Source organism: Deltaproteobacteria bacterium, assembly GCA_016874735.1.
Classification (GTDB): domain Bacteria; phylum Bdellovibrionota_B; class Oligoflexia; order Oligoflexales; family CAIYRB01; genus CAIYRB01.
Genome location: VGTI01000005.1, coordinates 115,343 through 159,563, shown reverse-complemented (window position 1 = coordinate 159,563; position 44,221 = coordinate 115,343). Strand labels below are relative to the sequence as shown.

The following is a 44,221-nucleotide window of genomic DNA, read 5'->3' as shown; positions in this document are numbered from 1 at the left end:
TCCGGCGAGACGCGCACGCTCACCTACAATGATCTCCATCGTGAAGTCAGTCGCTGTGCCAGTGCGCTCAAGGATCTCGGTATCAAACCCTGCGACCGCGTCACGATCTACATGCCGCTCGTTCCTGAGTTAGCGATCGCTATGCTCGCCTGTGCGCGCATCGGAGCTACGCATAATGTGGTGTTCGGCGGCTTTAGCGCCGAAGCAATCGCTGATCGTAACAATGATGCACAGGCTAAACTCGTGATCACGGCAGACGGGGGTTACCGCCGCGGTGCCGTCGTCCCGCTTAAACAAAATGTCGATCAAGCACTACTTAAATCTCCGTCTGTCGAGAAGGTACTTGTGCTACGCCGCACCGGTGACGTGGTACCGATGACCACCGGGCGTGATTACTGGTGGCACGAGGTCTTGGCCAAAGCCGCGCCGCACTGCGAACCAGTGGCAGTCGATGCTGAGCATCCCCTGTTTCTCCTCTATACGAGCGGTAGCACGGGCAAGCCCAAGGGCATCATGCACACGACCGCTGGTTACCTGCTGCATACAACTCTTACGAGTAAGTGGATTTTCGACCTCAAAGATGAGGACACTTACTGGTGCACCGCCGATTTAGGGTGGGTCACCGGTCATTCCTACGTTGTTTACGGACCTTTGGCCAATGGTGCCACGACTGTGATGTACGAGGGAGCGCCTAATCATCCCGATTGGGGGCGTTTTTGGCAGATTGTCGAACGGCACAAGGTGAGCATCCTCTATACGGCACCGACGGCGATCAGAGCTTTTGCGCGTCAAGGGTCGCACATACCGCGACAGTATGATCTCAGGTCCTTGCGTTTGCTCGGTACCGTTGGAGAGCCGATCAATCCAGAAGCGTGGATGTGGTACCGCGATGTCATCGGTGGGGGGCGCTGCCCCGTTGTAGACACGTGGTGGCAGACAGAAACCGGCGGCATCATGATCGCGCCGTTACCTGGAGCGGTATCGACGGTCCCTGGTTCGGCAACGCGCCCGTTCTTTGGCATCGTGCCTGATGTGGTTGATATGCACGGTAAGTCTGTGCCGGATGATCAGGGTGGGTTCTTAGTAATCAAGAAACCATGGCCTGGCATGCTGCGGACCATCTGGGGTGATGACGAGCGGTTTAAAAAACAATACTGGAGTCAGATACCAGGCTACTATTTCACTGGGGACGGAGCGCGTCGGGATAGCAACGGCTATTACTGGATCATGGGACGCATCGATGACGTTCTCAACGTATCGGGTCATAGGCTGAGCACGATGGAGATCGAAAGTGCGCTGGTTAGCCATCACGCCGTAGCAGAGGCTGCTGTGGTTGGGGCTCCTCATGATCTCAAAGGTGAGGCTGTTCACGCTTTTGTCACGTTAGAGGCCAAATTCAAGCCCTCAGCGACATTGAAGGCAGAGCTATCCGAGCATGTGGTCAAGCAGATCGGAGCCCTAGCGCGCCCAGAGTCGATCCACTTTGCCGAGGCTCTGCCCAAGACCAGATCAGGTAAAATCATGCGGCGGCTCTTGCGCGATATAGCCGCGGGACGTGAGAGTAGTGGCGATACCACCACGCTCGAGGATTATAGCGTGCTAGCTAAGCTCAGGGAGACGGACGAAGTTTAGTTCAGACCACAATTGAAGATGCTGGGAGGACCTATGAGTGCAAAAAATCACCCCTATGTTGCTGATGTGGCTATCGAGGCCCCTCATCATCCACAATTTGAGCGGCAGGTGCTGACGCCCGAAGCGCGCAAATTTCTCTATGCCCTGCATCAAGAGTTCAATTATCAACGTCTTGCCCTACTTGAGCGCAGACGGCAGCGGCAGCATCAGATAAGTCAAGGTAGGAGCTTTGGCTTTCTACCTGAGACCGAGCACATACGTAAAGCGGATTGGACGGTGGCGCCCACTCCTAATGATCTACTCGACCGCCGTGTCGAGATCACCGGGCCCGCCGAGGCCAAAATGATGATCAACGCCCTCAATTCTGGCTCCCGAGCATTCATGTGCGACTTTGAAGACTCGTTGTCGCCCACTTGGACTAATGCGATGCAGGGGCAGATCAATGTGCAGGCGGCAGTGCGGCGGCAGCTCGTTTTCACAAATGAAGCCGGCAAAGACTACAAACTGAATGACAAAATTGCCACCTTGCTCCTGCGACCCCGCGGTTGGCATTTGCCGGAGAAGCACCTGACTGTCGACGGCACGCCGATGTCTGGGGCGCTGGTCGACTTCGGTCTGGCTTTTTTCCATAACGCAAGGGAGCAATTAGCGCGCGGTAGTGGTCCGTATTTTTACCTGCCCAAGATGGAAAGTCATCTCGAGGCGAGGCTGTGGAATCAGGTCTTCAATTTTGCACAAGATTATCTCGGTATTCCTCGCGGCACGATCAAAGTTACCGTGCTCATCGAGACCCTGCCCGCTGCATTTGAGATGGACGAGATTCTCTTTGAGCTCAAGGACCACATCACAGGTCTCAATGCCGGCCGTTGGGATTACATTTTTAGTATTATTAAAAAGTTTAGTCACGATCAGTCACGTCATCTCCCAGATCGAGCCCAAGTGACGATGACGGTGCCCTTCATGCGCGCATACTGCGATCTCCTTGTGCAGACATGTCATAAACGCGGCGCCCATGCTATGGGTGGGATGGCCGCATTTATCCCTAGTCGCAAAGATCCAGAGGTCAACCGGGTGGCTATGGCTAAGGTTAAGGAAGACAAGGATCGCGAGGCTCATGCCGGATTTGACGGCACATGGATTGCGCATCCCGATTTGGTTGAGGTGGCGACCAATGCTTTCGACGCAGTGCTGGGGGCGAAGCCGCATCAACGTGAGAAGCTGCGATCAGAGGTACAGGTCAATGCCTCTGACTTGACGACGCTGCATGTTCCGGGAGGTAAAGTCACGCTGGCGGGCGTTGCAGGGAATATCAACGTTGCTTTGCAATATATCGACCAGTGGCTGCGCGGAAATGGCGCAGTCGCGCTGCATAATCTTATGGAAGATGCGGCGACGGCAGAAATTGCGCGCGCTCAACTATGGCAATGGGTCCATCAGAGCTGTATGCTAGATGACGGACGGCACCTCAACAAGGAATTGTTTCGTAAACTGAGAGATGCTGAACTAGATAAACTAGGTGCATCTGCCTATGTGCGTGCTGCCGAGATTCTCGATGGTTTAGTGCTTGATCCCGAGTTTGCTGAATTTCTCACGCTGCCAGCTTATGCTGAGCTGACGCCATAACCCCTGTGCATAAGGAATTTAGCCATGAGACCGGACAAAAAGGCTGCCGTCAGTGCCCTCGAAAAAGACTGGGCCAGTAACCCACGTTGGCAGGGTATTAAACGCCCTTACAGTGCCACTGAGGTAGCCCAGCTAAGGCCTGCGTTGAACATTGAGTACAGCTTGGCAAAGCACGGTGCCGACCGGTTTTGGCGCCAGCTACAGAGCGAAAGTTATGTCAACGCATTAGGTGCGCTGACAGGGGCTCAGGCCGTGCAGATGGTTAAAGCGGGGCTCAAGGCCATTTACATGAGCGGCTGGCAGGTAGCTGCTGATGCCAACTTGTCCGGCCAAACTTATCCCGACCAGAGCCTTTATCCTTCAAATAGCGTTCCGGCCCTAGTGCGGCGTATCAATGCCGCACTAGCGCGCGCTGACCTCATCGAGCAGGGCGAGGGTAAGGAGACGGTCGAGGATTGGTATGCACCGATCCTAGCTGATGCTGAGGCGGGATTTGGTGGGCCACTCCATGCATTTGAATTGATGAAGGGTATGATCGAGGCTGGCGCAGCCGCCGTCCACTTCGAGGATCAGTTGGCGGCGGAGAAGAAGTGCGGTCACCTTGGTGGTAAAGTGCTCGTCCCCACATCTCAGTTTATTCGGACGCTCACAGCTGCCCGTTTGGCGGCGGATGTATGCAATGTCCCGACTTGCATCGTGGCGCGTACGGACGCTCTGGGCGCCACCCTACTCACCTCGGATATTGACGCCTATGATAAGTCCTTTATCACCGGTGAGAGAACAAGTGAGGGGTACTTCCGTGTTAAAGCTGGTCTGGAATCGGCGATAGCTCGTTCTCTCGCCTACGCCCCTTATGCTGATCTCTTGTGGTTTGAGACTTCAGTTCCCGATATTGGCGAGGCTAGAGAGTTTAGTAAGGCTATCCATGCCAAGTATCCTAATAAGTATCTGGCCTATAACTGCTCGCCTTCATTCAATTGGGAGAAGAAGCTCAGCGCCAAACAGATCGCCAGTTTCCAGACTGACCTAGCCGAGCTGGGATATAAATTCCAGTTTATAACCTTAGCTGGTTGGCACTCGGTCAACTACCACATGTACGACCTTGCTTATGCGTATAAAGACAAAGGTATGACGGCATTTGTGGATTTACAGTCGCGTGAGTTTAAGAAAGAGGCTGAAGGCTACACTGCCACCAAACATCAGCGAGAAGTCGGTACAGGGTACTTTGACAAGATTCTGATGACGGTAAGCGGTGGGCAGGCAGCGACAGCCGCCTACGCTGGATCCACAGAAGAGGAACAATTTCACAAATAATGAGCGAATCTAGGCTTCGGTCTATCGAGGGAGCGCGACTGATAGCTCAGTTTGCCTCCCTCGCGCCCGTTTCTAGGCGGCCTGTCTAGGCGGCATGACTAGGGCGCGGCTTGTGATCTTGAGACGAACCCACGTCAGACTTTTTTTCTGGCACACCTGTCACCAAAGGCAGGGCCAGGGCGAGTAGGATGGCAATGCCCATTGAGGATGCTAGGATATGCATACCGAGGTGGCCAAATATAGCCAAACCGCTAAACCAAAGATTCGCAAAAATTAGACCTATCAACGGGGCGTTCACAAGAACCTCGGGGGCGCCGTATACGGCCGCCTGCCAAAGCTGATGGCGCCAAGAGGTGCCTTGCGATCTTAATGGGTTATGAAAGGCAATGACGATAGGTGCCACGGCAGCAAGGCAGGCGAGCGCCACGCAGCTTTGACCAAAGACGGCGCTCAGGTTGATCGGCGAACCGGCGATATGCATCCCAATCATCGGGACAACATAGGCACCCAGTGTTAACAAGCCCAAAATCCCGCCTAGAGCGAAGCTGTGTGCCATGGTGCCTGCGACGAGAGCTAGAAGAATCACGCAAGCATACATCAGATTCTCACGGTAGCCCCGGCACATGTCGTCTAAAGAGCGGATGAATCCAGCCAAACCCGCTACCTTGAAGTCGATCGTGCCATTGGCGATTTGCGGGATGTCGTTATCTATAAAGGCATTGGCACGCGCAACATCCCATCCGACAAGACGACGCGAAACCATCATGCGCGCACGTAGTTTGTCGATGGTCACCATTTTGCCAAGCATTTTGCCATCTGAAAGCTCGAGAAGATCAGCATAATTTTTGTAGTCCTCTTCTTTTTCAGGCATTGCATTTGCTGCCGTGACCCCTGGCGTGAAAGCTTTGTGTAGTTCTTTGAAATAGTCGGCTATGGAGACGGTTCTTGAAACCTCGTGAGAGAAGCGATCATTAAAGTTTTTCTGCACTTCGTTTAAAGACTTAAGCGGCCCGCTTTGAAAGAAGTTTTGGTTAGGGTCTTTTAACGTTGCTTCCACATCAATCATTTCTGGGCCACCCAGAGTTTTGTTGAAGTATTCAAGCTCTCTTTGCGCTGGAATCTGATTCTGAAGAAACCTTACCGGTGTGGTCTCGAAGGGCACTTTACTCGCGCTGAATAAACCAAACGCTAATCCGTTCATCAGAACGAAAAGAACTATGTATTGTGATGATCTGTGACGCAAATGTAAGGACGTAATCAGCTGCTTCATTGACTCACGTAGTTTGACATTTTGGTGCGACGGCGCGAATCGAAGATCGACAGCAAGCAGTGCAGGTAGAAGTAGGAGAGCACAGGTCACAGATACTCCGAGACCAAGTCCCATCGCAATTCCGACCGTGCGCAATGGGCTAAAGCCCGTTGCGATGTTTACCAAGGCAATCAGAGCGATCCCTACCGCTAGCATAACCAGGTGTGACTGTCTGATGAGGAAAGAGGTGGCGATGGCTTCGGTCTTATTGCCAGATAGTGCCAAGGATTGCTGGAATTGCACAAGTATAGGCGTGGCGATAACCATCGCAATGGCGACGATCATCGTCGGTACCGCAGCACTAATCATATCGTATGATGTGTTAAGGTGTGCGTTTAATAGGTTTAAGCTAGCATGGGCAATAAGGTACGTAACTGCAGCAAAGATGGCACCTGTTCCAGCTAGAGAGACGGATCCAAGAGTCATGAATAACCAAAGAAAAATTCCGAGGGCGCTGAGAACCCAAAACTGAGAAAATAAGCGCGATTGGAGCCCCTCGACTTCCACCTCGACAAATCCACTACTGCTAATATGTATGTCCGCGCCTTTTGCGCGGAACTTTTCTACTTCAGCTTTGACGAGTGCTAGAGTCTCGCGTTGCTCGATCTTACTTAAGTTTGCTTTAGTTTCGGCGAAAATCGCTGTTGTCGTCCCCTCTTTGTTCAAGAGATTTCCCGAGACGAGGAGATTGGTCATCGCTTTCTCGCGGATCTGCGCCAGGTCGGCATCCGTCATGGTGGAGAAGTCTTCGTCGGGTACCAATTTGGCAAATTCAACGCCCTCGTTTACAACGTTTGGTAGTTGGAGCGTCGTTAAAGATGTTACCCCAGTGATACCCACGATCGCTTCGATATTGGTGGTGAGTTCGCGAATCTGCGTCAAGGTTTCGCGCGCGAAAAGAGTCGGGTTGGCGAGGGTGATAGCAATCATGTCACCGGCTTCATAGGTCCGCTGAAATGCTTGATAACTTAATACAGCTGGATGCTTCTCCGGCAGAACCTCTAACAGACGAGCTGTCACTTGCGCCTTCGGTGCGACTGTTGAGACGCCGCCAGCCAGAACGCAAAAAAGGGCTACGACTAGCCAGGGCATTTTAGTGCTAAAGCGAAAGAAGCGCGCCATCGACCGTTACCTCCCGTAGGCACCGAGCTGTTCGCATCGGGCACCCTGGCCGATTATCGGGTCAATGTTGCAGCGACTTTAACAGAACAAGAATACAACTAAGAAAAGGTTCGGGAAATTGGATGCTTATAACTGATAGCTCAGCTCATAAGCGACAAAATCGTTGTTCCTCCAATAGTAAAATACCGAACCGATGTTGCTGACCCCTGGATACTTGCCGTCAAAACTTTGCAGGGTCAGGCTGTGCTTGATGTCCTCGTCGGAAAAAGTAAGTTTACCACCCCAAACAGTACCCTTGGCGTATAGGTCTAAAGCATAGTTTGCGAGGGCTTCGAGGCGCCCATCAAGAAACGTTGTGCGTGCGGCTGTGATAAGGATGTCGCCCAAAAATGGCTGCGTCAGGTCGGGCCTGAGAAATCGTTGTCGGTAATACTCTGCAACAAGCACAGTTTCGCTGAGAGGTATGCCAAAAAAGCTTTTCAGTGAAGCAAAGTAATTGACCCCTACGGTAAATTGGTAGGCCGGAGTTGTTTTTAGCTCGATCGGGAAAACCTGCGATTGATCGTCAATTTTATCGTAGTCAATCTTAGGCATGACTTTTTTATCTAAGGTGTAAAGGGCATCGCTCTTGATAACCCATTCATCCATGGCGCGGCTGTAGGACGCACCGAATGCCGTCTTTTCCAGTGTCACCTGTTGGATATCGATGACGAGGGGTTGATTGTTCTCGACGCGTGTACCAATAGGTCTTTCGACAAAGTCGTAGTCAGCACCGCGGTAATAAATGAGAGCAAGATCACCACTGCTGACGTTAATATCATATTTCACTGCAAAATTATTTGCCGTCTCTACCTTGGTATTTGCTAAGTAGTTAATCGTGAACGAGGTGAAATTATCTGGACTTACATACCAGTTTTGTCCTCGTAATGGCTGCAGAGTGGCGCCGCGCCAAGGTGTGTAAATAAAATTGAGAGTTGATCCATCGCCCAGGAGTGCGAGGCGGACAGAGGGTATAGGCGCTGACTGGAAGTCCTTGTCACCGAGAAAACCAAGGCGTACGTCTTGTGGATTAAACAAAGCTAAGGGGCTGATGGTGTCGGCGCTACCCCATGCATGAGGTATCACGCCAGCCTGGACGAGGAAGGTATCACTGGACTTCTGCAGGTAAGCCTCCTGCACGATAAACTGATAACCTTTATTTAACACAGAACCATTGGGTAAGGTTAAGGGGGTTGTGACATACGGGTCATCAATCAGCACGTTTTGACGCGTGACATTGCGATTCATGTGCAGACGTAGATTCCAGTGTAAACTGTAGGATCCCAGGATCAGTTTGGATTTGTCGCTGAGACGAAGCTCGCGTGTTGGATTAAATCGCGCTCCATTTCCTGAGTTTCCTTGGGTGACAAAAAGACCGACCGTCGGACGGTGCTGCTGCACTAGTTCTTCGCCATCTGCGCGGGCCGGGAGTGCCCATAGAAATGCCGCACAAGTTGCCAGTAGAATCGGAAAAAGCTGGATGGCCAAGTGCGCCTCCGTGGTTTCTCTAAGAAACCATTAATACTGTGTTTTTTTGCCTCGATGCCCTCATTCTGGCATGACTGAAAAAGAATCTCAATGGTGCCGTACCAGTCAGGAAGTACGGCGGATCCACCCGAAATTAAAGTTAATGCCGCATTCGACCGATACGCACCCACGTGAGGTGGTTCTATGCGACTATCAGTGATACATCGCCGTCTTAGCCGGAGCCGCACTTCCAGTTTCCTAAACTTGGTTAGCTTTGCGGTTAGCTTTGCGCTACTCAGCGCCTCTGTGGGGTGTACATTCTGGGGTGGTGAATCTGCCAAGGTGACCATCCGCGGCAAGATAACTTTGCCCCCGGGCGTGACATCTGGAACGTTACTCATAGGAGCGTCCAGTAGCTCGGTCGAAGAGACGAGCGCTGATCCCACCGCGAACACGCTGAAAGTAATCGCGACCAATGACCTCGCCAACTACGAGCTCACATTGACGGAGGCGCAGCTCAAAGGCGTTCCCAAGCTGCAAATCTTTGGCTTGCTGGTGAAGAACTACCAATCCAAAGCGGTACCCAAGATGAGCAAAGGCGATCTAGTAGGATTCTACCGGAATCAGACAAGCCTCGGGCTATCCCTAGCCGATCGCGGCAGCCGGACATTGACAGCTGATTTAGTGATTAATCGTGAGTTCAAGGATCGGCGCGTAACCATCCCCGTCGAAGTCGCAGGGAGCGACGAGACCAGCGTGGTCGGTGTTTACTGCGGTGAGATACGGGGGTTTAGCGCTGGTGCCTTGGATGTGGATAGTGTCGTTTATGTCAAAGAACTGCCCAAGGCGGCGGGCCTGCAGAGCGGCGTGCTGGACTTCCCGCTTCTGCAAGCCAAGCCAGGGAACCTCTGTTATTTGGTGGCGTTTGCCGACGCAAATCGTAACCAAATGCTGGATGCAGGTGAGCGGTTCGGATTCCACGAAAAGGTGCAATCCTCGGTGCCAGCCGAATTCGATATCAATCAGACACAGGCGACCCCGCTTCGTATCGAGTTGAAGCGCGTGGCCCCAGCGCCTAGCAGCCAGCCCATTGTTGTTAGGGGTGCTTTGGCAATCGATCCTGAATTTGGCGCGAGTATGAAGCGGTTCTTTGTGGTCGCTGTGAAGCAAGAGGATATGGCCTTCACACCAGAAAAGATTGCCGCCAACGTCATTGCTTTCGCGCCAGTTGCTGCTGAAGCAAAAGACTTCGAATTAGACCTAACGTCCTCCGGTATCGCTCCGGGTACTAAGGTGACCTGCTTTGCGATAGGTGACGCACGTGATTACGGTCTGCCAGCGCTTGCCGATGGAGATGCCCTAGGTGTTGCCATACAGGACAACGTTCTCATCAACAAAACCGTCCAGTTTGGTATCAACCCTGGCTTTGACATCCGATTGAATCGTCGCTATTTCGACGGGAATGCTAAAGTCAGGGTGACCTTGGTGAACGATTACCGTGGTCCACTCATGCTTTTTGCCTATGCGGGGTCCATGAATCTGGACGCCAACGCCATCGATCCCAGTAAAGTGGTGGGTTTTGCCTCGTTACGTAAGACTGATTTGCGCACCCAAGCCGATCTCAATGTATATAGCATCGGGCAGAATTGGCCACTAAAAGTCTATGTGCTTGGGCTACTCGACAGTAACAACAACCAGAAGCCCGATCCCGGTGAATCCATATTACTGCCTATCAGTGAAGACGGTGTACCGGTACAGATAACCCTTGAGCGGGGCGCCGATGTAAACGCTTCGCTAAACTATGCTTATCAGTTACAGATCCCATCAAACCAGACTATTTCGCTTAGTGGACGTTTCGCTTTTACCTCACAAGTGGCGGCTAAATTTGTCCATATCATTGTCGCTCAGGGTGAAAGTCTTGACGCCGTCATGGAAGATCCCATCCGTTATGTAAAAGCCTCCGTAAGGGTGCCTCGTGCAGCAGGGCGATACCAAGTAGGGTTACAAAACACTTCACTTAAAGTGGGTGACCAGGTCTACGTCCTTGGGGTAACAGCGGACGGAGTAGGAGATTTTCCCAAGATTACTGCCGACAGTTTAATCGGCGTCTACTCTGCCAACGGGGGAGTTGGGCACCCGCTGAAAGCCGGCGACAACTCGGGTCTCGATCTCGTGATCGATCGTCTCCAATACCGCGACAAGATTTCCATTGTCGGTAATATCAGCAGTAGCTACCGCGGTAAAATGTCCGCTCTGCTCTACGCAGGAAATCCTCTCGATTTAGTGAACCAATCGTTTACTGCCGACTCCATTGTTGCCGTGTCTCAAGCAACCAAAGAGACAGAGCGCTTTAGCTTCAAGTTCCAGACGCTCGTGAGTAATCTCCCGTTGCCGCTCAGCTGTATGCCCCTACTCCTCGAAGACAACAATGGTAACGGTCAAGCAGATGGTGGCGAAAGAGTGTGGTACGGTTTTGATGCTGAAAAAGCGGCACCGCTCGCGATTCAGGTCGATCTGGGAACTGTGCGTGTATTTGACTTCAATGAGTCGAAGTTGATTCCAGACGCCAGCCCAGTCAACATCAGCATAAGCGGCAACATTCGCGTCAATACAGGATCCTCGGCCAAGGGCCGCACCTATGTGTTGCTGCTCGATGATAATTTGCCGTCCTTCAGTCCTACGGAGATTGCTCGTCATATCGTTGCCGTTAAAGAGGTGCCCACTAAGGGTGGTACCTACGCGATAGATCTTAGTCGCTCGGGGTTGAAGGTTGGGGACCGCGTACTCGTAGTTGGTGTTTACGACAAAGATGGCACGGGGCAGGGGTTTCCCCAATTAACACCTAATGACCTGATCGGCATTCGTACCGGCGCCGATAGTTTTGCAAGTACGCTCAGCGCGGGAGACAACGCAGGATACGATCTCGTCATCGATCGGCAAGTGTACGAGGGGCAAACGGCAGTCTTTGGCCGTGTCTTGGGCCAGGTCGATGCACCTAGCGTCCTTGTTGCAGCCTATGCGGGCGACTTTGACGGTCTTACCGATTTTGAACTGGATTACAGCAAAGTCCTTGGCTTTTCTGAAGTCTCGGGCGGGTCTGACCCACGATTCGAGCTCCCGATCAGCGCGATTGGCACACCGTTCCCGGTCAAGGCGTACATTCTTGGTGTCGCTGATACCAACGGCAACCAGAAGCTCGATCCTGGGGAAACAGTTTATTTTCATAGCGCACGCGGTGATAAGGTCCCTGAGAAAGTTGATTTGAGCCAGGGACAGGGGATGGAAGTCGACTTAAACCTAGCATTCAAAACGCAGATACCACGAGGTTATGCGATGCCACTTTCTGGCGCTGTCGCGTGGATGCCGCAGGATGCCACAGGGACTGAGCCTGCGTTTATCTTCGTCGCCAAAGGGGACAGAATCGAGGACATCACGCAAAGCCCTCTAAAGGCGATCAAGTATCTCAAGAGACTTGGCGGTCGCCCGGGGGACTTCGATATCAGTCTCGAAGGTACGGATTTGGTGCCAGGTGACAAGGTCATGATCGGCGTCTTTTTGGACAAAGACTCATCCTTATCTCTCACCTCTGGTGACAGGTTAGGGATTGCTGGGTTGAGTATTGCCGGATACACCAAGACACTGAGCTCCGGTGGTCTCGGTGGTCTTGATGTGAACGTCAGCCTCACAATTTTCAATACGCAAAAAATAATCGATGCGATCATTACGGAGCCTAGCCTCGCGACCTACAGTGGCCGTGTGATCGTGGCATTGTTGGCGGGCTCTCTGACGGCCTTGGATCCGCAGTCGATTGATGTAGCCAAAATTGCAGGCTACGTCGACTTTACTAAACTAGCGAACAAAACGACGCTGGCGATGCCGCTTTTGCCGATCGCCGAGCTACCTCTGGCCGGGGCGTCATTAATCACGATTTTTGACAAGAATGATAACGGTCAACCCGATCCCGGAGAAGACATCGGACTCGTAGCGACAAAGGCGGGAGGGCTTCCGGCGCCTTTAAATGTGACAGCACAATTTGCGGATACGTTATACATCAACACTAAGTATACGTTACCGGTTCCCTCGGGCGTTGACATGGCACTCGTCACTCCCGTGGAGAGTTCCTTTGGAATTGACGCAGAGCAAAACCCTGTGAACGTGGCTGTGTTGCTCGAGGCCCCGATGAGCGACCTCGCCCGCGAGCCCCTGAAGTATGTCAAGACTCTCAGGGCCATTACGGATCTAAGTTCTCCGCAAACGTTTGCGTTGAAGTCTACCGATCTCAAACCTGGTGATCGGGTGACGATGCTAGCCTTCAACCGAGCCCCTGGGTCCACTCAGGGACCAGGGCAGTTGGTTGAGGGAGCGCATGTTGGGGTGTTGTTCAATCCTGATAATTTTGAAACCGCTTATAGGCTGCAAGCGGGAAACAACGATCTCAGCGGGGCGGGTTTCAAAGTCAATCTGGACCGAATCTATTATGAACATAATGGATCCATTCAATTTCGCCTTGATGGGAGCACCCAGTTACGCTCGGGAGATACTATCACTCTGGCAGCTTATGCCGTGGGGAACGGCAATGACGTCAATATTTTGAATGCCTCGTCACAGCTCTCAAATATTGAATTCTCCAAAGTGATCTCGTTTGGGAAATTGGCATACACTGGCCCCACCAAAATAACATTACCGATTTTGCCAGCACTGGGTCCCAGCCTTGTAAATGCGTCAACACGGTCCGTTGGCAACGTTCTGATCGTCGGGTTCCGTGATGATAATGGCAACGGCAAGTTCGAAAACACCGAGCCAGCAGCTTTCTATACGGAGTCAGCTAGTGTGGGTCCGGTGCTCAAAACCATAGGCCTGACAAGTAATAATCTCTCGGGGTCGTTGATATTCAACGGTGCGGCTAACCGTCTTGGCAGTGTGCTTCAGAATTGGCCGTTCGGTCTCGGCAACTGAAGCCGCCGAGCCGCTGAGGCTGTGGTGACAAATTGTTACCAAAAAAACTTTTTGATACTGCCACTGAAGGTGGAATCCCAGTTGTGAGGAGATGGATGAAAGCCGCGACTAGCAGTCGTTTCGTGTAAATGTTTCGAAGTTGGCATGGTCTTTGCTTTGTTACCAGTATTAGCACTCATTGTGTAACGAGCAGAGGATTTGATTATGCGCCAGTGGTTGAAGATGTCTTTTGTAGTGCTTCTCTCAAGTCAAGCCTTCGCTGCCTCTTACCCACCAAGCGAGGGAGGGTATGGCCACAGCGGAAACGGGTATCCAGGAGAATTTCCCAACTACCCAAACTATCCAGGACGCGACAGTCCTTACGCGCGTTGGAATCAGGTGGCGATGAGTCTGCAGGCCAGCGCCGCTCGATTAAATGCCGTAGTGCAACAGGCCAGTGGAGTTCACACGGGAGAAGTACTCGAGCGTGACGCTCTCGCCGGTCCCTACATCAAAATGAATGTAACACCAAGGATTGTAGACGGGGCAACCCTCGCCTTTCAGGCAGTAAATGCTGCTCAAGTTGGTGATGTCGCATCCGCTAATAGTCTACGACTAGCATCCTGTACAGCGATACAGCAGGGCATGATCTATGCAGAACAGGCTCGAGGCACCATCGCTCTGATTCCCGTTGGTTTCATTACACCTGAGTTTATAAGTAATGAAATCACGGTCTATAACGATTCCCGTATCGGTCTGGGTTGTTAATAAAACATTTTTTTGAGGAGGTGGGTCATGAAATTCCATGTGGTTGGTTCGCGTTTGGCGCTTATGTTTGCTGTCTCTGTTGCTGGTATCACTCCCGCATTTGGTGCCTCCGTCCATAGGGGCAATATTGAAGCCTTGAATTCCCGGGTTCACGTACTTCAGCAGCATGTAAATGCAGCATTACAGCGCAATTTTGGTTTTGCGGTGAACGAATTTACGTCTGCTGATGAGGTTTCTTCTGGAATTGATAAAGATATTTTAGAGGCGTCTCCAACAGAGTTAGCAATCCAAAATGCCTTGTCAACTGCTGCGATCCGGGTGGCTGGGTCTGTAACGCGTATTGAAAATATGAACAATATGATTAACTTCGGTGCCGACGCTGCAAGTATCAATGCGCAAGCGGTGATGCTTTGCAGTGAAGTCGCGGGTGCTCGTGCTCTTGTAGCTGGTTCGAGATTACGCGCTACGACATCATTTGATGCTGGTATCTACGCGCAAGGGACGGCAGCTTATTTTGCCATGACACAAGCAATCGACGATGCTCAGTTTGTGACACAATCAGCTCAGTGTGGATTTTAGATCGTGTGTCGGAGGGGCGGTGAGATCCGCCGCTCCGACCTGTCTTTTTGGCCATCAAATTATTTCACTAATTACTCATAAAGGCTTTTAAATATGAGATGGATAAATGACTTAGCCAGACTCCTTATGTTCCTCTGTATCAGCTCATTTGCTTTTACATCACCTGTTGCGGCTGCCGACGTTGAGCGGCTTAACGAAGCGCGGATGATCATTCAGAGGTCCATACTACATGTAGATGCCGTGATAGGTCGTGTTTATGGCGGAACGTCGCATAGGTGTGACCAAATCACCGAATATTCTCAGTGCATCAGGCAAGGATGTCTGTGGACCGAGGGATTTTGCAATTACGGACAGCAGTCTTTTGAAATGGCTAACGATGGAGCGGACGTCAACGAAAATGACTATGCTGCTGCATTTGTCTTAACACTTATTAAATTCAAGTTGCGGGTTAGCGATGCAAATCTGAGCGAAGCTACTAACGCAGCTATTGCTGGTGATTTTAATAGATCACAAAATCTTACTAGGTCAGCATGCGAATTCTTAGCTGCGGCTAGATTTAAGGCAGAGGCTGGCAAGTTGACACTGCTCATTCCTGGCCCCCAAACTCTTACGGTGCAGGATTTTGACGTCATCGTCCGTGATGCCAGTGAAGCTCAAGCCCTGATTGGTTGCTGAAGCCACATGTTTCGTCTTTGGAGGTGCCGTCTTGATGAAGTGCAATCGTCAACAGTTCGCCGTATTCATGACGTTTATTGCTAGTCTGAGTCTTGGCTCTGCCCAGGCAAGGGCAGAGGTTGGTCAGTCTGAAATGGCAGCGACCAATTTAGTTCGCGCTCATTTTCGATCGCTAGAGTTAGACGAGGTCGTCAGTCGCATGCGGCAACTAACGGATCGATTAGGGGAGCGTGAGCCTTTACGTCAAGCACCTGCAAGGTTGAGCAAAAACCTTGCAAACATCCGGGCGGAGACGGACAAGGCGCTTGCCCATGTTGATGATAGTGATCTGCTGAAAAGCAGTGAGATCGTGGTTAAATCAACGCAGGCGGGCATGATCGCCATTCTTGCTGCGATCAAACTAAGGTTGTCGCAGCTGGATTTGCTGAGTGCCGATGATAAAGCTACGTTGGACAAAATGATCGGCAGTATTCAGAACCTAACGCTACCACGTAACTGCGAAATAGAGGGATGAATATGCATCGGGTGCTGTCTCGGTTGCTAGCGGCCAATCTCTTAGTGTCCCTTTGCGTCGTTGTTGGGTGTGGCTCAAGAGACAGCGCCTATAGTACGCGCTCTGCCTTTGGCGAAAACGACATCGAGCTAGTGACCTCAGACGCGGATGTACCGGTATCCATAACCTCGCGCTTCGGGTTGCTAGTGGCAGAGCTCCCGGCAGCTATTGAGGGGGATAGTCCATCTTTCTGGCCTATTTGTGGTGCTCTTATTATTGACGCGCGTCGCCTCATCACGAATGCTCATTGCTTGAAGGATATAGGAGCTAAACTTCATTTTTTGCGTGGTTACATGGCTTCGCCTGGAAGTGCGTTGGAGGTGCATGGTATCGCGGATAACGATATCGACTTGCTGCGCTTAACTCTCAACGGTCAGGTAAGGCGGGATCTAAAACCTGGTCCTGGCGATATCGCCATGGAACGCGTCGTAGCGCAAAATCAGGAATTGGACCTAGGATTACTTCAGGCTTCAAGTGATACAGGGCAATCTAAATTAGAGTTAATGGACTCGAAAGTCGCGCTGAGAGCTGAGCTGTATCACTTCCCCAACAGTCATCCGTTGGCTCGATCAAGCAATTGCTGGTATGTCCCCCCGATAAATGAACCATTTTCGCGCCACGACTGTGATTCTCTACCTGGTTCTTCAGCAGGTGTCCTGATATCCGCTGATCAGCAACATATATTGGCTCTTCATCGCAGTGGGCGCGTACAAAATTCTTATAGGTGGTTTCAAGAACATCAGCGATTTGAGTCTGCCGATGAGATTTCGAACAAAAAATGCATGAGTTCTGAAAGTCCTGAACGCTGTAGAGTCGAGCACAGCTTCAACAAGGCCATAGCCCTCGGAAGCGTACTTAGCTGGGTCGCAACGGTGCCTAATGGGAGTAATTAGCTGAAAGCATTGACCTAAAAATATTTCTTTGTGGACCTAAAGAATTTCTCCTGCTGCTCCGATAAAACGGTCAGTTTTTAGGTTCAGTCACAAAGGAGTGTTACGATGGTTATGCATGTCAAGCACCTCAATGATGCTGAAAACCGAGAGCCCCAACTCCTCACTGCCACAGCCGATGCTATCGTAAGGCTCAGTAGCCTAGTTAAAAGCTATAAGCTCGGGCAGACCGTCGTCCCTGCCTTGCGAGGGCTCAGTCTGGAACTCAACCGTGGTGAGTTCACAGCTGTGATCGGTGCCTCTGGTTCCGGCAAAAGTACACTACTGAACATGATCGGGTGTATCGATGAACCTGAGTCGGGTTCTATTGTCATTGATGGTGTTGATGTACTGTCGCTTGATGATAATGAGAGAAGCCGGCTGCGTAACCAAAAGATTGGATTCATATTCCAGTCATTTAACCTAGTACCGGTACTTACTGTCGCCGAGAACGTCGAGCTTCCACTACTGATTAACCCCACCGTCCCAGCCTCAGAACGGCGGGAGCGGGTGCATCAGGCTCTCGAAGACGTAGGCTGTAGTCGGTTTGTGCGTAACCTTCCAGATCAGCTATCCGGTGGGCAGCGTCAGCGTGTAGCGATCGCTCGAGCGCTAGCTGGTAATCCGGATTTGGTACTGGCCGACGAGCCCACTGCAAACCTGGACTCCGAGAATTCCCATCGCATCATCGATCTTATGTTGGATCTCAATGCGCGGCGGCGCGTGACTTTTCTCTTCTCGACCCACGACGAGAAGTTGATGGGCCGCGTGTCGCGCATCGTTCACATAGCCGACGGGGTCATTAAGTCATGAATCTTCAACTATTCAGGATTGCTGCGCGCAACCTGTCGCGCAATCGGCGTCGAAATATAGCTACGGGTTCGGCTTTAGGGCTCGGGTTTGCCGGGCTACTGGCCATCACCGGCTTTCATGAACAGGTCGAGCACAACCTGCGGGCGTATACCGTATATGGTGCGAGAACCGGCCACATACTTTTATACAAGCACGAGGGGCTTGATAAGTTTGAAACAAATCCCCGCGAATATGGTCTCGACGAACGAGACCTACAAGCCATCAAGAGAATCACGGCAGAGATGCCGGAGGTTGAATACGAGGGGGCGCAGTTAATCGGGCCTGGATTGGTGAGTAACGGGTGCCAGTCCGTACCGTTTTACGCCACAGGTATCGACCCCGAGCTCGATCGGCGGCTGCAGCAGCACGCTTACAACGTACGGTGGAACGGCGGTCTGAGTAGTCTTAAGAAAGGGCGGGAACTGTGGGCCTACAACGCGGATGAGTCGGTCATCATGCTTAGCACTGGTCTTGCCACTTTGGTCGGGAAAAATAGCCCGAGAGATCCCGAGCAAGCCGGTGGCAGCAGTGATCCCATTGACTGTGCTGCGGCAGATCTCAATGACAAGCTGAATGCTGATTCTCTCGTTCAGCTCGCTGGCTACAGCTGGGCAGGTATGATGACGGGTTACGATGCCAGTGTGACGGGCATCTTCGCTACATCCAATTCCTTTTTCGACAGCGCCGCGGCTCGGTTGCCCCTAGCCCAGTTGCAAAAGCTCTACGGCACGCGTGGAGCGACATCGTATTCGCTGTGGCTGAAGGACGAGGAAGATGTTCCAGCCGTGATGATGAGCCTAAAATCGAAACTGGCTACGGCTGGTCTGAACTTCGATGTTTTCGCGTGGAACGATCCTGGTGTCTCGCCGCACTACGACGGGATGTCCAAATTTATCGTAACAGTGACTGGATTTATAGCAACCATCATCGCGGCCGTGGTAGCTTTGTCGGTTTCCAACTCTGCAACAATGACCATCATTGAGCGCGCACGCGAAGTCGGCATGATGCGGTCGCTGGGTTTTACAAGGCGATGGATACGCGTTCTTTTCGTCACAGAAATCGCCTGTATCGCTCTCATAGCACTGATTTCTGGTGCAGCGTTTGGCTTTGTGATGATCATGGGACTAAATGCGCTGGGCCTACCGCTCGATATTCCAGGGATTATATCAGGTCTCAAAGTAAAGATGCTGATCGACCAGGGTACAATAAGCCGCGGTGGGATTGCCATATTTGTTCTTGCCGTGACAAGCGCACTTTACGCGGTCTGGAATGTAGCCAAAAACAACATTGCCTATTTACTCACTGGAACTCACCGTTGATGAGGTCGATCAACCTGAGTCTATTACGGAGAGCAACCATGTCAAAAGTTTTCAGTACTACGCGTAAATTGTTTGTGGCGTTCACATTTCCACTACTGGCCACGGCCCAGGCAGCTGATGCGCCCTCGGCAGAGGAACTTTTGAAGGATGCCGACCGTGCGCGAGGAGCGGTCGATGTCGGCATGACTTGGAATTCAAACGTTGAAACTGTTGACGGCAAAAACACCAGTAAGATTGTCTACCTCATTAAAGCTAAAGGTGATCAGGCCGTTGCAGAGACCATGGAACCAGATACCAGTAAGGGTGAATATATGGTGTTTAAGGAGCGGAATCTTTGGTTCGTCAAGCCAGGTATGAAGCGTCCCGTCGTTATCTCGGCGCGACAGAAGTTAACGGGGCCGGCGTCCAACGCAGACATAGTTTCGACCAATTATTTTCGTGATTACGACGGGTCCATAGTCGGTGAGGAAAAAGTAGGTGGTGTTGATTGTTGGAAGATGGAGCTTAAGGCAAAGGCAAAAAATGTCAGCTATAACGGCATTCGTTACTGGGTAGCTAAGGCTAACCATCTAGGTCTGAAAGCCGAATTTCTAAGCATCAAAGGCGAGCCGTTCAAGTTAGCCGAATTCAAGTACGAAAACAAAATTTCAAGCAGCGGCAAAGAGCGGCCCTTTATGAGCAAGATTCTTATCAAAGATGCCCAACGAGCTGATAGCAGTTCGACGATTGTGGTATCAACACCGAAAATTATCGATGTTCCTGATGGCAGTCTGGACGTCAAAAATTTCATCAAGTGAAGAAAGAGGTCATCATGCAAAGCAGTGGTCTCATATTTAGGCAGATTTCGCGCATAGCCCGTCGTAATGTCATGCGTAACTGGCGTCAGAGTTTTTCCACCATACTTGCCATTGCTGCGGGATTCGCTTCGGTGGCTTTGTTTGACGGTTTTATGGCTTTACTGGATCGACAAGTTGTCGAGTCGACGCGTCATCGCGGTATGTTAGGGGACCTGATGATCCAGCAACACGGTGCTTTGCAAGCCGGACACCAGGATCCTTGGCATCATTCCCTCGATCAGAAGCAGCAGAAATTCATCACAGAATTTCTGGGTCAAGATCCTGAGGTGGAGCGATACACCAAGATTCTTGATATGTATGGCATTGTGTCGGCCGGGCAGCAATCGGCTGTATTTGCTGGATACGGCTACGAGTTAGAAGCCGGTGGAGCCATGCGTGGTGATAAATGGTTTTGGAATACTTCAGCTGGGGTGCCTCTGGAAAGGGCCAAGGAACCGTCAGTGATTCTTGCCAGTGGGTTAGGGCGGATTGTAGGGTGCGATCCCTTAGTAAACGATAAAGGTGGTAAGTTCCTCAGATCTGACGGCAGCTTTGTGCCTGAGGAGAGAGCCTTTAAATGTGCGACAGACCAAGTGAGTCTAACCGTGACGACTGAGGCCGGCCAAGCTAACATCGTCAATTTTCCCGTAGCGGGTATCCACGACCCTGGTGTACGGGATCTACTCAAGCGACATGCGGTAACGGACTTAGCTTCGGCGCAGCAAATGCTCGACACCGACAAAATTTCTTCGTTTCACGTGCAATTGCGTGATCCATCAAAAATTGACGAGTTCACTAGCAGGCTGAAAGCCGCCGAAGCAGCCATGCCTTTTCATCTAGAAGTGGTGAAGACCTTCAAGCACCCGATGATCGACCAGGTCGTCAAGGGGCTGAGTCTCCAACGGACCATTCGCAATATTTTCCTCGTGATCGTGGTCTTTATCGTGGTGATGGCCGTGACCAATACGATGATGAAGGCAGTCAAAGAGCGGACTCGCGAGATTGGCACCCTGAGGAGCCTGGGATTTCTCCGGCGCCACATTGTGGCCATGTTCTCGCTTGAGGGTATGTATCTGAGCCTTTTTGCCTGCATGGCGGGACTTGGTAGCACATTTGTCCTACGCGAGCTGATACATTTAGCTGAGATCAAATTCAGCGCAGGTATGATGAGCAATCCGATCAGTATCCAAGTGATCAGCCTGCCGATGACCTGGGCCGTGACCGGTATGGTGTTAGTTGTACTTGCGACCTTAACGGCGAATTTAGCGTCAAGGCGGGCAGCAATGATGGTAATTGCTGATGCGATGAGGGACACTTGATCAGTTTGTTATTTCATGGCGATCGTTTTGGATCGTTAAGGAGGCACTATGCGTAGGTTAGACTTAAAGTTGGGTCTTTTGGTGTCCTTGATCTCTAGCAGTTCGATTGCAGGCGAAGCTAAACCTAACGCCGATGAGATTATGAAGAAGTTGAACGACACGAAGACCCCCGCCAGCGTCTTTACCGTGGTCACCTTGACCATTAGCAAGGGCGGGTCGTCGGTTGAAAAGGCGTTTAAGAGCTGGAGTATGAAAGTCAACGATGACGAGCAGCACACACTCATCGAATTTACAAAACCGAACAATACGAAAATTCTAGCTCACTCAAGGCGCAAAGGTAACGACGATCGCTGGATTAAGACCAGCTCAGGAGCTCCGAAAAGGGTCGCTAATTCTGGTGGTGATCAGTACTTTGTACAATCTCATTTTTCCTACGGCGACCTTGATTTTGCGCGATCCAAAAACTTCAAACACGAGGCCCTGTGCGAAGGCGCTAAATGCGAAGTAGACTACAAAGGTGCACCGCATTATCGTATCAAATCGGTACCCGATACAGCGGATGCAGACTTTGCTTATCTGGTCAATGTGGTGCGCGTCAGTGACAGCTCGGTGGACAAGGTCGAATATTATGCGAAAGACGGTAAACTTATCCGTGAGCTCATGATTGACGAGCGCAAGGATGTTAAGGGCTATCAGATTCCCACGATGGTAGTCATGAAGATGGCGGATTCTGGTGATTCATCGGCATTAAAAATCACCGAGGTCGAGATTGAATCTGATAAGGTGAAGAAACAGCTTTTTGACAAGAATTTGTTGTGACAGGGGACCATATGAAACCTTACTTCCGCCTAGTCATTGCCTCAGTCTCCCTATTCTTCGGGTTGACGGCCCTAGGGCGTACACCGGATAAATCCTGGCAGCATTCTGGGGAAATCGACGGAGTTGCTGTATACAGCAAGGCGTCGAGTGAGGCCGGAGTTACGGAGTTTCTGAGTAGTATGGTGGTCCCCTCTGATATGGCCACGACCGCAGCTACGCTGATCGAGGGGTCAAACTTTGCCAATTGGATCGAGGGCTGTGTGGAGAGTCAGGAGATTGAGCGTAAAGTGTCGCACGATCCCAAGACGTCTCTCGCAGATCAATTTAATGTGATTTATGGCATCAATAAAGCTCCGTGGCCCCTATCGAAGCGAGATTTTGCCGTAAAAGCCGTGATGAATATCGATCGGGAGAAGCCAGGCTCCGCGCCGCAAATCGTGTTTAAGGCTGTCTCGGTCGACGATAAAGTTCCCGTGAAGTCGGAATATGTCCGGGTGAAAAAGATGGTGGTAAATATTCGGCTTACGCCAGTCGACGGTAACGACAAGGCAACCGAAGTGGAATTCGGGTTAGCCGTGGACCCGAACGTTGATGCGCCAAAGGCTATCCAAGAGGGAATTGCGCGGGAAAATCCTCCTAAGTCGCTACTGCGCCTCAAAAAGTTTTTGGAAGCTCCAAAGTTTGACCCCAAACTAGCTGACACCATCCGTGAGCGGTTGCGCCTACTCAAGTAAATCCTGTATACACACCCTCAGTATTTTTTTAGTAATAACAAATATATAGAAAAAACCCTCAAGTTTTGGCCTGATTATTCCGAATACGCTAATGCAGTATGGAGATCAGGCCCCATGGCGAAAGCGAGTCAAAACGGGAATCAGAAAGCTGGCTCATCAGGAGAGCAGGCGACGCTGTCCGTTTATGGCTACATGGACTACCGGGTCTATCTTCGGGACTTTTACGAGTTTAAGAAGGCTAGCCATCGGGGCTATAGTTACCGGGCCTTCTCTAAAGCAGCGGGCTTTTCAGCTCCCAACACCTTAAAGTTAGTGATCGAAGGTGAGCGTAATATAGGACAAGGCGCCATCGATCAGTTTGTGCAGGGCCTCAATCTGAAAGGTGCCATGGCCGCCTATTTTGCCACGCTGGTCCAGATGAACCAGGCCAAGAACGACAGCGATAAGGAGGCCTGTTTTCGGATCCTCCAGCAACTCACGCCGCAGGCTAAGCGACGTGACCTCCACGCCGATGAAGTCACTTATCTAAGTCATTGGTTGTATCCCGTGCTGCGGGAAATGGTGTCACTACCAGAGTTTCGCGAAGATCCCTATTGGATTTCGCGCCGTTTGGTCGGAGCCGCATCAGTGAATGAAGTCAGTCAAGGTCTGCGCTTTTTAATCGATGCAGGATTTGTGGTGCGTAATGGGGACCGCCTGATACCCAGCGACAACATGATATTTTCCAGTGACGAAATGCGCAGCCTGGCGATTCGCAACTACCACCGGCAAATGCTCGACTTGGCTAAACATGCCATCGACACTTTGGACATCAGTGAGCGTGAATTCGGCGCCTTGACTGTGATGCTACCAGAGATGGCGGTTCCGGCCCTCAAGGAACGGATCAAACAATTTCGACGCGACATCCATAGCTGGGCGGTGCATACCGTCACCGAAGCTGATCCCGAGTCGGTGATTCAAATCAATGTGCAGATGTACCCCGTTACGAGGAAGGTGAACGGATGAAACTTCACCAACCGATGATCCATGCTTTATTTTTCACAAGCCTATGCTTTAGCGGCGTTGGTTGTAGTTTAGGCACGGAAGTCGGTAACGGGTTTAAGCCTGGCAAGGACGGTGGTGGTGATTCACGCACACAGATGCCCAAAAAAGCCTTCCCGAATGATTCTACGGAAGACATAGCAACTGACGGACTTTTTGAACGAGGCGACGCCGTGATTAGTAGTGACTCTGGTATGGGGAGTGCCGCGACTGTCGCTTCGATTAATTCAAAAACTAGCACGGAATCCATCAAGTCCATTCGCCCAATCAGCAGGATTGATGATGCTATGCTCCAAAATACCAGACTCCCTAACTCGCTTGTAGACTTAGCCATGACCGGCTGTGCATCGCCACTTTACGGGTCTGGTGCACCATCGGGTCGCGTTGAGTTTAGCCTTGCGGTGAATGGCGACCTCAGTGCCGGCAAGATATCGGTGACGGCGTCCGCTGACGGCAAGTCCTGGGATATAATTGGCACCGATCCACTCTTTAGGCGTACGGTCACGCTGACTCCCGAGGTAACGGTAAAGGCTACGAGTGCCAATGGAGCAGTCGTAGACGTTCCGTCATACTCGTCGTGTGAGGTACAAAGTATCACAACCACAACATCGCTCAGCGGATACAGCGGAGCCTTCAGGAAAATCACTCAGAAACTAGCTACTTCAAAAGGTAACACATACCTCACCTGGTACGTGCAGGAGGGGGCTGGAGACTACATCACGCGGTTGAAGCGTATTGAGCTCGATAAATTTGCTGATGCTCAGCAGGCCTTCGCTGTGTTCTCAGCGCCCTAAACCACTCTAGGGCGCCTCAATTAAGTACCGGGTATTAGTTCAAGATTGTGCAGATCACGTAGGCACTTGTGGATAAAAGTCTCAGTAATGTGTGGCACTGTCTCATCTAGTCCGAGTTGTGCGCGTTTACTGCGCATGTTAGCGCCGGCAAAGCGTATTTCGTCGTTAGCGTTAATCGGATGTTCCCATTGATAGATAATGGGAAGCGGCGACTGCTGGCGTTTATGGCTAGGGAGTTGCTGCAAGCGATCGGAAAAGCGACGGTACCAGTTGTCAAAATCAGCGATCATGGTGATATCGTATCCTGCCGATCTTACCCATTGGACGATTTGATCAAGCGATACGCGATCCTGGTGGTCATTGACACAATGGTAGAGCGAATAACCAGCGGATGGTTTTAGCGCAAAGCTAGCGATCGACTCCGCCACAAAATTTACTGGTAATCCGTCGAAGTGGGCCTCTGAGTTTGAATTGTGCGTATAAAAGGAGGCGGGCGCCAATTTGGTATATACTAGACCGCAAAGGAGGCGGCTAAAAAAGTCGTTGCTATTGATCTGCCCTGATTCCTTTGTATGCGACAATATCATGCCGCAGCGTACCGTCGTGACGGGAAGGTTAAATTTACTCGCAGCTTGCTCTAGCAGTATTTCGGCAGCCCACTTGGTTGTGCCGTATCCGGCGGCGTAGGTATCTAATAATGGTACTCCTGAGAATAGCCTGCTGGCAGTCTCATCCTCAGTGACAACCGTATGCCGCGGCAGATAACTGGCAACACCCACACTCGAGACGAAGGTTAGTGGTTTTCTTTTTTTGGCCACTGCAAAGCGCACAATTTCTGCCGTCCCAAGTACGTTGGGCTCATATAGTTGCTCGTAGGTGAAGGCATGGTTTACCAGGGCGCCATTGTGTAGCACGATGTCGACCTCAGTGGTGAGCGACTGCCATTGATCCTCCGACCAACCGAGTTTAGGTTGCATCAGGTCACCAGCAATGGGGATGAGTCGCCTCGACTCTACGAGTTTCGTTACCTTGTTTCTTAACGAGTCATCGGCGCCTTCAAAACTATCTATAAATCGATCTTTGGCGGCAGCATCATGGGGAGCGCGGACGACACAGTAAATGGGTCGCGATTTATGCGCTTTCAAGGCCATCTCGAGGGCAAGAAAGCGACCTAGGAAACCGTTAGCACCCGTAAGCAGCACAGCTGGATCGGGTGGCAAATCGGTGAGCGGAGCCAAGTGGCCGGCATCTAACTCATCCCGCGTAAAATAGCGCTCGATACTCAGATCTTTAGCCAGAACCTCAGTCGGAGTTGAGCCGTGAACGGCGTTAAACGCACCTGGGCGATCCGGGCTCTCCGTCTGCGTCATGTTATCTAAATGCTTGATGAGGTTTGCGATCGACTGATGGGGATTAAGAATTAAACCCACAGGCACCTTAATGGCACAAAGTGATTCCAGAGTTGAACTCAGCTGTACGGCGCTCATTGAGTCACCACCAATGCTGGCGAAGCTGTGTGTCTGATCAAGATCGTGCTCGGGAAGTCCAAGGGTGGCTGCTACGGCGCGTAGGATTTTAACCCCTAGGTCTAAATCTTGCGATGCCGCCCGCAATTTTGCTAACTCAAGTAATTGTTGATTGTCGTGTAGATCGTAGAGGCGCTCTAGTTCGTCAGCGTAGCGAGCTTTTAATTTACCGGCGATCTGTTTACCGCTTTCGGTTACAAGTCCCTCATCTTTCGTAAATCTGCTGCGTTCGATGATAACGTCGCGCGGGATTTCGTAAGGGAAAAGTGATTCAATTTTTGCGATATGATTGATCTCGGATTGCACTGCCCTTTTAATAGCTACATCGTCTGATGATGCGATGTCCAATTTAGCTAGGGCCTCACTATTTGGTACGACGACGGCGAGTAAATAAGAACGCATACCCGTACCGTATAGGAAAATCTGATCGATGAGACCGTTACCGCCCGTGTAAATACTTTCTAGGCGCCACAGGCTGACAAATTCGCCTTGTGACAGCTTCAGAATATTCTTCTTGCGATCAATCCAGTGTAGTTCGTCAGGTCCATGTTCTTCGACAATGTCGCCAGTACGTAGGTAACCATCCTGATCAAATAATTCTGCCGACGCAGCGGCATTCTTAAGATAGTAACGGACATGATGGCGTAATTTAACGTGGAGTTCCCCACGAGGATAAGGTTTGTCGGTAGTTCGGTAGTCTAACTCTGGGACGTCGGCGAGCTTGTAGTCTTCTACCGCTGGACGCAGTAGGCGATTATCAACAGAAATAATCCCGCCCTCGGTAGAACCATAGGTATTAAAGACTGGAACCAGAAACGTATTTTTGAGGAAATCCAGGATCACTGGCGCTGTTGGCGCTGAGCCTGTTGTAACCGATAAAAGGCGATCACCGAGAAAGTTGTAGCGCATGGTCTCCATCACCTGATTCTCGATGTCAGAGACGTCTGTCAAGTTCGAAGCCTCAGCCCTCAGTAGCATGACTTCGCGCTGGAATTCCTGGTAAATCAGGGTCGACACGCGTGGTACCAAGAAAAAGGTCGTCGGTCTTGCTACTCTAAAGTCGTCAAATAGCGTCGACATGTCACTCTTCTGCGTAAAGTGAATAAGGCCGCCATTGACAAAACTACGCAGGACGCTGATGCGACCTGCTATATGATTCAGGGGAGAAAACGATAGGTAAACTAGGGGCAAGTTTGCGCCTTGATCTAGTCGCGTCGAGCTGTGCCAATATGCGGCCCACAGACGCTCATGGAATACCGCGCCTTTGGGCCTACCAGTGCTTCCAGAGGTATACATGACGGTGACCGTTGGGTCGGTATCGGGCGACGGACGATAAGGGCGGATAACGCCCTCAGATGCTCCAAGGGCAATGACGTCATTGATCGTCGCCAGTCGCACGCTGCTTCCAGAGTCCGTCAGCTCTTTTTGTATCCGAACAACATCAGAGGCATGGTGATCACTGGTGGCTAGGTCAATCAGCACCAGGCTTTTGACAGAGGGGCATCTGGGTAACACACGGAGTATAGATGGTAGGTGCTCCCAGCTCACGACCATGCAGGAGATCTCAGCTTCGTTAATAATGTATTCAAAGTCACTCGCTGGCATATGAGCTTGAAGAGGCACCGCTACGGCACCCAAATAGAGACAGGCCAGCTCGGCAATTACAAACTCTGGACTGGCAAATCCCAGGATTCCAACGGCATGCTCGGTGCTTACGAGGCCGCTGTGACTCCATCCGGAGGCTAAACCTGAAGCTTGCTCCCAAACCTCACCGTAGCTGACAGTGCGGAAATGGCGTTCGCCAGGCTGGCGATATCCTAGAGCTGGCCTCTCGGCATAAACGCGGCAAGCATGGGTCACAAAATCGATAGCGACTTTGCTCTTGCCCAGAATTTCGCTCACCAAGGCCGGGATGGTGACGCTCTTACTCAGTACGGGATCTGACTGGAGTAAGTGACGCGCACGCTCTTGAGAGAGTAAAAGTAGCTCTTGATTGTGGGGAGCGATCGTTGCGGGCATAGAAGGGGGCTCCAGTATCGGCTGCTGCTGTGAGTGTCTCACCTCACATAAAATCACTCTCGCCCAGGCTGATGCAAGTGACCTTAACAAGAATGGCTACATAGTTGCGTGAGCAACTCTGTAGCCACTTATGTTTGAACAATCTTAAGTCGATTAGGGCGTTGGTTTTTTACCAAAGGCCCCACGGCGGCTGAGCTTGATCTTGCCTTGGCGGTCGATGTCCAAGACTTTAACCATCACTTCTTCGCCTTCCTTGAGGACGTCCGTCACTTTGTTAACGCGACCCTCTTCCAGCTCGGAAATGTGGCAAAGACCTTCCTGGCCCGGCCTGATTTCGATGAAGGCACCGAAATCAACGATGCGCTTAACGTTGCCGAGATAGATGCCACCGATCTCAGGATCGGTAGTCACGGTCCGGATCATTGATTTCGCGGCTTCAGCCGATACTACATCCGGCGATACGATATTGACCATGCCGTCATCGCTGATGTCGATCTTGACGCCAGTGTCAGCCACGATCTTCTTGACCATCTTGCCGCCTGGGCCGATCAAGTCACGGATACGATCAGTTGGGATCTTCAGGTGGAAGATCCGCGGCGCGTATTCGCTCAGCTCCTTCGGCTGCGCAATACAAGCGCGCATCTTGCCGAGAATGTGACGCCGGCCCTCTTTAGCCTGCTCCAGAGCAGCGCTCATGATCTCATTCGATAGACCACCGATCTTGATATCCATCTGCAAAGCAGTGATACCGTTCTCGCCGCCGCATACTTTAAAGTCCATGTCACCGAGGTGGTCTTCGTCACCAAGGATGTCGGTCAAGATGGCGTACTTGTCGCCCTCTTTGATCAAGCCCATGGCGATACCGGCTACTGGCTCAACGATTGGCACGCCAGCGTCGAGTAGTGCCATGGTGCCCGCGCACACGGTTGCCATCGAGGAACTACCATTGGACTCAAGCACTTCGGATACGAGACGAACCGTGTAGCCGAACTTGTTCTTGGTCGGGATGATCTGAGCGAGCGCACGCTCGGCCAGAGCTCCGTGTCCCATCTCGCGACGGCTCAGCCCGCGCAGGGGCTTAGCTTCACCAACGGAGAACGGTGGGAAGTTATAGTGCAGCATGAAGCTTTTGAATTCGTCAGCAGCGTGAATGGAGTCCAAACGCTGCTCGTCATCACCGGCACCTAAAGTCACGGTCGCCACAGCTTGAGTCTCGCCACGTTGAAACAGCGATGAACCGTGAGGGCGACGCAATACCCGGGTCTCACAGAGGATGTCACGGACGTCGCGGAAGCCACGACCACCGATACGCCTCTTCTCATCGAGAATTTGGCTACGCATCATGTTGTACTTGAGCTCTTCAAGGATGCCCTTAACAGCGCCCTTTACTTCCGGTCCGTCACCTTCGCCAACAACGGCTTCGATCACTTGCTTGCCGGCGGCTTTGAGTGCCTTGTTGCGCTCCTGCTTGTCGCTCACAGCAAACCCAGCTGCGATCGGTCCTTTAGCAGCGGCGTACACCTTGGCTTTCAGGGCTTCATCGACAGCTTTCTTGACGACCGTGCGCTTCGGCTTGCCAATCAAGCGTTGCGCCTCGAGTTGCACGTCGAACAGCGGCTTCATCCACTGCTGTGCCGTCGTGATGGCGCTGAGCATTTGCTCTTCACTCAAGAAGTTGGCGCCGGCTTCCACCATCAAGATGGCGTCAGGACGGCAGGCTACGTTGAGATCGAGGTCAGAGGGTTGGTTATTCAGCGGGTCCAAGATCAACTTGCCGTCATGGAGCCCGATCCGCAGCGAGGCGACAGGACCATTGAACGGAATGTCGCTGACCATCAGCGCTGCACTGGCACCTAGCAGGGCGAGCGGAGCTGGGTTGTGCTGGGGATCGAAGGACATCACTGTCGCCACGATTTGGGTGTCGCACATGTACTCCTCAGGGAACGATGGCCTGAGAGGACGGTCAATCACCCGGCTGATCAGTGCTTCCCGCTCGCTAGGTTTGGTTTCACGTTTAATGTATCCACCGGGGATCCGGCCTGCTGCGTAGAACTTCTCGATATAATCGACGGTGAGCGGGAAGAAGTCCTGGCCTTCTTTGACCTCGTCAGCAGCACACACGGTCACTAGGACCTGAGTGTCGCCACAGCTGACCATCACGGACCCATTGGCTTGCTTAGCAAACCGCTGAAACTCCAGCTTAATTAACTTATCACCGACGGTTACTTCTCTAATCAGACTCATTCGCAGCATCCTTAACTTGGCAAAAGCACTTCCGCATCACAACAACAAGAGACCAAGTAACCGTTACTTACGGATTCCTAGATCGCTGATGAGCTTCTTGTAAGCTTCGTAATCTTGGCGGTGCAAGAAATCGAGCAAACGACGACGTTGTCCTACGAGCTTCATCAGACCCGTCCGCGAGTGGTGGTCTTTGTTGTGCGCCTTGAAGTGGTCATTAAGGTAGTTAAGACGGGCGGTTAGGAGAGCTACTTGAGCTTCCGGGGAACCAGTGTCGTTCTCGTGACGGCCGTACTTCTTCAATAGTTCCGCGGTTTGAGCGGCAGACAATGACATGAACGCGATCTCCAATAATTACTGAATGATGACTACAACCTATTCGGGAAACCCTCTGTAGGCGAGTAGTAAGCATGGTGGTTTAGCGCAAATAAACGAAGTAGGCAAGCGAAGCTGTTTCAAATTGCTGTAATAATTAAAAGTAAACAAACTAATGTATCTTTTATTATAAATAGTTTGACAATTCATTTAAAATTGACTAGTTTTTGTGAGTGTCGATCTATTTTGGCTTAGAGTGTGCCCCACCTAGGACTTCTATCCGCTGGTGGCCTGGGACGCTCCATCCGCTAAGCAGTCGCGATCTGACTTGTCTGCATCAGTCTCGTCCCCTTTGCTATCGTGCACAGCTTGGCTCGCATCATTGACCGATAAGAAACAACCCGGAGTCATGTATGCAATTCAAAGTCGGAGACAAGGCTGTTTACCCTGCCCACGGTGTCGGCGTGATCAAGCGGATTGAGTCTCGCAAGATCGGCGGTACCAATCAAGACTTCTATGTGTTGCAGATCTTGGCATCTGGCGCCACGCTCATGGTACCTATTAGTGGCTGCGAGCGGGCCGGCATGCGCGGGCTGATCAGCGATGAGCAGATCAACTCCATTTACTCGATCCTCAGAAGCCCGGGTAAAGTTTCGCACACGACTTGGAATCGCCGGTTTCGGGAATTTAATGATAAGCTGCGGACTGGCTCCGTTGCTGATATTGCTGAAGTGTTGCGGGATCTTTGCTCCCTCAAGGGCGATAAGGACCTGTCATACGGCGAGAAGAAGATGATGGACAAGGCCCTGGCCATGTTGGTCTCGGAGATCAGCGCCGCAGCAAGTCGTGAGGCTAACGAGGTCGAGGTCGAGCTGAGTCAACTGTTGATGCCAAACTGAGCGGGTTCTGGGCATCAACCACTGCGTTGAGTTGCCTGTGAAGAGCGCCTCTCTAGTTAAGCATGCCGCACTCAAGATCACGAATGTCATGGCCATCAGTCTCGATGGCCGGATTGCCTCCCATCCGGGCGAGACCGACAAGGAGCGCCTTGAGTCTGGCTTTACCAGCCAGGACGATTTCGAGCATTTGCTGGGACTTATCCGCTCCGCGGATGCGATCATCGTGGGTAGCAGTTCGCTGCAAGCAAGTGGCCAGGCCTTTTCGGTCGTCAACGATCGCGGGCGCTATCCCATCTGGGTGGTCATGAGTCGCAAGGGTCTGCCGGCCGGGCAGCCGTTCTATGACCAGGCCGAGCTCCCTCGGTGGATAGTCACCGAGACTGCAGCGAAGTTGCCCGCACACAAGGGTGAGGTGCGGCATCTTGCCTATGGTAACGATCCTGCCCCAGACACCATCGTGAACGCCCTCGCCGCAGCTGGTTGCGAGCGCGTCCTGCTTTTCGGGGGGGCAAGTGTTAACCGAGAATTTTATTCTGCCGGGTTGGTCGATCGCTTAATCGTGACGGTTTGCCCCTTAATTGTTGCTCGGTCAGAGGCGCTCCCCCTCGTGCAACCACCAGTCAACAAATCAATTATGTTTAGCCTGGCTTCTTCTCAGGTCGTAGGAAACCTAGTAATCTTATCTTATGATCTGATTAAATCGTGATCTGATTAAATCGTGATCTGATTAAAAGGTGACCGTCTCGGAAGGGTAGCCCATGGGCTTACGTGTACGTACAAACGTCCAGTCCCTCATCGCTCAACGATACATGATGATGTCGGGTGAAGAGGTATCCAAGTCTACAGAGCGCTTGGCCTCGGGTTACCGCGTCAACAAAGGCTCCGACGACGCTGCCGGGTTCGCCATCGCTGAGGTGCTGCGCGCCGATGTGCGTGGTCTCAACCAAGCAAGGCGCAACGCCAACGACGGTATCTCGCTCGTCGAGACGGCCGAGGGTGGCCTCTCCGAGATTAATAACATCATGGTGCGGTTGCGCGAGTTATCAATCCAAGCCGCCTCAGATACGATCGGTCAGCGGGAGCGTAACTATCTAAACCAGGAATTCTTCCAGCTCAAGGACGAGATTGACCGTATCGCTGCTAGTACCGAATTTAACGGTACCCGCCTCTTGACTGGTACGCGCGAGATTCCGGAAGAGATGCGGCGCTTGCACAATCCACCGCCGCTCGAGATTCAAGTCGGTAAGAACTACTACCAGAAATCCGACGCGCTGAACCATCCCAACCCTACCAACATTATCCGTATCGATATGTCGACGCTCAATGCTTTCACAGAGGGTGATGGTTCACTGGGGCTAGGCAGCGCCCAGAATCCCGATGGTACGCGGATCGATTCTAAAGTTGGAGCTCAGAGTTCGATCACCAAAATCGACGACGCGCTCGAGAGAGTGGCGAGGTACCGTGCGGAGCTCGGTGCAGTTCAAAACCGTCTGGAAAAAACCGACAAGGCTATTGCCGTGTCGACGGAAAACCTGTCGGCGGCGCGTTCCCGGATCAAGGATGTCGACTTTGCCAGTGAGACGGCGGCTTTGACGCAAAGCCGTATTCTCCAACAGGCGGGCGCTGCAGTGCTGACGCAGGCTAATCAGCAGCCGGAGATTGCCCTCAAGTTGCTGCAGGGCTGATCTCTGAAGTCGTATTAGATGAGAAACACCGCTGCAGCGAGTAGCGTGTAAGGTACGGCGCTGATGAGGAGCCACATAGGGCTAATGCCGTCCTCGCCAAAGGTGTCCCGCAGTAGGCCGTGGCCTGCAGGATTTGGCGCGTTTGCGATGACTGTAAGACCACCTCCACAGACTGCGCCCGCAACTAGGGCGTATTTTGCTGGCGTGCTGATGTCTGTCACCAGGCTGCCAAGGTAGGTCAGGGCAGCATTGTCTGTAATGGCAGTTAGGGCTGTGGTGCCCCAAAAGAGTTGGACGGGCTCCAGATGCGCCAGTAGGGGTTCCAGCCACCAATTCTGTAGACCCCCGAGTGTCACAAGGCCGCCAAGAAAAAAGGCAACCAAGAGGCTTTCCCTCAGCCTAAGCTCGTCTTGGTACTCGCGCGTTACGGCACACCAACCAAGGAAAAAGAGGAACACCGGCACAAATAGGCGCATGTGATGGCTGCAGCTGATCGTTAAAGCAATAAACAACAAGTGTACTGCGGCCACCCAGAGGGGCGGGCGCTCGTGACCGAGTTTCCGCTTGGCGTCGCTGGAAGCAGCGCGCAATTCCTGCCGAAAGTACCATGCAGTGCCGCATACGCTGGTGCCAATGGCCACCACAGATCTCCAGCCAAATCTGTGTAGCATGAAGCTGTCTGACCAGTTCCAACTGTGCGCTACCATGAGCACTGGCGGCGCTGCAAATGAGGTCAAAGTGCCACCTATGGATACGGACACAAAGAGTAGTGCCAAAGTGCAGTATCGGAACCTGGCACTCATCTCATGGGTAAAGAAATGATCGCGCAGTAGTAATGCTGTCACCGTCATAGCGGCTGGTTCCGTGATGAGAGAGCCAAGTAGCGGCCCCACGGTCAAGGTGGTGACGTAGATGCCTAGACGTGGTCTCAGCGGCAAGAGCCTCGCAAGTGCAAGTGTACCCCACCGAGCTAGATCCAAGACAGGGCGCGTAGCAGCCATGCACATAATGACGAAGACAAATCCTGCCTCGGTGAAGTTGACGCCATCGAGGTAGCCGACGGCTGAATCGATGCCAAAGCGAGTGGTCCAGACTGCTATGAGAAGCGCCGCCCACAGGCCAAAGACCACCTCGACCTCAGCCAAAAAATGCAGGAGATTTTCGCCAACTGATCCGGCAGGAAACCGGCGGGCCAGTGCCGCTAGGTATTTCACCGCAAAGGTGTGTACCACAGCCAAGGCAAAGAAAACCGTGGCTATGGTTTGCATGCTCTGACCAGGACTCAGGACGTCCATTGCTACGTCTTTCCTTTGTTCGTATTTCCTACTCTCACCAAATCTGGTCTGAGACGGGCGGTGCGCTCCGTCGCATTAGCAGTGCGCCACTGGGTGATCGCATTGTGATCTCCCGACAGTAACACGGCCGGGACACTCACGCCCTCAAATACCGGCGGACGCGTGTACAGGGCGTACTCAAGTCCGCCACCAAAGGACGCTGCAAATGAGTCGCAGCGTGGACTTTCGGGATTGCCTAGTACATCAGGCAACAACCTGACGATCGAGTCGATCATCATCAGGGCCGGTAATTCACCACCAGTAAGGATCACGTCTCCGCACGAATATTCTGCGTCAACGTAGCGGTCGATGAAGCGCTGATCAACGCCAGCGAAGCGACCGCAGACAAAGGCAACGGGGCGGTCATCGGCGGCATAGTCTACGGCATCCTGCTGGGTCCAAACCTTACCGACCGGCGACATCAGGATGACCCGCGGCCGCACAGGCAAGGAGCGCAGGGCTGCGGCCAACGGCTCCGGTCTAAGCACCATTCCGTCACCACCACCGTAGGGATGATCGTCAACACTACCGTGGCGATCGACGGCGAAATCTCGCAGGGCTACCGGCTGTACCACGGCTTTACCCTTGGCTGCAGCGGCTCTAAGTGCCCCGAACTCACCATAAGCGCGGATGAACTCCGGGTGGACTGTAAGGACGTAGAAGCTACGCATCACTGGGCTCAGAGGCCGGCCTATCCTTGGTCTGGTCATTCCATACATCGTCGAAAGTGCTGCGGGGTACTTTTAGATGAAGTTGAAATCGCCCGTCCGCGCCAGTTGCCAGAGCGTCATCACCGGCTAGATAGTCAGGAATGAGGGGGATGTCGACACTGCGAATTCCGTCGGTGACCTCGATGATGTCACTGGACCCTGCGTTGTAGACATGATGGATGCGGCCAATCACGACGCCCTCACAATCGAGGACTTCGGCCCGCTCAAGATCACTCCACAGCATATCGTCGCCACGTTGTGCCTGGATATGCCGCCGATCTGCAAAGATAAGGTGTCCGGTAATCTGTGCTGCTGTCGTCCTGTCAAAGGCTAAACTGCATTTGAGCAATGGCCTGCCGGACTGCATGGCTGAAGTCTCGACCTTGACGGTAGTGGCTTGGGCCAAACTTGGACCAATCTTGAGCTCACCGTATTTGGGGTCGATGGCTTCCTTGCGGCCCGAGACAAAAAAAGCCCCACCCAGCCCATGTGGTCGGCCGACTTGGCCGATCACGACGAAAGCTGAGGCAGGGGTTGATGTCTTGCTCGGGAGAGCTTTAGACTCAGGCTTTTTTGCTGGTGTTTTTGCGCGCAAGCTTGATGTTCTTAACTTTCAAGAGCTTAGCTACGGTGTCGCTCAGGTGAGCGCCACGCTCGTACCAGTGTTGTAGGCGGTCTTCTTTAACGTCAACTAGAGACGGCTCTTGACCTGGGTCATAGACGCCTAACTTCTCGATAAAACGACCATCCCGGCGCATCTTATGATCCGCGGCGACAATGTGGTAGAAGGGACGGTTGCGGGTTCCGTGCCGAGATAGGCGCACGTGCACTGCCATGTAAACTTATCCTCCAAAAAACAAGGGCGTAGGCCCTATGGACGGGAGGGTATAACACAGCGTTTAGCGAGAGGCTAGGACTAAACCAAGAATTTTCAGTGTGCCCGGCTACGCTGACTTGCTCTGGGCGAAGGCAAAAAACGTATCGCTGATCACTTGCATCGAGCCGCCGCACTTAGTGCAGACCTTGCTGGGCCACGCATTGGTTTTTAAAGATCCGTGATATTCGCTCATTTGGCCAAAAATATCGGCCTCATGATCGCAGCTCGTGCACTCAAATGGGACATAGAGTGATGCCACCTGCCCCTGCTTTTTGATGCCAAGGAGGGCCGGAATCATGCTCAACTGATCGATAAATTCACTGGTGCAGTGTTCATAAATCAACGGCTTGTCGCCCCAGCTGGCGAGGAACTTGAGTAGGTTGCGGACGCCGATACTGTTCAGTCTGGTCAGACCCTGGAGGTTCAACCTGAGAGGCGCTGGCTTGGTCAGCAAGCTACTCAGATCGGCATACTCGTCCAGCACTCCGCGGACGAAGTAAACCCCACCCTTGTCTTCGATCTGGATGCCTTGATTGCTCACTGCTGACTCCTATTTCCTAAAATTGTATACCCAGTTACCCGATTTGAGCTATACTAAAAGACACTAACCACCTAGTTTTTTAGCAGAAGTGGGTGCCTGTAGGGCGCCGGATGCACGGGGGACTGTGTGTACATCAAATGCTGGGGCACCCGTGGCTCTCTGCCTGTGCCGACTAGTCATGACAAGTTCCTGTCAGTGCTGGAGGACATTGTCGTCCAGGGCAGCAAGATCGGCCTCACGAGTGCTTTTGAACTGATCGCTGCTATCAAGGACGGGCGTCTAAACAATCCTGTAGTCTTCGGCGGCAACACCACCTGTACCGAGATTCACCACGACGGCCAGTCGGTCTACATCGACATGGGGTCAGGATTTCGCGACGCCGGAACGCTTGCCATGCAGCAAGGTGCCAAAGAGTTTCATGTCTTCATGACCCATATGCACTGGGACCACATCATGGGCATGCCGTTTTTCATTCCTGTGCATATCCCAGGGTATAAAATCCATATCTACCACGTGCATCGCAATGCACCTGAGTTCATTAAAATCAACTTCAACGGCGTCAACTTCCCCCTGACATGGAGTCAGTTGGGTAGCACCATCGAATTTCACCAAATCAAACTCTACGAAGCCACGCAGGTTGGCCCGATGACCGTGAAGCCCTTCGTTCTGGACCACCCCGGTGGCTCCTTTGGTTTCCGCATTGAGGGTGGAACCAAATCGTTTGCTATTGGCGTGGACGGGGAGTTCAAGCGGCTCACCCCGGCTGAGCTGGGACGCGATCTGGTGTATTACCAAAATCTCGATGGCCTTCTTTTTGATGCCCAGTACGAGATGTCGGAGCTCGCCAGTCGGTTTGATTGGGGACACTGCAGTCCTAATATCGGTGTGGATCTAGCCCTCCGCGAAGGTATCAAAAACGTACTCTTCACCCATCATGACCCTTGGTCGAGCGAAGAGAAGCTGCGGCGTATGTATGCCAACGCCAAGAAGTACATGCAGTCACAGTTAGACTCCTACCGGAATGTGTGGGAAAAAGTTCAACCAGAGGGGCCGACGCTACGTCTGGCTTACGATGGCCTAAAGGTCGAGTTGTGACCTAGCGGTCTGGGATCAGATACACGTGAGGGTAGAGCGCATGCGGCAAATTTTGCGCTGGTTGGTTGTGACGGTAGCGCTCATGGTGGCTGCTCCTGCGTGGGCAGTCAATTTCAATATCACTGGGACTCTGCCTCGGAATCTCAGTGCAGGTAGCTTTACCGTTACGGTGCAAGTTGTTGGGGTCACGGCGCAGCAGGTGGCGCTTGGTCGGACGGATCGGACACCGACCAATCGGCTCTTTCTCTATCTACCGCAGTCGGTGGGCGGCACCAACGCTCCAGCTGCAAGCACCTCGGCCCGTGTAACCACGGGCATGCCCTATTACGTGACGGTCACCTCGTCGACTCCGGATACGGGAACGCCCAATGGATCGACCTTCGACTTCGTGTACCAGGTAACCTTCTGGTACATGCCTGGGTTTGACGCTGGCGGTAAGAACTCCCCGGCCGTACTGGCAGCTAAATCATCGCCCGGGGCCGTGCAAGTGGGAGCCGCGTTTTATCTGGGAGGGACTGGATCGAGCAACTTGATCGGGTCGAACGTCAATACGCCGACCAGTATCCAGCAGGCAAACTACATAGCGACCGAGGTGCCCAAGTTTGCGACCACAGCTCCCGTGGTCGGGAGCATGGAGCAGATCACCGTCTCTTGGGACCCACCCGGGCAAGTGGCAGTGACTGGGAGCACGACAAAAGCTACGCCAAGTAGCGTCAATGTCTTCGTGGTCGATATCGACGTCGCCAGCCGCGATGTGCCTGGCTACCTGTATAAGGGTGGAACCACCGGCACCACGGATAACGACACGGCCGCCACGTGTGCCTACACGCAACCTACGGACGTCTTCAGCACCTGTATCAAATGCCCTGCGAACGATGCAGATGCCTCAACCACCAGTAATTATTACCTTGCCACCGCTGATATCGCCAAGAATATCTCGGGCTTTCAGGTGCAGTCAGCGCCGGCAAGCGCGGGCGCTGTCACCATCAATGGACTGACCAACAATCACCGCTATGTGGTGTTCCTCCAGTACGACACCCCGAGCACGACACCCGCGGCGGGTCAGCAATGCGTGATCGGTGTGCCCTCGCCTAACTATACGCTCTCGGAGCTCAATGGCGAACCTGGCGGTAGGACTGTAGATTTTCGCTGCATGGTCGCAACTGCTGCTTACGGGACCACACTCCATCGTGATCTCTACCTATTCCGGAAGTTCCGTGACAGAATTCTGCTGACGCATCCGCTTGGCCGATATTTGGTAGCCACATACTACCGACTCAGTCCGCCCGTAGCAGAATACATTAGCCAGCACGAGTGGCTCAGGACTATAGTGCGCGGTACGCTACAAGCCCCAGCAGCCCTGCTGGCGGTAGTTAACGACTGGTACTGATACTATAACGCCGCTGGAGGCGACCTTGCGCCGCTCCTATCGCTATTACGATTTGATCATGGCTGCCTTTGTGGCCTCACTTCTGTGCTCCAACCTCATAGGAGTGGGCAAGCCCGTGACGGTGATGGGTTTTACCTTCGGTGGCGGAGCTCTTTTTTTTCCGCTTAGTTACATGTTTGGCGATGTGCTGACTGAGGTCTATGGCTACGCGCGCTCGCGGCGCGTGGTATGGGCTGGTTTTGGAGCCCTCATGTTTGCCTCGGTCATGAGCTGGGTGGTCTTAGCCATCCCCCCGGCCGCCGGCTTCACGGGGCAGGAGGCCTTACAGCAGGTTTTTGGTGCGACGCCGCGGGTGACTCTGGCGTCGATGTTAGCCTATTTTCTCGGCGAATTTGCCAATTCCTTTGTAATGGCTAAGATGAAAGTCGCCATGTCCGGCCGCCGCCTGTGGGTGCGGACCATCAGCTCTACGGCGATTGGCGAGGCGATCGATAGCTCGCTCTTCTATCCAATGGCCTTTTACGGTCTCCTGGAGACTAAGTTGCTCCTGGCGATGATGCTCGGTAATTATGTGATCAAGGTGGGCTGGGAGGTCCTTGCGACCCCTGTCACCTATGCCGTGGTCGATTTCCTCAAGAGCCGCGAGGGCGAGGACTATTACGACCGGGATACCGATTTTACTCCGTTCAGCTTAGCTGATTGAGGTGGATGACAAGCCTGCGCCAATCAGCTAAATAATGCCTCGGCAGTTCCAACGACCTTTTTGACTGACGAGGGCTTAGCGTGAGTGCGCAGCTCGTATATTCCATGTTTCAAGACGTGCTTTTTCCCGAGACCGAATCTGGGGGGGAGAGTGACGCCGATGCCGTCCTGCACCTGCGTCGCCTCAAGCGTTACGTACCTGCTCCTGAGGTGCCTGTGCGCCGTGGCAGTATCGTCATCTTTGACTTAGAGACCACAGGGCTCGATGCCAACGCTGATCGCATTATCGAAATTGGTGCTATCAAACTCAGTGCGTTGGGACCAGTTGATCAATTTTCTTGTTTAGTACATACCGATATCGAGTTGACGGACGATATTATTAAACTGACCGGTATTAGCCCTGATATGCTGGTTGGTCAGCCCACGATCGCAAAGGTTTTGCCCGAGTTCTTGGCCTTCATTGAGGGCAGCATACTGGTCGCGCATAACGCCGAATTCGACATGTCGATGCTCAAGGCCGCGTGTTCGCGCCAGGGCATTGATCTTGAGTGGCCGTGTTTCTGCACACTCAAGATGGCTAGGCAACTTTTGCCTGAGCTTGAAAATAAAAAATTGGACACATTGGCTGCTCACTATGGTCTCAGCTTTGAGGCGCGTCACCGCGCTATTGGTGACATCAAGGTCACGGTGGGCGTACTAGAAGGCATGCTGAGCGGTGAGGGAGCCTCTTTGTCCCAGTGGTCACACTTTCAACCTTATTTGGTGTAAGAGCGTATGAAGATAACGAGTCAGATCCAAACTGGCAGTGCCAGTTTCCTCGAAAACCAAGCGCATCATGAACGTCTTGCTAACGAGCTCAAGGAGCGGCAGCAGGTTGCCGCTAGTGGTGGTGGGGAGAAGGCAGCGTCGTACCAAAAACAGCAAGGCAAGATGCTGGCACGCGAGCGCGTGGCTGCGCTGATCGATCCTGGGAGTCGTTTCCTTGAACTCTCGCAACTAGCGGGAGTCGATCTTTACGAAGATCAAGTGCCATCCGGTGGTATTGTGACCGGTGTAGGCCAGGTTGCCGGCCGGACCTGCGTGATCGTTGCCAACGACCAGACCGTTAAAGGTGGTACCTACTATCCCATTACGGTGAAGAAGCATTTGCGCGCACAGGAAGTCGCGGCAGCGAATCATCTACCTTGTATTTACATGGTGGATTCAGGCGGTGCTTTTTTGCCGATGCAGGACGAAGTGTTTCCGGACAAGGATGATTTCGGGCGCATTTTCTTCAACCAGGCCCGCATGAGTGCTCAGGGTATTCAGCAGATATCCTCAGTGCACGGACTTTGTACCGCTGGAGGCGCATACATCCCGGCGATGTCGGATCAGAATGTTATTGTTCGTGGTACAGGCACCATCTTTCTCGCCGGGCCGCCGCTGGTTAAAGCGGCGACGGGTGAGGATGTCACAGCCGAAGAGCTAGGGGGTGCTGACGTACACACCGGGATTTCGGGTGTAGCGGATCATCTTGCCGAGGATGATACGCACGCCGTAGAGATTCTTCGGGATATTGTTGCTCATCTCGGGGCTCCTGAGGCCGCACCGATTAAATTACGCCCGTCACGGCCGCCCGTTTATGATCCGTGCGAGCTACTCGGGGTGATTCCAAGTGATCCTCGTAAATTTTTTGACGCGCGTGAGGTGATTGCACGCGTAGTCGATGGGTCTGAGTTTTTTGAATTTAAGCGCAATTATGCGACGACGCTCCTTGCTGGGTTTGCTCACATCGAGGGTATTCCTGTCGGCATTTTGGCCAACAATGGGGTGCTTTTCTCTGAGAGCGCCTTGAAAGCGGCGCATTTCATCGAGCTCTGCGCGCAAGAGCGGGTACCTCTTCTTTTCTTGCAAAACATTACCGGGTTTATCGTCGGTAAGCAGTATGAACACCGCGGCATCGCTAAAGACGGCGCTAAATTGGTGCACGCCGTGGCGTGTGCGAACGTACCCAAAATCACTTTGGTGATCGGTGGCAGCTACGGTGCCGGCAATTACGGTATGTGCGGTCGCGCCTATGATCCGCGCTACCTCTTTATGTGGCCAAACGCAAGGATCTCGGTCATGGGTGGCGAGCAAGCAGCTAACGTGTTGGTGACGGTCAAAGAGCAACAGTTGGCAAGACAAGGCGCGCAGTTGGACGATGCCGAACGTCAACGGCTCAAGGAGCCTATACTCGACAAATACGAGCGTGAGAGCTCCTGTTACTACTCGTCCTCCCGCCTATGGGACGACGGTGTGATTGATCCCAGGGATACGCGCCAGGTGTTGGCGATGGCCTTGGCCTCGACGCTGCACCATCAATGGGCCCCGACTAATTTCGGAATTTTCCGCATGTAAATGCCCGCTGGGCGAGGATTAAGTATGACTAAGAAGGTGATTACCATCGGCAATGCCAGTGGCTATTGGGGTGACGATCCTGAGGCGCTCACGCGGCAAGTAAACGGCGGCAAACTCGACTATATCTCGATGGATTTTCTCGCCGAGATCACCATGTCGATCATGCAAAAACAACGCAAGCGCGATCCTGAAGCCGGGTATGCCAAGGATTTCTTGCCCATGCTCGAAAAGGTACTGCCGCGACTTCTGGCCAACAAAACTAAGCTCATCACCAATGCGGGTGGCATTAATCCCGGTGCTTGTGCTGCGGCTATTAGTGCTATGGCGGGGCGCCTTGGACTCAACCCGCGGATTGCCGTCGTTTACGGTGACAATATTCTTGATCAACTCTCTGAGCTAAAGGCCAAGGGTTGTGACTTCAAGAATATGGAAAATGGCAAGGCATTTGCCGATGTCGAAAAGCAGATCGAAGCAGCCAATGTCTACTTCGGTGCGACGCCAGTGGCAGCCGCGCTGGCATGGGATCCAGATATCATCATCACGGGACGCGTCACAGACACGGGTATTTCCATAGGCCCCATGGTCCATACGTTCGGCTGGCGCTGGGACGATTGGGATAAACTTGCCGCGGGTGTGGTTGCTGGTCACATTATCGAGTGTGGTAGCCAGGCCACGGGCGGCAACTTCAGCGATTGGCACCTCGTGAAGTCGTATAAGAACATCGGCTATCCGATTGTTGAGATGCATGCCGATGGTAGTTTTGTCGTCACAAAACATCCCGGGACGGGTGGACTGGTATCGGTTGATACCGTGCGCGAGCAGCTATTTTATGAGATGGGGTCACCAAAGGCTTACATTACGCCGGATGTCGTGGCGGACTTTTCGACTATTCACCTAGAGCAAGAAGGTCCGGATCGTGTGCGTGTCAGTGGAGTCAAGGGCTATGAACCTACTGACTCCTACAAGGTCTCTATGGCCTACAGTGACGGTGCCAAATGTGTGGGCGAGATTGCGATCTCGGGACCTAACGCACGGCGCAAGGCCGAAGCTTTTGCCGCGATCTTTTGGGACCGCGCCGGCAAGGACTTTGTCGCGACTGAGACGGAATTCTTTGGCCTCAATGCCTTTCACCGCAGTATGGGGCGCGACGAGGAGGCCAATGAGATCATCATGCGCCTAGGCGCTCGTGACTACGATACAAAGAAGCTGAGACAGTTTGCCAAAGTAGTGCCATCGGTCATTCTTGGTGGCCCTCCAGGAGTTTGTATCCTTGGAGGCGTCGGCAAAGTTCAAGATATCGTCAGCTACTGGCCGGCGCTCATGCCCAAGGCTGCCATCCATCCACGTGTGGCGCTTTATAGTGATGGATTCAAAGAAGATAAGGACGTTACCAATACGCAGTCAGGGCGTTTCCGTGCCAACGAAAGCGATATTCAGGTAGCAGAAAAGCCGCGTGATCCGGTGCGCGCTGCCGTCGCGACAGCCGGCGCGCCACTATATGAAATTTGTTTAGCTCGCAGTGGTGATAAGGGTGACACTGCTAACATTGGTGTCATGGCGCGCAGCCCCCTGGCCATGGCTTTCCTCAACGAATACCTGACCGCGCAGAGGGTTAAGGATGTATTCCAGGAACTGTGTTTAGGTCGCGTCGTGCGTTACCGTCTGGATAATATGCAAGGCTTTAACTTCCTGCTCGAACATGCTTTGGGTGGCGGCGGTACCTTGACCCTAAGAGCAGATGCGCAGGGTAAGACTTTTGCGCAAGCACTTTTACGTCAGCTTGCGCCCATTCCTGAGCAAGTGCTGGCTGAGGTGAAGCAGCTTCGCACCGCAACGGGGACCTAATGAC

Annotated in this window: 37 protein-coding genes (1 of these 37 only partly in view); 27 read left to right on the top strand and 10 right to left on the bottom strand. The window is 52.6% G+C overall.

Annotation, left to right across the window (positions count from 1 at the left end; genetic code table 11):
- The 3 genes from acs to aceA all read left to right on the top strand — a co-directional run.
- A partial coding sequence (gene acs, locus FJ146_05445; GenBank protein ID MBM4251393.1) for an acetate--CoA ligase occupies positions 1–1,632 on the top strand: 1,632 nt, incomplete at its 5' end.
- A gap of 33 nt (positions 1,633–1,665) precedes the next feature.
- Positions 1,666–3,255 (top strand): malate synthase A, encoded by a 1,590-nt coding sequence (gene aceB / locus FJ146_05440; GenBank protein MBM4251392.1) that lies wholly within the window; start codon positions 1,666–1,668, stop codon positions 3,253–3,255.
- 24 nt (positions 3,256–3,279) lie between these two features.
- Positions 3,280–4,569: an isocitrate lyase gene (gene aceA / locus FJ146_05435; GenBank protein ID MBM4251391.1), complete on the top strand. Its 1,290-nt coding sequence runs from the start codon at positions 3,280–3,282 to the stop codon at positions 4,567–4,569.
- 85 nt (positions 4,570–4,654) lie between these two features.
- On the opposite strand, the gene FJ146_05430 is transcribed toward aceA, so the two are convergent.
- Both FJ146_05430 and FJ146_05425 read right to left on the bottom strand, forming a co-directional pair.
- Entirely contained in the window at positions 4,655–7,000 is a 2,346-nt protein-coding gene (locus FJ146_05430; protein ID MBM4251390.1) for a hypothetical protein, read from the bottom strand.
- 126 nt (positions 7,001–7,126) lie between these two features.
- Entirely contained in the window at positions 7,127–8,527 is a 1,401-nt protein-coding gene (locus FJ146_05425) for a hypothetical protein (protein ID MBM4251389.1), read from the bottom strand.
- 183 nt (positions 8,528–8,710) lie between these two features.
- On the opposite strand from FJ146_05425, the gene FJ146_05420 reads away from it, so the two are divergent.
- From FJ146_05420 to FJ146_05355, 14 genes are all read left to right on the top strand, one after another.
- A complete protein-coding gene (locus FJ146_05420) occupies positions 8,711–13,462 on the top strand; it encodes a hypothetical protein (GenBank protein MBM4251388.1) in 4,752 nt (1,583 codons plus the stop codon).
- 204 nt (positions 13,463–13,666) lie between these two features.
- On the top strand, positions 13,667–14,209 hold the full coding sequence (locus FJ146_05415; GenBank protein MBM4251387.1) for a hypothetical protein: 543 nt from the start codon (positions 13,667–13,669) through the stop codon (positions 14,207–14,209).
- Between the two features lie 27 nt (positions 14,210–14,236).
- A complete protein-coding gene (locus FJ146_05410) occupies positions 14,237–14,788 on the top strand; it encodes a hypothetical protein (GenBank protein ID MBM4251386.1) in 552 nt (183 codons plus the stop codon).
- 93 nt (positions 14,789–14,881) lie between these two features.
- Positions 14,882–15,463 carry a hypothetical protein gene (locus tag FJ146_05405; protein ID MBM4251385.1) on the top strand — a complete coding sequence of 194 codons (582 nt, stop codon included), beginning with the start codon at positions 14,882–14,884 and terminating at the stop codon, positions 15,461–15,463.
- 34 nt (positions 15,464–15,497) lie between these two features.
- Complete coding sequence (locus FJ146_05400; GenBank protein ID MBM4251384.1) at positions 15,498–15,977, top strand: hypothetical protein; 480 nt, start codon at positions 15,498–15,500, stop codon at positions 15,975–15,977.
- 2 nt (positions 15,978–15,979) lie between these two features.
- Positions 15,980–16,909 (top strand): hypothetical protein, encoded by a 930-nt coding sequence (locus tag FJ146_05395; protein ID MBM4251383.1) that lies wholly within the window; start codon positions 15,980–15,982, stop codon positions 16,907–16,909.
- 111 nt (positions 16,910–17,020) lie between these two features.
- A complete protein-coding gene (locus FJ146_05390; protein ID MBM4251382.1) occupies positions 17,021–17,758 on the top strand; it encodes an ABC transporter ATP-binding protein in 738 nt (245 codons plus the stop codon).
- Positions 17,755–19,116 carry an ABC transporter permease gene (locus tag FJ146_05385; protein ID MBM4251381.1) on the top strand — a complete coding sequence of 454 codons (1,362 nt, stop codon included), beginning with the start codon at positions 17,755–17,757 and terminating at the stop codon, positions 19,114–19,116. The genes FJ146_05390 and FJ146_05385 overlap by 4 nt, the downstream gene beginning before the upstream one ends.
- Positions 19,116–19,913 (top strand): outer membrane lipoprotein-sorting protein, encoded by a 798-nt coding sequence (locus tag FJ146_05380; protein MBM4251380.1) that lies wholly within the window; start codon positions 19,116–19,118, stop codon positions 19,911–19,913. The genes FJ146_05385 and FJ146_05380 overlap by 1 nt, the downstream gene beginning before the upstream one ends.
- A gap of 14 nt (positions 19,914–19,927) precedes the next feature.
- A complete protein-coding gene (locus FJ146_05375) occupies positions 19,928–21,271 on the top strand; it encodes an FtsX-like permease family protein (GenBank protein ID MBM4251379.1) in 1,344 nt (447 codons plus the stop codon).
- 48 nt (positions 21,272–21,319) lie between these two features.
- Positions 21,320–22,090: an outer membrane lipoprotein-sorting protein gene (locus FJ146_05370; protein MBM4251378.1), complete on the top strand. Its 771-nt coding sequence runs from the start codon at positions 21,320–21,322 to the stop codon at positions 22,088–22,090.
- A gap of 11 nt (positions 22,091–22,101) precedes the next feature.
- Entirely contained in the window at positions 22,102–22,824 is a 723-nt protein-coding gene (locus FJ146_05365; GenBank protein ID MBM4251377.1) for a hypothetical protein, read from the top strand.
- A 114-nt stretch (positions 22,825–22,938) separates the two neighbouring features.
- Positions 22,939–23,829, top strand: coding sequence for a TIGR02147 family protein (locus tag FJ146_05360; protein ID MBM4251376.1), 891 nt, complete (start codon positions 22,939–22,941; stop codon positions 23,827–23,829).
- The gene (locus FJ146_05355; GenBank protein MBM4251375.1) at positions 23,826–24,659 is read left to right on the top strand and encodes a hypothetical protein; all 834 of its coding nucleotides are present in this window, start codon (positions 23,826–23,828) and stop codon (positions 24,657–24,659) included. The genes FJ146_05360 and FJ146_05355 overlap by 4 nt, the downstream gene beginning before the upstream one ends.
- Before the next feature lie 20 nt (positions 24,660–24,679).
- On the opposite strand, the gene FJ146_05350 is transcribed toward FJ146_05355, so the two are convergent.
- The 3 genes from FJ146_05350 to rpsO all read right to left on the bottom strand — a co-directional run bounded on the left by FJ146_05350 (position 24,680) and on the right by rpsO (position 30,781).
- A complete protein-coding gene (locus FJ146_05350; protein ID MBM4251374.1) occupies positions 24,680–28,204 on the bottom strand; it encodes an AMP-binding protein in 3,525 nt (1,174 codons plus the stop codon).
- A gap of 153 nt (positions 28,205–28,357) precedes the next feature.
- Complete coding sequence (gene pnp, locus FJ146_05345) at positions 28,358–30,448, bottom strand: polyribonucleotide nucleotidyltransferase (protein ID MBM4251373.1); 2,091 nt, start codon at positions 30,446–30,448, stop codon at positions 28,358–28,360.
- Positions 30,449–30,511: 63 nt separating this feature from the next.
- Positions 30,512–30,781 carry a 30S ribosomal protein S15 gene (gene rpsO, locus FJ146_05340; GenBank protein MBM4251372.1) on the bottom strand — a complete coding sequence of 90 codons (270 nt, stop codon included), beginning with the start codon at positions 30,779–30,781 and terminating at the stop codon, positions 30,512–30,514.
- Between the two features lie 392 nt (positions 30,782–31,173).
- Here rpsO and FJ146_05335 point away from each other — a divergent pair, with 392 nt between their 5' ends.
- From FJ146_05335 to FJ146_05325, 3 genes are read left to right on the top strand one after another with little or no spacing between them, the layout of a single operon-like run.
- Complete coding sequence (locus FJ146_05335; protein ID MBM4251371.1) at positions 31,174–31,659, top strand: CarD family transcriptional regulator; 486 nt, start codon at positions 31,174–31,176, stop codon at positions 31,657–31,659.
- A 37-nt stretch (positions 31,660–31,696) separates the two neighbouring features.
- The gene (locus FJ146_05330) at positions 31,697–32,365 is read left to right on the top strand and encodes a RibD family protein (GenBank protein MBM4251370.1); all 669 of its coding nucleotides are present in this window, start codon (positions 31,697–31,699) and stop codon (positions 32,363–32,365) included.
- Positions 32,366–32,417: 52 nt separating this feature from the next.
- Complete coding sequence (locus tag FJ146_05325; protein ID MBM4251369.1) at positions 32,418–33,344, top strand: flagellin FliC; 927 nt, start codon at positions 32,418–32,420, stop codon at positions 33,342–33,344.
- A 14-nt stretch (positions 33,345–33,358) separates the two neighbouring features.
- On the opposite strand, the gene FJ146_05320 is transcribed toward FJ146_05325, so the two are convergent.
- From FJ146_05320 to FJ146_05300, 5 genes are all read right to left on the bottom strand, one after another.
- Positions 33,359–34,639, bottom strand: a complete 1,281-nt coding sequence (locus tag FJ146_05320) for a hypothetical protein (protein ID MBM4251368.1) — start codon at positions 34,637–34,639, stop codon at positions 33,359–33,361.
- A gap of 2 nt (positions 34,640–34,641) precedes the next feature.
- Positions 34,642–35,397: a tRNA (guanosine(37)-N1)-methyltransferase TrmD gene (gene trmD, locus FJ146_05315; GenBank protein ID MBM4251367.1), complete on the bottom strand. Its 756-nt coding sequence runs from the start codon at positions 35,395–35,397 to the stop codon at positions 34,642–34,644.
- Complete coding sequence (locus FJ146_05310) at positions 35,342–35,983, bottom strand: hypothetical protein (protein ID MBM4251366.1); 642 nt, start codon at positions 35,981–35,983, stop codon at positions 35,342–35,344. The genes trmD and FJ146_05310 overlap by 56 nt, the downstream gene beginning before the upstream one ends.
- Complete coding sequence (gene rpsP / locus FJ146_05305; GenBank protein ID MBM4251365.1) at positions 35,952–36,224, bottom strand: 30S ribosomal protein S16; 273 nt, start codon at positions 36,222–36,224, stop codon at positions 35,952–35,954. The genes FJ146_05310 and rpsP overlap by 32 nt, the downstream gene beginning before the upstream one ends.
- A 108-nt stretch (positions 36,225–36,332) precedes the next feature.
- Positions 36,333–36,806 (bottom strand): hypothetical protein, encoded by a 474-nt coding sequence (locus tag FJ146_05300; protein ID MBM4251364.1) that lies wholly within the window; start codon positions 36,804–36,806, stop codon positions 36,333–36,335.
- 126 nt (positions 36,807–36,932) lie between these two features.
- Here FJ146_05300 and FJ146_05295 point away from each other — a divergent pair, with 126 nt between their 5' ends.
- The 7 genes from FJ146_05295 to FJ146_05265 all read left to right on the top strand — a co-directional run.
- Positions 36,933–37,901, top strand: coding sequence for an MBL fold metallo-hydrolase (locus FJ146_05295; protein ID MBM4251363.1), 969 nt, complete (start codon positions 36,933–36,935; stop codon positions 37,899–37,901).
- A gap of 40 nt (positions 37,902–37,941) precedes the next feature.
- Positions 37,942–39,291 (top strand): hypothetical protein, encoded by a 1,350-nt coding sequence (locus FJ146_05290; protein ID MBM4251362.1) that lies wholly within the window; start codon positions 37,942–37,944, stop codon positions 39,289–39,291.
- Positions 39,292–39,349: 58 nt separating this feature from the next.
- Complete coding sequence (locus FJ146_05285; protein MBM4251361.1) at positions 39,350–39,994, top strand: queuosine precursor transporter; 645 nt, start codon at positions 39,350–39,352, stop codon at positions 39,992–39,994.
- An 80-nt stretch (positions 39,995–40,074) separates the two neighbouring features.
- Positions 40,075–40,761, top strand: coding sequence for a 3'-5' exonuclease (locus FJ146_05280; protein MBM4251360.1), 687 nt, complete (start codon positions 40,075–40,077; stop codon positions 40,759–40,761).
- A gap of 6 nt (positions 40,762–40,767) precedes the next feature.
- On the top strand, positions 40,768–42,372 hold the full coding sequence (locus FJ146_05275; GenBank protein ID MBM4251359.1) for a methylcrotonoyl-CoA carboxylase: 1,605 nt from the start codon (positions 40,768–40,770) through the stop codon (positions 42,370–42,372).
- 24 nt (positions 42,373–42,396) lie between these two features.
- The gene (locus FJ146_05270) at positions 42,397–44,217 is read left to right on the top strand and encodes a DUF1446 domain-containing protein (protein MBM4251358.1); all 1,821 of its coding nucleotides are present in this window, start codon (positions 42,397–42,399) and stop codon (positions 44,215–44,217) included.
- On the top strand, positions 44,217–44,221 hold the start of the coding sequence (locus tag FJ146_05265) for an enoyl-CoA hydratase/isomerase family protein (GenBank protein MBM4251357.1). Its footprint extends 823 nt past the window's final position; only the first 5 of its 828 coding nucleotides appear in the window; the start codon lies at positions 44,217–44,219; its stop codon lies off the right edge, out of view. The genes FJ146_05270 and FJ146_05265 overlap by 1 nt, the downstream gene beginning before the upstream one ends.

Coding starts and splice junctions, on each gene's coding strand:
- aceB (MBM4251392.1), top strand. CDS start 1,666: ATGAGTGCAAAAAATCACCCCTATGTTGCTGATGTGGCTATCGAGGCC.
- aceA (MBM4251391.1), top strand. CDS start 3,280: ATGAGACCGGACAAAAAGGCTGCCGTCAGTGCCCTCGAAAAAGACTGG.
- FJ146_05430 (MBM4251390.1), bottom strand. CDS start 7,000: ATGGCGCGCTTCTTTCGCTTTAGCACTAAAATGCCCTGGCTAGTCGTA.
- FJ146_05420 (MBM4251388.1), top strand. CDS start 8,711: ATGCGACTATCAGTGATACATCGCCGTCTTAGCCGGAGCCGCACTTCC.
- FJ146_05415 (MBM4251387.1), top strand. CDS start 13,667: ATGCGCCAGTGGTTGAAGATGTCTTTTGTAGTGCTTCTCTCAAGTCAA.
- FJ146_05410 (MBM4251386.1), top strand. CDS start 14,237: ATGAAATTCCATGTGGTTGGTTCGCGTTTGGCGCTTATGTTTGCTGTC.
- FJ146_05405 (MBM4251385.1), top strand. CDS start 14,882: ATGAGATGGATAAATGACTTAGCCAGACTCCTTATGTTCCTCTGTATC.
- FJ146_05400 (MBM4251384.1), top strand. CDS start 15,498: ATGAAGTGCAATCGTCAACAGTTCGCCGTATTCATGACGTTTATTGCT.
- FJ146_05395 (MBM4251383.1), top strand. CDS start 15,980: ATGCATCGGGTGCTGTCTCGGTTGCTAGCGGCCAATCTCTTAGTGTCC.
- FJ146_05390 (MBM4251382.1), top strand. CDS start 17,021: ATGCATGTCAAGCACCTCAATGATGCTGAAAACCGAGAGCCCCAACTC.
- FJ146_05385 (MBM4251381.1), top strand. CDS start 17,755: ATGAATCTTCAACTATTCAGGATTGCTGCGCGCAACCTGTCGCGCAAT.
- FJ146_05380 (MBM4251380.1), top strand. CDS start 19,116: ATGAGGTCGATCAACCTGAGTCTATTACGGAGAGCAACCATGTCAAAA.
- FJ146_05375 (MBM4251379.1), top strand. CDS start 19,928: ATGCAAAGCAGTGGTCTCATATTTAGGCAGATTTCGCGCATAGCCCGT.
- FJ146_05370 (MBM4251378.1), top strand. CDS start 21,320: ATGCGTAGGTTAGACTTAAAGTTGGGTCTTTTGGTGTCCTTGATCTCT.
- FJ146_05365 (MBM4251377.1), top strand. CDS start 22,102: ATGAAACCTTACTTCCGCCTAGTCATTGCCTCAGTCTCCCTATTCTTC.
- FJ146_05360 (MBM4251376.1), top strand. CDS start 22,939: ATGGCGAAAGCGAGTCAAAACGGGAATCAGAAAGCTGGCTCATCAGGA.
- FJ146_05355 (MBM4251375.1), top strand. CDS start 23,826: ATGAAACTTCACCAACCGATGATCCATGCTTTATTTTTCACAAGCCTA.
- FJ146_05350 (MBM4251374.1), bottom strand. CDS start 28,204: ATGCCCGCAACGATCGCTCCCCACAATCAAGAGCTACTTTTACTCTCT.
- pnp (MBM4251373.1), bottom strand. CDS start 30,448: ATGAGTCTGATTAGAGAAGTAACCGTCGGTGATAAGTTAATTAAGCTG.
- rpsO (MBM4251372.1), bottom strand. CDS start 30,781: ATGTCATTGTCTGCCGCTCAAACCGCGGAACTATTGAAGAAGTACGGC.
- FJ146_05335 (MBM4251371.1), top strand. CDS start 31,174: ATGCAATTCAAAGTCGGAGACAAGGCTGTTTACCCTGCCCACGGTGTC.
- FJ146_05325 (MBM4251369.1), top strand. CDS start 32,418: ATGGGCTTACGTGTACGTACAAACGTCCAGTCCCTCATCGCTCAACGA.
- FJ146_05320 (MBM4251368.1), bottom strand. CDS start 34,639: ATGGACGTCCTGAGTCCTGGTCAGAGCATGCAAACCATAGCCACGGTT.
- trmD (MBM4251367.1), bottom strand. CDS start 35,397: ATGTATGGAATGACCAGACCAAGGATAGGCCGGCCTCTGAGCCCAGTG.
- rpsP (MBM4251365.1), bottom strand. CDS start 36,224: ATGGCAGTGCACGTGCGCCTATCTCGGCACGGAACCCGCAACCGTCCC.
- FJ146_05290 (MBM4251362.1), top strand. CDS start 37,942: ATGCGGCAAATTTTGCGCTGGTTGGTTGTGACGGTAGCGCTCATGGTG.
- FJ146_05285 (MBM4251361.1), top strand. CDS start 39,350: ATGGCTGCCTTTGTGGCCTCACTTCTGTGCTCCAACCTCATAGGAGTG.
- FJ146_05275 (MBM4251359.1), top strand. CDS start 40,768: ATGAAGATAACGAGTCAGATCCAAACTGGCAGTGCCAGTTTCCTCGAA.
- FJ146_05270 (MBM4251358.1), top strand. CDS start 42,397: ATGACTAAGAAGGTGATTACCATCGGCAATGCCAGTGGCTATTGGGGT.